This is a genomic window from Clostridioides sp. ZZV14-6154 (genome assembly GCF_020657785.1).
Lineage (GTDB): Bacteria > Bacillota > Clostridia > Peptostreptococcales > Peptostreptococcaceae > Clostridioides.
The window spans coordinates 519,044-574,584 of record NZ_JAGWCY010000002.1; the positions used below are offsets into that span (position 1 = coordinate 519,044).

At 28.4% G+C, this 55,541-nt stretch carries 75 protein-coding genes and 1 CRISPR repeat array (2 of these 76 running past the window's edge); of the genes, 62 read left to right on the forward strand and 13 right to left on the reverse strand.

The genetic code is table 11. The annotated features are described in order from the left end of the window. Positions 1 to 337 carry the final stretch of a YARHG domain-containing protein gene (locus KGF45_RS08785; RefSeq protein ID WP_227842247.1) on the forward strand. It extends 1,598 nt beyond the left edge of the window, so 337 of the gene's 1,935 nt are visible here — the last part of the coding sequence; the start codon falls outside the window, past its left edge; the stop codon is at positions 335 to 337. Positions 338 to 616: 279 nt separating this feature from the next. Here the strand turns inward: KGF45_RS08785 and KGF45_RS08790 are convergent, their stop codons facing one another. The 8 genes from KGF45_RS08790 to KGF45_RS08825 form a co-directional block, all read right to left on the reverse strand. Then, positions 617 to 1,006 (reverse strand): GGDEF domain-containing protein, encoded by a 390-nt coding sequence (locus KGF45_RS08790; protein WP_285891645.1) that lies wholly within the window; start codon positions 1,004 to 1,006, stop codon positions 617 to 619. A 15-nt stretch (positions 1,007 to 1,021) separates the two neighbouring features. Further along, positions 1,022 to 1,792 (reverse strand): hypothetical protein, encoded by a 771-nt coding sequence (locus KGF45_RS08795; RefSeq protein ID WP_227842249.1) that lies wholly within the window; start codon positions 1,790 to 1,792, stop codon positions 1,022 to 1,024. A 466-nt stretch (positions 1,793 to 2,258) separates the two neighbouring features. Then, complete coding sequence (locus KGF45_RS08800; RefSeq protein WP_227842251.1) at positions 2,259 to 3,389, reverse strand: site-specific integrase; 1,131 nt, start codon at positions 3,387 to 3,389, stop codon at positions 2,259 to 2,261. A 79-nt stretch (positions 3,390 to 3,468) separates the two neighbouring features. Beyond that, a complete protein-coding gene (locus KGF45_RS08805; protein ID WP_227842253.1) occupies positions 3,469 to 3,882 on the reverse strand; it encodes a type II toxin-antitoxin system HicB family antitoxin in 414 nt (137 codons plus the stop codon). A gap of 51 nt (positions 3,883 to 3,933) precedes the next feature. Then, a complete protein-coding gene (locus KGF45_RS08810; RefSeq protein WP_227437508.1) occupies positions 3,934 to 4,116 on the reverse strand; it encodes a type II toxin-antitoxin system HicA family toxin in 183 nt (60 codons plus the stop codon). Positions 4,117 to 4,219: 103 nt separating this feature from the next. Next, positions 4,220 to 4,726: an ImmA/IrrE family metallo-endopeptidase gene (locus KGF45_RS08815; protein ID WP_227842255.1), complete on the reverse strand. Its 507-nt coding sequence runs from the start codon at positions 4,724 to 4,726 to the stop codon at positions 4,220 to 4,222. Between the two features lie 75 nt (positions 4,727 to 4,801). Continuing rightward, positions 4,802 to 5,350, reverse strand: a complete 549-nt coding sequence (locus KGF45_RS08820) for a helix-turn-helix domain-containing protein (protein ID WP_227821015.1) — start codon at positions 5,348 to 5,350, stop codon at positions 4,802 to 4,804. Positions 5,351 to 5,361: 11 nt separating this feature from the next. Continuing rightward, positions 5,362 to 5,691 (reverse strand): XRE family transcriptional regulator, encoded by a 330-nt coding sequence (locus KGF45_RS08825; protein ID WP_227842257.1) that lies wholly within the window; start codon positions 5,689 to 5,691, stop codon positions 5,362 to 5,364. Positions 5,692 to 5,872: 181 nt separating this feature from the next. On the opposite strand from KGF45_RS08825, the gene KGF45_RS08830 reads away from it, so the two are divergent. Genes KGF45_RS08830 through KGF45_RS08840 form a run of 3 tightly spaced genes read left to right on the forward strand, consistent with a single transcriptional unit; the run spans position 5,873 to position 7,190 of the window. Next, a complete protein-coding gene (locus KGF45_RS08830; protein WP_227842259.1) occupies positions 5,873 to 6,070 on the forward strand; it encodes a helix-turn-helix domain-containing protein in 198 nt (65 codons plus the stop codon). A 50-nt stretch (positions 6,071 to 6,120) separates the two neighbouring features. Then, positions 6,121 to 6,957, forward strand: a complete 837-nt coding sequence (locus KGF45_RS08835) for a phage antirepressor KilAC domain-containing protein (protein WP_227842260.1) — start codon at positions 6,121 to 6,123, stop codon at positions 6,955 to 6,957. A 50-nt stretch (positions 6,958 to 7,007) separates the two neighbouring features. Then, positions 7,008 to 7,190, forward strand: a complete 183-nt coding sequence (locus KGF45_RS08840; protein WP_227482454.1) for a hypothetical protein — start codon at positions 7,008 to 7,010, stop codon at positions 7,188 to 7,190. Here the strand turns inward: KGF45_RS08840 and KGF45_RS08845 are convergent. Continuing rightward, positions 7,179 to 7,490, reverse strand: a complete 312-nt coding sequence (locus KGF45_RS08845) for a hypothetical protein (RefSeq protein ID WP_021372451.1) — start codon at positions 7,488 to 7,490, stop codon at positions 7,179 to 7,181. The genes KGF45_RS08840 and KGF45_RS08845 overlap by 12 nt on opposite strands. Positions 7,491 to 7,566: 76 nt before the next feature. On the opposite strand from KGF45_RS08845, the gene KGF45_RS08850 reads away from it, so the two are divergent. The 48 genes from KGF45_RS08850 (at position 7,567) to KGF45_RS09070 (ending at position 45,066) form a co-directional block, all read left to right on the forward strand. Next, positions 7,567 to 7,764: a helix-turn-helix domain-containing protein gene (locus KGF45_RS08850; RefSeq protein ID WP_227842262.1), complete on the forward strand. Its 198-nt coding sequence runs from the start codon at positions 7,567 to 7,569 to the stop codon at positions 7,762 to 7,764. Between the two features lie 30 nt (positions 7,765 to 7,794). Then, complete coding sequence (locus KGF45_RS08855) at positions 7,795 to 8,175, forward strand: helix-turn-helix domain-containing protein (protein WP_227842264.1); 381 nt, start codon at positions 7,795 to 7,797, stop codon at positions 8,173 to 8,175. A gap of 29 nt (positions 8,176 to 8,204) precedes the next feature. Further along, on the forward strand, positions 8,205 to 8,432 hold the full coding sequence (locus KGF45_RS08860; protein ID WP_227842266.1) for a hypothetical protein: 228 nt from the start codon (positions 8,205 to 8,207) through the stop codon (positions 8,430 to 8,432). A gap of 15 nt (positions 8,433 to 8,447) precedes the next feature. Beyond that, positions 8,448 to 8,696 (forward strand): hypothetical protein, encoded by a 249-nt coding sequence (locus tag KGF45_RS08865; RefSeq protein ID WP_227842268.1) that lies wholly within the window; start codon positions 8,448 to 8,450, stop codon positions 8,694 to 8,696. 80 nt (positions 8,697 to 8,776) lie between these two features. Next, the gene (locus KGF45_RS08870; protein WP_227842270.1) at positions 8,777 to 9,058 is read left to right on the forward strand and encodes a hypothetical protein; all 282 of its coding nucleotides are present in this window, start codon (positions 8,777 to 8,779) and stop codon (positions 9,056 to 9,058) included. Beyond that, on the forward strand, positions 9,045 to 9,683 hold the full coding sequence (locus KGF45_RS08875) for an ERF family protein (protein ID WP_227842272.1): 639 nt from the start codon (positions 9,045 to 9,047) through the stop codon (positions 9,681 to 9,683). The genes KGF45_RS08870 and KGF45_RS08875 overlap by 14 nt, the downstream gene beginning before the upstream one ends. Beyond that, positions 9,684 to 10,589, forward strand: a complete 906-nt coding sequence (locus tag KGF45_RS08880) for a DnaD domain protein (RefSeq protein ID WP_227842273.1) — start codon at positions 9,684 to 9,686, stop codon at positions 10,587 to 10,589. A 19-nt stretch (positions 10,590 to 10,608) separates the two neighbouring features. After that, on the forward strand, positions 10,609 to 11,028 hold the full coding sequence (locus KGF45_RS08885) for a single-stranded DNA-binding protein (protein WP_074089966.1): 420 nt from the start codon (positions 10,609 to 10,611) through the stop codon (positions 11,026 to 11,028). Between the two features lie 29 nt (positions 11,029 to 11,057). Then, positions 11,058 to 11,420, forward strand: a complete 363-nt coding sequence (locus KGF45_RS08890; protein ID WP_054276819.1) for a hypothetical protein — start codon at positions 11,058 to 11,060, stop codon at positions 11,418 to 11,420. Next, positions 11,420 to 11,554: a hypothetical protein gene (locus tag KGF45_RS20070; protein WP_022616324.1), complete on the forward strand. Its 135-nt coding sequence runs from the start codon at positions 11,420 to 11,422 to the stop codon at positions 11,552 to 11,554. Before KGF45_RS08890 ends, KGF45_RS20070 begins: the two co-directional genes overlap by 1 nt. Next, on the forward strand, positions 11,538 to 11,663 hold the full coding sequence (locus KGF45_RS20075; RefSeq protein ID WP_255611741.1) for a hypothetical protein: 126 nt from the start codon (positions 11,538 to 11,540) through the stop codon (positions 11,661 to 11,663). Before KGF45_RS20070 ends, KGF45_RS20075 begins: the two co-directional genes overlap by 17 nt. Further along, positions 11,656 to 11,832 carry a hypothetical protein gene (locus KGF45_RS08895; protein ID WP_194687214.1) on the forward strand — a complete coding sequence of 59 codons (177 nt, stop codon included), beginning with the start codon at positions 11,656 to 11,658 and terminating at the stop codon, positions 11,830 to 11,832. Before KGF45_RS20075 ends, KGF45_RS08895 begins: the two co-directional genes overlap by 8 nt. A gap of 109 nt (positions 11,833 to 11,941) precedes the next feature. Beyond that, on the forward strand, positions 11,942 to 12,181 hold the full coding sequence (locus KGF45_RS08900) for a hypothetical protein (protein WP_227842274.1): 240 nt from the start codon (positions 11,942 to 11,944) through the stop codon (positions 12,179 to 12,181). 122 nt (positions 12,182 to 12,303) lie between these two features. Then, on the forward strand, positions 12,304 to 12,501 hold the full coding sequence (locus tag KGF45_RS08905) for a hypothetical protein (RefSeq protein WP_227842275.1): 198 nt from the start codon (positions 12,304 to 12,306) through the stop codon (positions 12,499 to 12,501). A 26-nt stretch (positions 12,502 to 12,527) separates the two neighbouring features. Beyond that, positions 12,528 to 12,944, forward strand: a complete 417-nt coding sequence (locus tag KGF45_RS08910) for a DUF1064 domain-containing protein (protein WP_255611902.1) — start codon at positions 12,528 to 12,530, stop codon at positions 12,942 to 12,944. A gap of 18 nt (positions 12,945 to 12,962) precedes the next feature. Beyond that, positions 12,963 to 13,463, forward strand: a complete 501-nt coding sequence (locus tag KGF45_RS08915; protein WP_227842276.1) for a hypothetical protein — start codon at positions 12,963 to 12,965, stop codon at positions 13,461 to 13,463. A gap of 261 nt (positions 13,464 to 13,724) precedes the next feature. After that, on the forward strand, positions 13,725 to 13,856 hold the full coding sequence (locus tag KGF45_RS20080; protein ID WP_255611903.1) for a hypothetical protein: 132 nt from the start codon (positions 13,725 to 13,727) through the stop codon (positions 13,854 to 13,856). Positions 13,857 to 13,870: 14 nt separating this feature from the next. After that, entirely contained in the window at positions 13,871 to 14,047 is a 177-nt protein-coding gene (locus KGF45_RS08920) for a hypothetical protein (protein ID WP_021365388.1), read from the forward strand. Positions 14,048 to 14,474: 427 nt separating this feature from the next. After that, positions 14,475 to 14,915: a terminase small subunit gene (locus tag KGF45_RS08925; RefSeq protein WP_227842278.1), complete on the forward strand. Its 441-nt coding sequence runs from the start codon at positions 14,475 to 14,477 to the stop codon at positions 14,913 to 14,915. After that, positions 14,905 to 16,170 (forward strand): PBSX family phage terminase large subunit, encoded by a 1,266-nt coding sequence (locus KGF45_RS08930; RefSeq protein WP_227842280.1) that lies wholly within the window; start codon positions 14,905 to 14,907, stop codon positions 16,168 to 16,170. The genes KGF45_RS08925 and KGF45_RS08930 overlap by 11 nt, the downstream gene beginning before the upstream one ends. Before the next feature lie 10 nt (positions 16,171 to 16,180). Further along, positions 16,181 to 17,662 (forward strand): phage portal protein, encoded by a 1,482-nt coding sequence (locus KGF45_RS08935; protein ID WP_227842282.1) that lies wholly within the window; start codon positions 16,181 to 16,183, stop codon positions 17,660 to 17,662. After that, positions 17,662 to 19,077, forward strand: a complete 1,416-nt coding sequence (locus tag KGF45_RS08940; protein WP_227842284.1) for an ADP-ribosyltransferase — start codon at positions 17,662 to 17,664, stop codon at positions 19,075 to 19,077. The genes KGF45_RS08935 and KGF45_RS08940 overlap by 1 nt, the downstream gene beginning before the upstream one ends. Next, positions 19,078 to 19,293 carry a hypothetical protein gene (locus KGF45_RS08945; RefSeq protein WP_227842289.1) on the forward strand — a complete coding sequence of 72 codons (216 nt, stop codon included), beginning with the start codon at positions 19,078 to 19,080 and terminating at the stop codon, positions 19,291 to 19,293. Between the two features lie 85 nt (positions 19,294 to 19,378). Continuing rightward, on the forward strand, positions 19,379 to 19,618 hold the full coding sequence (locus KGF45_RS08950; RefSeq protein ID WP_227842291.1) for a hypothetical protein: 240 nt from the start codon (positions 19,379 to 19,381) through the stop codon (positions 19,616 to 19,618). 136 nt (positions 19,619 to 19,754) lie between these two features. Then, a complete protein-coding gene (locus KGF45_RS08955; protein WP_021365397.1) occupies positions 19,755 to 20,390 on the forward strand; it encodes a phage scaffolding protein in 636 nt (211 codons plus the stop codon). 17 nt (positions 20,391 to 20,407) lie between these two features. Then, on the forward strand, positions 20,408 to 21,376 hold the full coding sequence (locus tag KGF45_RS08960; protein WP_227842293.1) for a major capsid protein: 969 nt from the start codon (positions 20,408 to 20,410) through the stop codon (positions 21,374 to 21,376). A 25-nt stretch (positions 21,377 to 21,401) separates the two neighbouring features. Further along, positions 21,402 to 21,656, forward strand: a complete 255-nt coding sequence (locus tag KGF45_RS08965) for a hypothetical protein (RefSeq protein ID WP_021365399.1) — start codon at positions 21,402 to 21,404, stop codon at positions 21,654 to 21,656. After that, a complete protein-coding gene (locus tag KGF45_RS08970; RefSeq protein WP_227842295.1) occupies positions 21,653 to 22,015 on the forward strand; it encodes a hypothetical protein in 363 nt (120 codons plus the stop codon). The genes KGF45_RS08965 and KGF45_RS08970 overlap by 4 nt, the downstream gene beginning before the upstream one ends. 1 nt (position 22,016) lies before the next feature. Continuing rightward, positions 22,017 to 22,451 carry a hypothetical protein gene (locus tag KGF45_RS08975; protein ID WP_227842296.1) on the forward strand — a complete coding sequence of 145 codons (435 nt, stop codon included), beginning with the start codon at positions 22,017 to 22,019 and terminating at the stop codon, positions 22,449 to 22,451. A gap of 7 nt (positions 22,452 to 22,458) precedes the next feature. Then, a complete protein-coding gene (locus KGF45_RS08980; RefSeq protein ID WP_021365402.1) occupies positions 22,459 to 22,803 on the forward strand; it encodes a hypothetical protein in 345 nt (114 codons plus the stop codon). Positions 22,804 to 22,808: 5 nt separating this feature from the next. Further along, a complete protein-coding gene (locus KGF45_RS08985; protein ID WP_021365403.1) occupies positions 22,809 to 23,615 on the forward strand; it encodes a hypothetical protein in 807 nt (268 codons plus the stop codon). A gap of 59 nt (positions 23,616 to 23,674) precedes the next feature. Further along, on the forward strand, positions 23,675 to 24,151 hold the full coding sequence (locus KGF45_RS08990; RefSeq protein ID WP_021365404.1) for a hypothetical protein: 477 nt from the start codon (positions 23,675 to 23,677) through the stop codon (positions 24,149 to 24,151). Further along, on the forward strand, positions 24,144 to 24,341 hold the full coding sequence (locus tag KGF45_RS08995) for a hypothetical protein (RefSeq protein ID WP_227842299.1): 198 nt from the start codon (positions 24,144 to 24,146) through the stop codon (positions 24,339 to 24,341). Before KGF45_RS08990 ends, KGF45_RS08995 begins: the two co-directional genes overlap by 8 nt. A gap of 220 nt (positions 24,342 to 24,561) precedes the next feature. Beyond that, positions 24,562 to 24,852: direct repeats of the CRISPR family, unit length 29 nt; unit sequence GTATTATATTAACTATGTGGTATGTAAAG. A gap of 159 nt (positions 24,853 to 25,011) precedes the next feature. Then, positions 25,012 to 25,539: a hypothetical protein gene (locus tag KGF45_RS09000; RefSeq protein ID WP_227842301.1), complete on the forward strand. Its 528-nt coding sequence runs from the start codon at positions 25,012 to 25,014 to the stop codon at positions 25,537 to 25,539. Positions 25,540 to 25,613: 74 nt separating this feature from the next. Beyond that, positions 25,614 to 31,133: a phage tail tape measure protein gene (locus tag KGF45_RS09005; protein ID WP_227842303.1), complete on the forward strand. Its 5,520-nt coding sequence runs from the start codon at positions 25,614 to 25,616 to the stop codon at positions 31,131 to 31,133. A 127-nt stretch (positions 31,134 to 31,260) separates the two neighbouring features. Beyond that, the gene (locus KGF45_RS09010) at positions 31,261 to 31,410 is read left to right on the forward strand and encodes a type I toxin-antitoxin system toxin (RefSeq protein ID WP_021365409.1); all 150 of its coding nucleotides are present in this window, start codon (positions 31,261 to 31,263) and stop codon (positions 31,408 to 31,410) included. A 160-nt stretch (positions 31,411 to 31,570) separates the two neighbouring features. After that, positions 31,571 to 32,326 (forward strand): distal tail protein Dit, encoded by a 756-nt coding sequence (locus KGF45_RS09015; protein ID WP_227842306.1) that lies wholly within the window; start codon positions 31,571 to 31,573, stop codon positions 32,324 to 32,326. Position 32,327: 1 nt separating this feature from the next. Next, positions 32,328 to 35,087 (forward strand): phage tail spike protein, encoded by a 2,760-nt coding sequence (locus tag KGF45_RS09020; protein WP_227842308.1) that lies wholly within the window; start codon positions 32,328 to 32,330, stop codon positions 35,085 to 35,087. Further along, the gene (locus tag KGF45_RS09025; RefSeq protein ID WP_074145198.1) at positions 35,074 to 35,379 is read left to right on the forward strand and encodes a hypothetical protein; all 306 of its coding nucleotides are present in this window, start codon (positions 35,074 to 35,076) and stop codon (positions 35,377 to 35,379) included. The genes KGF45_RS09020 and KGF45_RS09025 overlap by 14 nt, the downstream gene beginning before the upstream one ends. Before the next feature lie 17 nt (positions 35,380 to 35,396). Further along, complete coding sequence (locus tag KGF45_RS09030) at positions 35,397 to 38,450, forward strand: InlB B-repeat-containing protein (protein WP_227842311.1); 3,054 nt, start codon at positions 35,397 to 35,399, stop codon at positions 38,448 to 38,450. 38 nt (positions 38,451 to 38,488) lie between these two features. Further along, positions 38,489 to 40,894 (forward strand): hypothetical protein, encoded by a 2,406-nt coding sequence (locus KGF45_RS09035; RefSeq protein ID WP_227842313.1) that lies wholly within the window; start codon positions 38,489 to 38,491, stop codon positions 40,892 to 40,894. Between the two features lie 18 nt (positions 40,895 to 40,912). Beyond that, on the forward strand, positions 40,913 to 41,245 hold the full coding sequence (locus KGF45_RS09040) for a hypothetical protein (protein ID WP_227842314.1): 333 nt from the start codon (positions 40,913 to 40,915) through the stop codon (positions 41,243 to 41,245). Further along, on the forward strand, positions 41,245 to 41,382 hold the full coding sequence (locus tag KGF45_RS09045; RefSeq protein ID WP_227842315.1) for an XkdX family protein: 138 nt from the start codon (positions 41,245 to 41,247) through the stop codon (positions 41,380 to 41,382). Before KGF45_RS09040 ends, KGF45_RS09045 begins: the two co-directional genes overlap by 1 nt. Positions 41,383 to 41,455: 73 nt before the next feature. Further along, positions 41,456 to 43,408, forward strand: coding sequence for a hypothetical protein (locus KGF45_RS09050; protein WP_227842316.1), 1,953 nt, complete (start codon positions 41,456 to 41,458; stop codon positions 43,406 to 43,408). 15 nt (positions 43,409 to 43,423) lie between these two features. Continuing rightward, positions 43,424 to 43,753, forward strand: a complete 330-nt coding sequence (locus KGF45_RS09055; RefSeq protein WP_227842317.1) for a hypothetical protein — start codon at positions 43,424 to 43,426, stop codon at positions 43,751 to 43,753. A gap of 24 nt (positions 43,754 to 43,777) precedes the next feature. Then, positions 43,778 to 43,948: a hypothetical protein gene (locus KGF45_RS09060; RefSeq protein WP_227842318.1), complete on the forward strand. Its 171-nt coding sequence runs from the start codon at positions 43,778 to 43,780 to the stop codon at positions 43,946 to 43,948. A 45-nt stretch (positions 43,949 to 43,993) separates the two neighbouring features. Further along, positions 43,994 to 44,260, forward strand: a complete 267-nt coding sequence (locus KGF45_RS09065) for a hypothetical protein (protein WP_021365420.1) — start codon at positions 43,994 to 43,996, stop codon at positions 44,258 to 44,260. Beyond that, positions 44,260 to 45,066, forward strand: coding sequence for an N-acetylmuramoyl-L-alanine amidase (locus KGF45_RS09070; protein WP_227842367.1), 807 nt, complete (start codon positions 44,260 to 44,262; stop codon positions 45,064 to 45,066). The genes KGF45_RS09065 and KGF45_RS09070 overlap by 1 nt, the downstream gene beginning before the upstream one ends. A gap of 44 nt (positions 45,067 to 45,110) precedes the next feature. On the opposite strand, the gene KGF45_RS09075 is transcribed toward KGF45_RS09070, so the two are convergent. From KGF45_RS09075 to KGF45_RS20090, 4 genes are all read right to left on the reverse strand, one after another. Further along, a complete protein-coding gene (locus KGF45_RS09075) occupies positions 45,111 to 45,287 on the reverse strand; it encodes an AbrB/MazE/SpoVT family DNA-binding domain-containing protein (RefSeq protein WP_131008412.1) in 177 nt (58 codons plus the stop codon). A gap of 244 nt (positions 45,288 to 45,531) precedes the next feature. Next, positions 45,532 to 45,660, reverse strand: a complete 129-nt coding sequence (locus KGF45_RS20085; RefSeq protein WP_255611776.1) for a hypothetical protein — start codon at positions 45,658 to 45,660, stop codon at positions 45,532 to 45,534. Between the two features lie 192 nt (positions 45,661 to 45,852). Continuing rightward, positions 45,853 to 46,029 carry a hypothetical protein gene (locus KGF45_RS09080; protein ID WP_227842319.1) on the reverse strand — a complete coding sequence of 59 codons (177 nt, stop codon included), beginning with the start codon at positions 46,027 to 46,029 and terminating at the stop codon, positions 45,853 to 45,855. 245 nt (positions 46,030 to 46,274) lie between these two features. Continuing rightward, positions 46,275 to 46,403 (reverse strand): hypothetical protein, encoded by a 129-nt coding sequence (locus KGF45_RS20090; RefSeq protein ID WP_255611777.1) that lies wholly within the window; start codon positions 46,401 to 46,403, stop codon positions 46,275 to 46,277. Positions 46,404 to 46,774: 371 nt separating this feature from the next. Here KGF45_RS20090 and KGF45_RS09085 point away from each other — a divergent pair, with 371 nt between their 5' ends. From KGF45_RS09085 to KGF45_RS09130, 10 genes are all read left to right on the forward strand, one after another. After that, a complete protein-coding gene (locus KGF45_RS09085; protein WP_227842320.1) occupies positions 46,775 to 48,139 on the forward strand; it encodes a hypothetical protein in 1,365 nt (454 codons plus the stop codon). 21 nt (positions 48,140 to 48,160) lie between these two features. Then, complete coding sequence (locus tag KGF45_RS09090; protein WP_227828858.1) at positions 48,161 to 48,652, forward strand: zinc ribbon domain-containing protein; 492 nt, start codon at positions 48,161 to 48,163, stop codon at positions 48,650 to 48,652. Between the two features lie 257 nt (positions 48,653 to 48,909). After that, positions 48,910 to 49,581 (forward strand): N-acetylmannosamine-6-phosphate 2-epimerase, encoded by a 672-nt coding sequence (locus tag KGF45_RS09095; protein WP_227828857.1) that lies wholly within the window; start codon positions 48,910 to 48,912, stop codon positions 49,579 to 49,581. Between the two features lie 69 nt (positions 49,582 to 49,650). After that, entirely contained in the window at positions 49,651 to 50,532 is an 882-nt protein-coding gene (locus tag KGF45_RS09100) for an N-acetylneuraminate lyase (protein WP_413840264.1), read from the forward strand. Positions 50,533 to 50,565: 33 nt separating this feature from the next. After that, the gene (locus tag KGF45_RS09105) at positions 50,566 to 52,068 is read left to right on the forward strand and encodes a sodium:solute symporter (protein ID WP_227828856.1); all 1,503 of its coding nucleotides are present in this window, start codon (positions 50,566 to 50,568) and stop codon (positions 52,066 to 52,068) included. A 157-nt stretch (positions 52,069 to 52,225) separates the two neighbouring features. Next, positions 52,226 to 52,678: a YhcH/YjgK/YiaL family protein gene (locus tag KGF45_RS09110; protein WP_227842321.1), complete on the forward strand. Its 453-nt coding sequence runs from the start codon at positions 52,226 to 52,228 to the stop codon at positions 52,676 to 52,678. A 162-nt stretch (positions 52,679 to 52,840) separates the two neighbouring features. After that, entirely contained in the window at positions 52,841 to 53,644 is an 804-nt protein-coding gene (locus KGF45_RS09115) for a sialate O-acetylesterase (RefSeq protein ID WP_227828854.1), read from the forward strand. 56 nt (positions 53,645 to 53,700) lie between these two features. Further along, the gene (locus KGF45_RS09120) at positions 53,701 to 54,588 is read left to right on the forward strand and encodes an ROK family protein (protein WP_227828853.1); all 888 of its coding nucleotides are present in this window, start codon (positions 53,701 to 53,703) and stop codon (positions 54,586 to 54,588) included. 18 nt (positions 54,589 to 54,606) lie between these two features. Further along, a complete protein-coding gene (locus tag KGF45_RS09125) occupies positions 54,607 to 55,455 on the forward strand; it encodes a MurR/RpiR family transcriptional regulator (RefSeq protein WP_227482491.1) in 849 nt (282 codons plus the stop codon). A 62-nt stretch (positions 55,456 to 55,517) separates the two neighbouring features. Continuing rightward, a protein-coding gene (locus KGF45_RS09130; protein WP_227842322.1) for a Crp/Fnr family transcriptional regulator crosses the window boundary here: on the forward strand, positions 55,518 to 55,541 show its 5' portion. The gene runs 666 nt beyond the window's last position; 24 of the gene's 690 nt are visible here — the first part of the coding sequence; it begins with the start codon at positions 55,518 to 55,520; the stop codon falls past the right edge of the window.

Here is a 55,541-nt window from a genome sequence, read left to right on the forward strand (position 1 = left end):
TGAAAATACTGATAAAAAGAGCAATAAAAGTGATTCAGGTTCAAGTTCTAATACGAAAAATAAGGAAGTAAGTTATGATGATGATTATATTATATATGATAGTGATTCTAGAGTATTAACTAAAGATGAACTTGGGCTTTATAGTAAAGAGGAGTTAGCCTATATAAGAAATGAAATATTTGCAAGATATGGATATGTATTTAAAGAAGAACCATATAAGAGTTATTTTAGTAATAAGTCATGGTATCAGCCAGATTATAGTATAGGAGCGGATACAGATATTTTAAATTCTGTAGAGAAACAAAATGTATCATTGATTAAGGAAATGGAAAACTAAGTAATAAGAAATTTTAAAATACATGTCTAAATGTAGTATAAGATAGTCTATAAACATTAAAATTGAAATGTGAATTAATTTTAAACATAAATTAATCATATATAAAATTATTAAATCTATAAGTTAGACTTAAGCATAACTTATAGATTTAATAATTCATGTATGAATCTAAAAATCTAACTTATAGATTTGCATAATATTATCTAAATGTTTTGAACAAAATAAATTTCTTATTAAGAAAATATAAATATAAGGATTGATACTTTCATTTCTATACTTTTAATAAAATGCAACACAATTACGACCTTGTTCCTTTGCAATATATAAAGCTTTATCACAATAACTTATAAATTCATTTAAAGTTATTAATTCTTCGACTTTCTTTGTATGAACTCCGATGCTAACAGTCACACATTTTGAAGGAACATCATCACGTTCAAAATTACAATACTCTATAATCTTACATAAACATTCGGATTTAAGTTTAGCATTCTCCTCATCACAATTGAAAATACATATAAAAAATTCTTCACCACCATAACGGATAGCATGTTCATTTTCAGAATTTGTAAAATCTAAAATTACTTTAGCAATATTTTGTAAACAGTAGTCACCTTTTTGATGTCCGTAAGTGTCATTAAATTGTTTAAAATAATCTATATCTATCATCATCCCTGTTATAGGCTATTGATTTGAATGGGTACTTAATTTTTTTTGAAGAACATCTTCTAGATATCTACGATTATTCATTTTAGTTAGGTCATCAGTCATAACCTTAAGATTTAATAAATTATTCATATGAGAGATTTCTTCGTATTGTTGATGGATTAGCATTTTATCATAATAAGTAAATACACGACTTCTATATAACATTGTAGAAACAAAAATAGCAAGTGATGTTATAAAAAATGTGTTTACAATATTACTGAACTCATTACCTGATACAGTTTGAATTCCTGGTAAGAGTAGATTAAGAAATAAAAAACATCCTCCAAAAACTACTATTGATTGACCTAATTTTAATACTGAAAAAGCAGCAGCTGTTAACATTATATAACTGAATACACTCAAATCATTTCCACCTAACTGGTCAAGCAAAGTAATTACACAACCCCATAAGCAGAAAAAAGTTACATAAATCACCCATAAGTTTATATAACAAGTGCAATGTTCCTTTTTTTTATTCCAAAGATAAGAAAAAACAAACATAAAAATTAAAGAGATACAAAGTAGTATTATATACATACAAAAATACCATTGACGTCTTGGGGTGGCAAAAGGGCCACCATCTCTAGCTGATATTGATATCATCATAATTAGTTGAGATATTATTATTATGATACAAATAATTTTGCCTGTATGATAAAGATAATTGCAAAGTTCTCGTTCAACATTTTCTTTGTGTTTTTTATCTAGAGGGAATCCAAAGAATTTTTTGAATTTTTCTAAGTTCATATAAGCCTCCATTAAAAATAAAACATAAAAATAAGTATTCCTTTTCTTTTCTTAGATACTCGGAATACTTTGTTTACAATTTAATTATAGCAAAATATGATATATGTAACAATCTAAATTTATAATAGGTGATATTTATTAGTTAATATTAAATAAAGTTTTGTATTAGTATCTTATTATAATTAAGATGAGTAAGTTATTTATTTTTGAATATTAGACAATTATAATGAAATACTAATATAAGACAAACAAAATAGATAAATATATCCAATTAAGGTATAATTAAGTTCTATTAGTTAGATTTATAATTAATATATTATATGCATTAGAGTTGCTATAAAACTGAAAGTATTGAAATAACAACAATATAAGTGATTATATAAAGTTGATGATTTTAGCTTTTAAAATAGATAACTGAGAGTTTGCCACCCATTTGCCACCGTAGTATATTTTTGGGTGGCAAACTCTAATTTGTAATTCTTTCAAATATATCTACAGTTTCATTTTTCATCTTATCAGTTACATGTGAATAGGTATCCATTGTAGTTGATAATTGACTATGACCTAGACGGTTTTGTATGTCTTTAATATTAGCACCATTTTCTAATAGTAGGGTAGCATGTGTATGTCTTAGACAATGGAAATGGAAGTCATTGTTTAAGGCTTCTCTAATTTGTCTTACTATAGTGTCCATAGTGTGAATAGTTACTTGTTGACCATTTTCTTTAGTACATACCCAATCACTATCAAAGTAAAATTCCCCATATTTTAATTTCATTTTCTTTTGGTATAGTTTATGTTCTTTTAATGCTCTTACTAAGGTATCACCTGTAAATATAGTTCTACAAGAGCTTTCTGTTTTTGGTTGGCTTAATTCAAACATTCCATTCTTCTTTTTAATCAGAGTATGTTTTACTGTGATGGTTTTATTATCAAGGTCTATATCATCCCATGTTAATGCAATAATTTCACCTCTTCGCATACCAGTATAAAATCCAATTAGTAAGACTATACGCTGAAAGGAATCTTGAGGAAATATATTTAGTGTTTGATTAAATTCTTCTAGTGTAATAGTTTTAACTTTTTTAGTTTCTGTTTTAGACTTAGTTTTTGGTATGCTTACATATTGCATAGGATTTTCTCGTATGTGTTTGTAAGGGTAGACTGCTGATTTTAATGACCTATGTAATATAGCTTTGAATACTTGTAATGTACTTTGAGAATAGTCTTCTTTGTACTTTTTGTTTATGAAGTTTTGTAGTATTGCTGGTGTTAGAGATTTTACTTTATAAACTCCTAATTTTGGCTTTATATGTTTTTCTATGTTTATTCGGTAGCTTTCTTGAGTGTTATATTTACAGTTAAGTAAAACATACTCTTTGAACCAAAAATCAAGGTAGTCTGATAAACTGATGTTGCTTTCTTCAAATACTATGCCAGAGTTTTCATATTCATTTAGTGCTTCTCTTAGTGCTTTTTCTGCTTCTTTTTTTGTATTGCCACCAACTCTTTCTACTTTTTTTCTTTTGCCTTCTACTATACCTAGGTCAAAGTAGTAATACCACTTGTTGCTTCTTTTTCTTACTCCACCTTTCATAATAGTACCCCCTTTTTAGAATGTATGTTTGTTTTATGTTTATATAAAAGAGCAGATTAACTGCTCTTTATACATCCATTTATACTCTTTTTTTCTCTGTTATACCTAAAACTTCTTTTAAACCTTCTTGTAATATTTGTGAAAAATTGATTTTATGTTTCATAGCTTCTTTATTTAACCAGTATGGTAAAGTTAGATTTTTATTAACAGTTTTATTGTTCATTTCTTCTCTGACAATAGGCATATAGACACTAATAGGGATTAAAAATTCTCCTTTTTCTAGTTCTATATCCTCTGGTTTCATTGAATTAGGAATGTCTTCTTCATCTTCTTCAAGTCCCCATAAAAATAACTCTAAAACTTCTTTGGCATTCTTCATTCCTTCCTCAATAGTATCACATTCAGAAAAGCAACCTTCAAGTTCTGGAAAAGATATGCAATATCCACCTTCTTCAGCTACAGTAAATTTTGCAAAGAACAAATATTTATCCATTTAATCACCTCGATTTGTTGTATAATAAGATTGTAAGGGGTACAAGCTGGGCTATTTAAGCCCTGCTTGTTTTAAGATATTGTTTAGTGTTCCGAGTTTGAAGTCTTTGTTATGTATTGGAACTGATATCTTACCTTTTTTGGTTGGGTGTTTTAGATAAAGATGTGAGCCTCTTTGTCCAACTTCTACCCAACCATTTTGTTTTAATATTTTTAATAATTCTCTAGGTTTCATATGTACCTCCTTACAATTATATTATAACACGCATTGATAATGCGTGTCAATAAGAAGGCGTATATTTGTAAAAATATTTAATCTATAAAAGTAGAATAAAATTCTAAAAGATATTTTCGTATATATAAAAGTTAGGTAAATTGGTTAATATTAAAAATCTGTTATTTCCTAAGTCCAACATGCTTTTCTTTCTTGATAGAAATTCTAATCTTTTTAATAAGAATTCGATACTAACTTGTAATTCTTCAGCTATTTCGTATACACTTGTAGCATGTGAATTAATAACCTGTATTATTTCTTCTTCTGTTATAAGAAATTCACATGCCCATCTTAGGGCTTTGTTTTCAGTTTTATCTATCAAAATTTTATTTTTGTAACTGTTTTTTGAAGATACATAGTTTCCAACACTGGTAAAATGATGTCCTAATTCTTCAGCTAAGATTTCTATTAGTTTAGCATTATTTTGTTTTAATGAATTAAGTAGTGATATAATTTTTAGCCCTTGTCTGTTTATATACAATCCTTTTATGTCATCTGCTATTTTGTCAGTGTAGTAAATTTCTATTTCCTCATTATTTGCTAAGTCTAAAAGTGCGTCTAGTTTGTTCATGGAAATCCCCCTATAAAAAGAATGTATGTGTTACTTTTTTATATATAAAGAGCAGGTGTTAACTGCTCTAAATATTCATTTTTTATATCTATCAACTAAAAACTCTATGTAGCTATTAATATGTTCTTGAGCTTCTTTAGGTAAACTTTCATAAGATTTAATTATTTTGGATATTTCATCAGTAGTTGTGTAATTTTCAATTAAGGTTTTGCCAAGTAGATAATCAACTGACACATTAAAAAATTCTGAAAGTCTTAACAAGTCTTCTTTAACAGGTTCTCTTTTGCTAGTTTCTAACATAGCAATTTTGCTTAGTGAACAATTAAGTAATTTTGATAATTCTGCTTGAGTTAATTCTTTTTTCTTTCTTAATTCTTTTAACCTTATTGGAAAAGTTGAACTCAAGTATTTTGTTAATTGATTTGAATCATCTATGTTAATTTTTCCAATTAAGTAATCTGTAGATACTCCAAAATAGTCTGAGCAATCTTTAATAAATGATTCTTTTGGTTCTCTTAATCCATTTTCAATCCTAGATAAAGTAGACTTATTTATACTTAAGTCTGTACTTAATTTATCTAAAGAAATTCCTTTTTCAGTTCTCAATTTTTTTAATATTAACATAGATTCAATCCTTACTTTTTATATTTATTCATTAAAAATTCAATATAATCATTGAGTTGTTCTTGAGCTTCCTCTGGTAAATCTTTGTGAGGATTAACTCTGTGTGCGGCTACAGTATCTATATGCTTTCTAACAAGAGTTCTGCCTAATAAATAATCTGTTGAAACATCAAAAATTTTAGCTAAATTAGAAAGCATATAAGCATCAGGAACAGTTTTACCTTGCTCATAATATCCATAAGCGCTTTTTGTTAAACCAATTTTCTTAGCTACTTCTTCTTGAGTTAAATTTAATTCTTTTCTTAGTTCTTTTAATCTATTTTGAAGTAACGAATTTTCCATTTATTAATCAGCTCCTTTTATCATTAATATACAAGTAATGATTGTAAAAGTAAATATAAAACAATTAAAAATTGTAAAAAATAGTTTTAATTGACAATTTTTAATTGACAAACAAGTATTAATTGTTTTATAATTAATTCAACAAGACAAGTATTAATTGTTTTGATAGGAGGGGAAATTGATGAATAAGTTAAAACAATTAAGAAAAAAAGAGAAATTAACACAGGGAAAAATAGCAAAATATATTGGAGTTACACAACAAGCATATAGCTATTTTGAAACAGAGCAATCTAAACCGAGTTTAGAAACTGCCAAGAAAATAGCTGATTTTTTTAAAGTTCCAATGGAAGAAATTTTTTTTGATAATAATAACAATTAATAATTGTTTATATATTTTGTTATGAAATTAAAACATAGGAGGTATGTTGTATGAATAAAAATTTAATGGTTTTTGAAGATAAAAAAGTAGAAATTTTTGAATTTAAAGGACAGGTTTTATTTAATCCAAAACATGTGGCAGAGTGTCTAGAGTTAAGTGAAAGTGGTCTAAGAAATCATTTGTCAGATATGAGTAATAAGCAAGCTTTGTTATTAAAAAATTCAGATGTCCAAGATAGGGACATCCGAAAACTGAATAATGCTGGAGAAAAATTTTTAACAGAAAGTGGAGTTTATAAATTAATTTTTAAATCAAGAAAAGAAGAGGCAGAAAGATTTCAAGATTGGGTTACAGATAAAATTTTACCAAGCATTCGTAAAACTGGCACATATAATATGGTAAATCAACAATCAAAAGATAGTTATATGATAGATAATCCTATAGAGCGTGCTAAACGTTGGATAGAGGAACAAAAGGAGAAAGAGCAGTTACAACTAGAAGGAAAAATGAAAGACCAAGTAATAAAAGAATTAAAGCCAAAGGCAGATTACACAGATATGATACTTAAAAACAAAGGTCTAGTCACTATAACTCAAATAGCAAAAGACTATGGAATGAGTGGAAAAGAAATGAATAAAATACTTCATGAAAGAGGAATTCAATACAAACAAAGTGGACAGTGGCTTTTATATAAACAGTATCAAGGCAAGGGATACACTCATTCAGAAACAATAGACATAACTAGAAGTGATGGAATGACTGATGTAAAAATGACAACTAAATGGACTCAAAAGGGAAGATTATTTTTATATGATTTATTGAAAACAAATAACATATTACCTGATATAGAAAAAGAGTATAGTTATCAAACTTCAATGTTAGGTTAGTACTTTGAAAAATAAATACAGAATATTCAAAAAGAGGTGATTAGGTAGAAATGAAAAATAAAAAAACTCCAAAGGTAGTACCTAAGGAGCTATCAAATTTAACTGTGATGATTGTCCCTAAAAATGAAGATAGTTTAAGTATTAAAATAAATAAAATTAAATCCTTAGTAGATGAATTAAACAAAGAGATTAGTACAATACCATCTGAGTTTAAATCATATTTAAAACTTTAGATTAGATTTTAAATATTCTTCTGTAGCAGTACTAAGCATTTTATCCCATGTAGAAAACTTAGTGTTTTTGGAAATGTAAATATCAAACTCATCTTTTGGAATAGCTTCAAAATCTTTTGAAGAATTAACATTGTAATTTCCAAATTTCAATAATTCATCAAAAGAAGTAAAGTTTGTATATTTGGTCATGAATTTAGAGTTACATATTTTATCAATAGGAACTTGTCCAGTTGATTCTTTAATATTTTTTTCTAAGTTTTTTAGAGATTTTTCTAAATCTTTAAATCCATTTTTACTCATTATTTTGTATCCTTTCCATGATATTTGGAATATATTCCATATTTATATTATACCATGTAGAACTGAGGTGAATCCAATGTTGATAGGCGACAATATAAGCCAAATTTTAAGGAAAAGAAATATAAAAACTTATAAATTAGCAAAGGAATTAAATATAGATGTAAGTGGTCTATATAAATTACTGAGAAATAAAAGTTCTAATCCAACTATAGATACTCTAATAAAATTAGCTGATTATTTAGATATTACATTAGACGAATTAGTTGGAAGATAAATAATTGAAAAGAGGGGAGAGAATTTTCAGATGGATGTTTTTGAGAACATAACAAAGCAATTTAGTGATAGTTTAAAAAGTTTAATAGAAATAGAGATAAATAAACAGGAAACAGATAGAGTTAAGAGTCAAACTGTCGAACAAAAGGTAAAAGTACTGGAGCCTAAAGATATAGTTGTCTTAATAAAAAGAGGTTATCCAAATTACTTGATAACAGTAGAAGAAGCAAGAGGAATTTTAAAATTAGATACAGTTTTTATGCGTAGGTTAGTGAGCACAGGTTTGATAAAATCACTAGCTAGAGGTGATGGTAGAAAAATTTCAAGATATGAGGTTGATGATTTTATTGAGAGAAATCAAGGTAGAAATTTGGATGAACTTTTAAAAGAAGCAGAAAAAGAAATAATCTAAAGAAAAATTACTTTAAGGGGGTAAGTTACATGGAAGGATTAATAATAAGATTTGATTTAGATAAATTTAAGGTGGGAAATGTAGTAAAAATAAGCTCTAAAAGACTTGATTTTGAAGGAAATTGTCTAATTGTACAAGCATCTACACATGAACTAAATTTAGCATACTATGACAAAGAAAGAGGCAGTATGGAGTATCAAGCTCTAACAATAGAAGATATAGAATGCAGTGATTATGAAATTAAATTTCTAAATTAAAAGGGGGCAAATTATATGGAAACAGCTAGATTAATTGCAATAGGTCAAATTAGACAAGCAGAAAAAGAAATAAATAAATTAAATGAGCTAGGAGAATTTGAAAATAGTAGTTTGAACTGGTGGGAAGCTGTAAAGTTTGCTAGTCAAAACATCTTAGAAGGATTAGAATATGACATTAAATTAGAATCTTCCATTGAGTTTAGGGAAGCTATGATGTATCAAGAAGAACTTGAAAGAGATAGACCTATAGATGTTCAGATATAAAGAAAAGAGCCTTCGTACAGGCTCTAGGTAAAAAGAAATTAAAAAAAATTATAGCTATATTATAGCACAAGGGGGAATAAATGAAAACAAGAAATGAAATAATTAAGGATTTAGAAGATAGATTATTTTTATTAAAATTTACGACAGTAGATGAAGTAGACTGGGATGTAAAATTTGGACAAGTATCAGCATTAGAATCTTGTATAGATAAACATAGAAAAGGCTGGACTTTGAAACAATTTAAAGAGCATTTAGACGAATACAAATTACAAGGGGGTTGTGGTGATTACATAGATGGTTTTATGTCAGTTTTAGAAAGAAATATAAGAGAAATGGAGGGGAAAGTTGATGGAAGTGAATAATATTTACATAAAATTGATGGATGTTAGAATTAAGTTTAATAAATTAGATATAAAAAAGAGTGGTCAAAACAAGTTTGCTAACTTTAAATATTTTGAGTTAGCAGACTTCTTACCTCAAGCAACAGAGTTATTACAAGAAGCTAAATTATGCCCTATAGTGACCTTTACAAATGACTATGCAACCCTAACATTGATTAATGGAGAAAAACCAACAGAAGAGATAATATTTACTTCTCCAATGAGAGAATTACAATTAAAAGGCTCTAATGAGTTACAAGCATTGGGAGGAATTGAAACATACCAGACAAGGTATTTGTACATCCAGTTATTAAATATTACAGAAAATGATACTTTTGATGCTACTAGTGGAAAAGAAGATTATAAAAGAAATGACTTAATAAACTCCTCTAGTAAATCAAATGAAAATGGTCAAATTAAGATAAGTCAAAATCAAATAAAAAGGTTGTTTTCAATAGGAAATACAATAGGTAAGGATTCAGATAGAGTAAAAAGTGAAGTGTATTATAAGTTTAATAAAGAAGTTAAGGATTTAAGTAAACAGGAATATGACCAGATATGTGTTGGATATGAGAAGTTACAAAGGGAAAAAGGAATAATTAAGTAGGTGAATTTCTTGAGGGACAGAGACAAAGCAACTATAGAGAAAGGAAATATACTTAGTGATGGGTATGGTCTTTCACCACAATTGGTAGCTAGAGATTCATGGCTAACAACAGGAGCAAGAGCTTTATATTTTTATCTATCTAGTTTTGCAGGAGCAAGTGGGACATGTTATCCATCAAGGGATATTATGACTCATGAACTTGGTATAAATAAAGATACTTTTAGTAAATATCTAAATGAACTAAAGACGAGTGGATATATAAAAGTATATAAAAATAAAACTAGGGAAGGAAGGATGCAAAATAATATATATGAGGTAGTATTTGATAGAAACTATATAGAAAGTCATATATCCATTAGATGTAAGAAAGAAAATAAAAAAAAACCATGTCCGAAAAAAGCAGACATGGAACCATGTCCGAATTTACCGGACATGGTTCAACCGGACATGGAAAAGTCGGACACTATAAGTAACAGTATTATAAATAACAGTCTTAAAAGTAGTATGTATATAGAGCAACCTGTGGATAACTCTTTAAAAGAATTTAAGAAGCTCTATGAAGAAAATATAGGAGTAGTATATCCAGTTACAGCTGAATGGTTATTAGAAGTATCTAATGAAGTAGATATAAGAGTATTTAAAAGAGCCATAGAGATATGTGCTGAAAGAATGAATATGAATTTATCATACTTAAAAGGAATCCTTAAAAAGTGGAAGGATGCAAATATAACTACATATGAACAATTAGAATCATATAAATTACAACATGAAAATAAAAAGTCAAAAAAACCTAATAGTGCAGTAAGCAAAAATAAGTTTGCTAATTTTGAACAAACATTTACTCAATACAGTAACAAAGAATTAGATGAAATTATAAAGAAAAGCCAAAAGGCTAAATTTAGATAATAATGGTGGAGGTATTAAAATGAATCAAGTTGTATTAGTTGGGAGATTAACTAGAGACCCAGAACTAAAATACATACCAGGAACAGGTACAGCAGTAGCATCATTTACAATAGCTGTAGACAGAAATTATATAAATAAAGAGGGAAAAAGGGATACTGATTTTATACCAATAGAAGTAATAGGTAAATCAGCTGAATACTGTGCAAATTACATAACAAAAGGGAAGCTAGTAGCATTAGAAGGGAATATAAGAGTTGACAATTATCAAACTCAATCAGGTGAAAAAAGAACATTTACAAAAGTCAGTACAAAATCAGTACAATCATTAGAAAGTAAGAGTAAATCGAGTAATTCATATAAAGAGAGTGTACAAGATGAAACAATAGGACTAGACCCTCAAGGATTTGAAATTATAGATGATGATGAGTTACCATTTTAATCTGAAAAATTAAATATGAGGTGAAATAAATGTTTAAAGTAGAAAGGTATTTTAGTGGCTCAGTAGTGGACAACCTTATTGAAGATGACCTTACATGTAGAAACTACTTAGCATTATATTGTTGTTTGTTGGGAATCACAAAAAATGGAAAAAGGGTATATCCTAAGCCAGAAAAAATGTTAGCTGAGTTTGGAGTAAAGAAGGACAGAAAAATAAAAAAAGAGTTACCAGTAAGAATTAGAAATGTTAATACAGGAGAAGTAAAGGAATTTGAGTCTATAGATGGTGCAGCCTGTTTTTTAAGGTTAAAATATCAAGCAGTTTATCAAGCTATTAAAAAGAAAAGTAAAACAAGAAGTGGCTGGAAAGTTGAATATATTGAGGAGGAATAATGGAAGTTTCAAGGACAGAATACACAATTAAGAGAGCAAAAGAGTTATATGACAATGGAGAAGATATATTTACTGCAATAGACAAAGCTAGAGATGAATATGAGGAGATGTTGAGAAATGAGTATTTTAACTAGTATTGTGCTCATAATAAGTAGCTTTATAGTTGGTAGAGTTTATGAGTATAGATTAAATCTAAAAGAGTGTGAAAATTGTGATAACATGAGAGGGTTTAAGAATGAATGATAGATTAGAAATGATAAATGCTTCTGTAAATTATATACAAATGATATGTGAAAGTTCAAATATAGCTATTATAGCAGAGCAAGGAAGAGTTAGAATATTAGATTTAGAAACTAAAGAAAAATATGATTTATTAAAAAATAAACTCGAGGAAATGCTAGAAGAAATATAAGTGAAAATATCTAATTAAAACAGTTTAGAGAGTTTCAAAATGTCTTTTAGTATAAATTGTTGTTGAAGTGTTTTGTAACTCTCAAAAACGAAATAAAGGAGTATTTAAAATGAAAAAATATAAAATCAAATTTGAAGAAAAAGTAATTTTAGAACATGAAGTTATAGTTGAAATTCCAAACGAAATAAATATAAAAGATATTTGCTATTGTATAGAACATAAATGCCAAAGAGTATATGATATAGCAGATTATATAAAAGAGTTTAATGGGAGACAAATAGATTTTACAGAAGATACTTGTGGAAATACTGAAATGTTAGTTGAATCCTATAGGAATTATAAGGAGTGATTTTATGAAACGAAGAAGATGCAGTTGGTGTGGTAAGCTATTTTATCTTGAGGAAAAATCTAATGATATTTATTGTTGTAAGGAATGTAAGAAGAAGGCTAATAGGGCTAGGAGTAAATAGGATGAATAAATTTCAAAAAGCAGTTTCTCAAATGGTAAAGCAAGAGGAAAAAGAGGACTTATGGCAAGGATATGAAAATTGTAGAGTAGGTAGAAGTATATCAAGTTCAATAAGAAGGTATGTAAAAGGATTTGAAAAGTTTGGATATAGTGTACATGAGGTTTATGAATTTATAAACGATATTAATAAGTATGAGTAATTTTAAGTGATAAAGGAAGTATTTGGTTGAGTAAATACAATAATAAGAAAATTATAATAGATGGAATTAAATTTGATAGTAAAGATGAGTCAGAGTATTATTTATATTTAAAAGAAAAAAAGGAAAATGGAGAAATAAAAGACTTTGCACTTCAACAAAAGTTTGAATTACAACCTAAATTTAAAAAAGATGGAAAAAGCTATAGAGCTATTACATATACAGTTGATTTTGCCATATACAAATGGAATGGTGAAGTCGTTTATATAGATGTGAAAGGGTACAGCACACAACAAGGTGAACTTAGAAAAAAGCTTTTTGACTATAAATATCAAGACAAAAAATTGATATGGATTGCCAAAAGTAAAAAATATGGAGTAGATGGTTGGATAGAATATAGTGAACTTAAGAAAAAGAGAAAAGAAAATAAGAAAAAGGTAGCTTAAATAAATAGGGGTGATGTTATGGCAAGTAAAGTTAAAAAGGAGTTTTTTATGGCAACTAAAAAACACCTTGAGAACTATAAACAATTACATATTAATATTGAAAGTCTAAAACTTCAAATAAAAAATCTTAAAGAGTTCCATTTAGGTGATTTTATGCAAGGCTTAAGCTATGACAGCATTCCTATAAGTAAGACTAATTCAATAAGTAATCAAGTTGAAAATGAGTTAATTATTCTTGAAGAAAAGATAATAGAAAAACAGATAGAACTATATGAAATGGAAGCACTAAAATATACAATAGATGTATCCATAAGCAATTTAAAACCTATACATAAACAAATTATAAGGTACAGGTATATTGAAGGCTTAGAATGGAGTTTAATAGTTGATAAAGTATATTTAGAAGAAAGACAATTAAGAGAAAGAGCTAATCAAGCTATTAGTTCAATATCAATAGCCTTATTTGGTAAGAAAGCACTAATAGAACAAGAACCATTATTTAAAATGTTAGACTTATAGGCAGTTAACAGCTGTCTATTTTTTTACTAAAAAAAGGGAAAAGGTATTGACTTCGTCGGTACGACATAGTATACTATAAATATAGAAAGGAGGTGAAAGAAGTGGTCAAAAAAATAAAAGAGTTCGGCAAAGTTATCAAAGCCCTTACCGAACTTGTCCTTGAAATAGGTACACTAATAGCCGTTATAAAAATGGTATTAGATAGCCTATAAGACTTTAGAAGGGAAGTCAGCACCTTCCCTTCTAATTAAATAATAATACATGACCACTCAAAATACAATGGGAAAATATAAGGAATTAATTACAGAATTAGGAAAATTAAGTTTTGGTATAGTTAAATTAATTGGTGCAATAGTATTATTAATATTTGCTATAAAATATTTATTTTCCTAGAGGGAGAGAAAGAAATGGAGAAAAGAATATTGAAAGTACTCTTATCAAAAAGTGGCTCGGGTTCACTAAGTCCTAAAATAAGTCTACCAGCCACATGGATTAAAGAAATGAATATCACACAAGAAGAAAGAGAAGTTGAAGTTTATTTTGAAAACAATGAAATTAGGATTAAAAAGAAGGACCTAGATTAAATTCTAGGTCTTTTTATTGCCGTTTTTCTGCCGATTTTACAATTTAAAATGTGAGATAATAGTATTGTGGAAATGAATATTTCTCTCTCAAAACTAAATATATATGTGGGCTAGGTAAAGGGATTCGCCTAGCTTATATGAACAAACTAGGCAGGGCATGAGGATGCTGTAAGTTCAATTCTTACTATGTTCAAACTTATTAATACACTATATGTAGATATGTTGGATTAAAACGGAATTTAATTCAAGTGTCTAAAAGAGTGGGGCTTGGTAACCTCACTCAATTTGCAAGGACTGGTGTGTAATCTTAGGTTCGATTCCTAAAACTTGCTCCCTTAAATATAATATGTATCCCCTAAGAATAAGGCTTTAGATTAAATTTAAAGTCTTATTTTTTTATTTATAAAGCAAATAAAGAGGTGGTGGTATGGCAGATTTGACTGAAAAACAAAAAAGGTTCTGTGATTATTATATTGAAACTGGTAATGCAACAGAAGCATACAAGAAAGCATATAAAAATAACAATCAAAGAGCATCAGAAAGTAATGGAAGTAGACTGCTGAGTAATGATAAGGTTAAAAATTACATTGATGAAAGATTAAAGCAAATTGAATCAAAGAGGATAGCAGATGCAAAAGAAGTTATGGAGTATTTAACAAAGATACTAAGAAATCAAGAACAAGAAGAAGTTGTAATAGTATCTGAAAATGGTCCTGAAATAATAAAAAAAGATGTAAGTATAAAAGATAGAAATAAGGCAGCTGAATTATTGGGTAAAAGGTATGCTTTATGGACTGAAAAGATTGATTTAGATGGAAATGTTGGTGTAACTATAATTGATGATGTAGGTAATTTAAATGATGGATAGAAAAATATCTGAAATAATAAATAAGAATTTTTATGAATTTTGGAAAGTAAGTAATAGTAACAAATACCTATATCATGTATTAAAAGGTGGAAGAGCTTCAGCTAAGTCAACTCATATAGCCTTTTGGTTAACTATGGCTATGGTTAAATATCCAGTAAATACTGTTTGTTTTAGGAAAGTTGGGAATACAATAATGGATAGTGTTTATGAGCAATTAAAAGAAACTATAGAAATATTTGGTTTAACACATTTATTTCAGTTTAAAAAATCTCCAATAGAAATTATTTTTATTCCAAGAGGAAATAAGTTTATATTTAGAGGACTTGATGACCCACAAAAGATAAAATCTATAAAATCAGCTAAGTATCCAATAGCTTTTGCATGGTTTGAAGAGGTTGCAGAAATAAAAACAGAGGATGAGTTATCTATGGTAATTAATTCAGTGTTACGTGGAGAATTACCAGACAAATTGAATTATAAAATATTTTTATCATACAATCCTCCAAAAAGAAAGCAATCGTGGGTTAATAAGAAATTTGAAACACATACATTACCTAAAAATACATATGTTCATCACAGTATTTATTTAGATAATCCTCATATATCAAAGGCTTTCATTGAAGAAGCTAATGAAATTAAAATAAGAAATGAGTTTAAATATAGATGGGAGTACTTAGGAGAGCCAATTGGTTCTGGAGTAGTCCCTTTTTCTAATTTAGAGTTTAAAACAATCACAAATGAAGAAATATTCCAGTTTGACAACATAAGGCAAGGTAATGACTTTGGATATGCTACAGACCCTATGGCATTTGTAAGACTGCATTATGACAAAAACAAAAGAATTATATATTTTATAGATGAAATATTTGGAGTGAAAATGTCTATAAGAGAATTAGCTTCTAAGATTAAATCAAAAGGATATGATGACTTTAATGTTATTTGTGATAGTGCCGAACCAAGAAGTATTGCAGAGCTTAGAGAATATGGAATAAAGGCACTAAAAGCTAAAAAAGGACCTGGTTCAATCGAGTTTGGAGAGAACTGGCTGGATGATTTACAAGCAATAGTAATAGACCCAAATAGGACTCCAAATATAGCTAGAGAATTTGAAAATATAGATTATCAAACAGATAAAGATGGAAATGTAAGAGCTAAGTTAGAAGATAAAGACAATCATTCAATTGATGCAACAAGATATGCACTAGAGTTAGATATGAAAACACATGGAAGAGAAAGAAAATATAACAGTAGATAGGGGGTGTGACATGTTAGATTTGATAGATATAATTCAGATGGAACTTACAGGATTGTATGGTCAAGAAGTAATAAGAGAAATGGGTGAAATTATAAGGCTGTATGATAAGTATGAAGGTACAGGACAACATTGGATAGAAGAGGAACAAGATTATAAACAAACAAGGAAGAAAACAAATTATATTAAAAAGCTGGTTAAAGAAGAAGCTAGATTTTTATTTGGTAAGACACCAATATTTACAATAAAACCAGAAAATGATTTAGATAAAGATAAGGCAGAAGAAATAAACCAATGTATCAATAAGATTCTAAAGAAAAATTTGTTTTCAGATAAACTAATTAAAGCAGCTAGAGATTGTTTTATTGGTAAAAGAATAGCTATAAAGCTACATGCAGATAAAGAAAGTAAAAGCTTAAAGATAATGTTTGTACCAAGTTTAGAATTTATATATGAACCATTTGATAACCAATTTGATGAGCTTAAGAAAATTGTATTTTTCCATCAAACAAATCAAGAAGTAGAAAAAGATAAACAGAGAATTTGGAAACAAAAATATGAAATAGTTAATGGTAAATGTATATTAAGTGAAGGTATTTATAATGGTTATGGATTATGTATAGAAGAAATAGTAAGTGATACAGATTTAAAGCTTAGTGGTATACCTTGTTATGTAATTCTTAATGATGGATTACTTGGAGATTTAAAAGGTGAAAGTGATATAGAAGAAATATTTGATAATCAAATGGCTTATAATAAGCTAGCTTCTGAAGATATAGACACTCTTAAAAAAGGCATGAATCGCATCATATATGGTGTTGATGTTGAGGAAGAATCAAGTAAACATTTTAAAATAAAGCCAGGTGCTTATTGGGATGTAGAAACATCTCAAACTGCTGACCAAAAACAAGCACAGATTAATACAATTCCTACTGACTTTGGATATGATACTAGAATAGAAAACTCACTTAATAGAATTAAATCAGATATGCATGAAGTACTAAATATACCACTTATAAATAATCAGGACCTTAAAGGTATGATGACATCAGGTAAATCAATGAAAGCTTTGTATTGGCAATTAATAACTAGATGTGAGGAAAAAATGAAATCATGGGGTCCAGCTCTTGAATGGTTAATACAAGCAATGATAGAGATGATAGAAGTATATAACATAGTAAAAATACCTATATTGGATAAGGATTCTTATGAAGTAATTGTTGAAAATCAATATCCATTACAAGAAGATGAGGATTCAGAAAAATTACTTGATATTCAACAAGTAAATGCTCAAGCAATGTCTAGGAAGACTTTCATTAAGAAGTGGAATAATAGTAATGATGATATAGCAGATGAAGAATTGCAACAAATATCAATTGAAAGACAAATATTAGAAGAAAGTTTTAATTTGGAAGAGGAAACAGAAGCTATAGATACAGAAGAATCAGACGAAGTAACTAATGAAAAAGAATCAAAAGAAGTAGTTGATGAATAATGGTTAATAAGTTTAATAAGGCTATGAAGAATGCTGAAAGAGCTAGAGACATATCATCAAATAGAACTACTAAAAAGATAAGACAGTTATATAAAGATATAGCTAATAAATATGCAAAAAAATTAAATAAAGTTAACTCTAACACATTAACTGAACAATATTTAAGAGAAAGTATAATTTATTTAAATAAAGAGTATGATAGGTTAGGAAAGAAGCTAAAAAAAGATATTGAAAGTGAAATATCAAAAGTAATAAAAACTACTACAGATGAACAATTAAGCTTTTTTAATAATATATGTGATAACTGTTCAGTTAATTTAAAGCCACAATTTACTGATATGTTTAGTAAAGTTCATGAAGATGTACTAAGACAAGTTATATCTGGTAGTATGTATAAAGATAAACTTAAATTAAGTGATAGAATTTGGAGTAATATAGATAAAACTAAGAAGGATTTAGATTACATTGTAAGCAGAGGATTAGCAGAAAAAAGAGGTAGTTATGATATAGCAAAAGATTTAGAAAAGTATGTTAATCCAAAGGTTAAGAAAGATTATGATTGGTCAAAGGTTTATCCTAAAAGTAATAAAAAAATAGATTTTAATGCCTATAGACTAGCATCTACATATATAACTCATGCATATCAAAAGACAGCTAAAGAAAGTTGTAAGAAGAATCCATTTGTTAAAGGGATTAAGTGGATGTCATCACATCATCCTAGAATGTGTAAGGTTTGTGCAGATAGAAATGGAAAAACATATATTCCAGAAGAGTTACCATTAGAGCATCCTTTAGGAAAGTGTACTTTTGAATATGATATTCCAATGAGTATGGAGGACATAGGTAAAGAGTTAAGAGACTGGATAGATGGAGAAGAAAATTCTAAACTTGATGAATGGTTTGATGAATATGGATTAGAGTTTGCAGGAATAGAAGGAAAAGTTAATAAGAGTAAAGAACCAACTGAAGATGAAATGTTAGCTTTATATAAATATATGGGTGGAGATGCCTATAAAATTAATGAGAAATTAAGAAGAAATATTAAATTGACAGAAGAAGATGAATGGTTTATAAATAACTTAGATAGAGTTTTAGATAAAATACCAAATTACGAAGGCGATGTTACAAGGTCATTATATTTTTATAATAAAGAAATGTTAGATGAATTCATAAGTATGTACAAATTAGGGGGAATAGTTACTAATTATGACTATACTTCAACAACAAAAGGAAATACTTATAATCCTGATGGTCAAGTGCAGATGTATATATTAAATTCACAAAAAGGAAAAGATGTAAGTAAATATAATCCTAAAGAACAAGAAGTATTGTATAAACGAGGTTCAAGGTTTAAAGTTATTGAAATTGAAAGAATTAGGGGAACAATTCATATTTTATTAGAGGAAGTGAATTAAATGCTAACAATAGAAGAATTTATAAAGCTACCTGACGAAGAAAAAGGAGATGCTTATAAAGAATTATCTCCTCATGATATGTTTTTATGGAGAACACAATATTCACCAATTGGATTTGAAGTGATAGGTCATGAAGAAATCTCAGAAGAAGATAGGATTAAGAACAAAAAGAAGTTTAGGGAGCATCTCAAGAAAATAGGTGTAATAGAGGATTAAATACTTATAGGTTGAAATGTTTATGATTATAATATAAAATGTATTTATTATGATTATAATGAAGAGTATATAGAAGGGGATTATTATGGTAGAATTATTTAGAATATTTAATGATGAAAATTTTGTTAGATATGAATATGTAAATGATGGCATAAAGGAAGAATCTGGTATAATAGCATTAAATAAGAAAACAAAGGAAGTTATATTTGAAAGAAAAGCTAAAAATGGAAAGTCTTTAACATTTAGAGGGAGAACAAAATATAGATTACTAAAATATGCTGAAGAAAATAGTTATCCAGAAGAGGATTATATATCAATATATTAATAGCACTTACTTAAATTAAAAATTAGTAAGTGTTTTTTTATTGCCTTTTTTAGCTATATGTAGGCGTAAAAGAAATAAATAGCAAACTATACTAGAGAAGCAAAACTCGTATAAAAGCGTAGTGTAGGAGGGAATAATGGAAGAATTATTAAAAAAATTAGGATACCAAGACACAGACATAAAAAATATAATTGAGGGTATGAAAAAAGAGAAAATCTACACTTCTAAGGAAGAAAATATAGATGAAAGATACAATAAGTTGAAAGAACAAAAATTAGCCTTAGAAGAGCAAATAAAAGGTGCAAATGACACTATATCAGATTTGAAGAAAAATAGTAAAAACAGTGAAGATATAGAAGCAAAAGTGAAAGAATGGGAAAATAAATATAATGAACTTGATAGTACGAGTAGAGCTAAAATAAAGAATATGACTATAGACTATGCTATAAATTCTAAACTATCTGGAGTAAATGAAAAATATAGGAAGCTCCTATGTAAAGAATTTGATACCAGTAAAATGGAAGTAAAAGATACTGGAGAAATTATAGGCTTAGATGAACAATTTAAAGACATATCAGAAACATATAAAGAGTGGTTTGAAAGTTCTACTCCAAGTAATACAGGTTCACCTGGTAATTTCCCAAGAAAATCAAATGTAGTCAATAATCCTTTTATAAAAGAAACATTCAATTTAACAGAACAAGGAAGATTATTAAAAGAAAACCCTGATAAAGCTAAAGAATTTGCAGCTCAAGCAGGAATAAATTTATAAGGAAGAGAGTGATTTAAATGGCAGTAACAAAATTAAGTGATGTAATAGTACCAGAATTGTTTAACCCATATGTAATAAATAAGAGCATGGAGTTATCAGCTCTATATCAAAGTGGAATAATTACGAATGATGCAAGCTTAAATGCTTTAGCTTCTCAAGCTGCACCAGTTGTAAATATGCCTTTCTTTGAAGATTTAAGTGGAGAATCAGAGCAAATAGTAGAGGATGCTGATTTAACACCAAATAAAATTACTTCAAGTCAAGATGCAGCAGCTATATTAAGAAGAGCAAAAATGTGGGCAGCTACTGATTTATCAGCAGCTATGGCAGGAAAAGACCCAATGGCAGCAATAGCAAGCTTAGTTGGAAGCTTCTGGGCTAGAGATATGCAAAAAGAACTTATAGCAGTTTTAAATGGTGTGTTTTTAGCTGCAAATATGACAACAAATAAGTTAGATATATCAGCAGGAACAGGAAATGCAGCAAAATGGTCACCATCAGCTTTTATAGATGCACAACAATTATTAGGAGATGCACAAGAACAATTAAAGGCTATAGCAATGCACTCAGCTACAAAATCAGCACTTAAAAAACAAAATTTAATAGAAACTATTAGACCAGATGCAGGTCCAGATTTTGAAGTTTATCAAGATAAATTAGTTATAGTTGATGATGGTTGTCCTGTATCTAAAGAAGGTGTTTATACTTCTTATCTATTTGGTAGTGGAGCAATAGCTTTAGGAAATGGTAATCCAGTAGGATTTGTTGCTACAGAAATAGATAGAGATAAGAAAAAAGGTTCTGGAGTAGATTATTTAATCAATAGAAAAACATATATACTACATCCAAGAGGTATAAAATTTACTAATGCAAGTGTAGCTAAAACAGAAGGTCCTTCAAGATTAGAGTTAGCAAAAGGTGAAAACTGGACAAGAGTTTATGAGCCTAAGCAAATAAGAATAGTTGAATTTAAGCATAAACTATAAAATATAGTTTTTAGTAGGTGATAGTATGGATTTAGAAATCTTAAAAAATATAAAAACAGAACTTAGAGAAGAACAATCACCTTTTTTTTCTGATGATGAAATTACTTATTACTATAATAAAAACAATCAAGATTTTAATAAAACCATGTATGAGCTATGTATATTAAAGGCTGAAAACGATAGTATCACTTTACCTGGAGGCTTAAGCATGCCAGAAAATAAACTATATTGGTTAACTCTGGCAAAAAAGTTTAAAACAAATGGAAGTAGATGTCTATGATAGCTCAAAAGGTAAAACCAAAGATAATCAAAGCTATCAATAAGATGCCAACAGAAGCTATAGTAAAAAGAGTTGGAGTTAATGAGTTTGGAGAGCCTTCAGATGAAGAAAATATAGTTTGTAATGTGATAGGTTTATATCATGAAGGAAGTAGCTCTATAAGTCAAATAACAAAGGATAAAGGTGTTGTTATAAAAGATAAAGAGCAGTATTTAATGGTTGTTTGTGATGAAGATACAATTAAGATAAAGCAAGGTGATTTTATGTATTTAGATGATAATAAGTTTGTTATACAGGACCTTGGAAATCAAAACAGAATGAATATTTATTTTGATTTAAAGTTAGGAAAGGTGAGATAGTATGAGTAAAGGATTTAAATTTGATACTAGCAAGCTGCTTAATGCTTTAGTAAGTAGAGAAATGAAAACTAAGGCTGCACTAGGAGCTTATGCAGATACTTCATCTCAACTATTAGAAAGTAATGCTAAAAATGATAGACCATGGAAAGACCATACTCATGACGCTAAAAATAGGTTGTATGGTAGTTGGGAATGGCAAGGAGATACTGTAAGAATAGCACTTAGTCATGGAGTTGACTATGGATTATACTTAGAAAAAGGTACAGGTCCACATGTGATAGAAGCAAGACCTGGAAGTTATTTATTTTGGGATGGAGCATCACATCCTGTTAAAAAAGTTAATCATCCAGGAAGTAGACCATATCCAATTATAATGCCAACTATAGAAAAAAGTGGACCAAGTATTATAAGAGGTCTTGATGTGATTTTAAAGTAGGTGAAGTATGTTTAAAAAAATATATAAACATTTAAAAAATAAGGGTTTTAATGTGTATTCTATTGGACAACATCAAGGATTATGCATAGAACCTTTTTTAGTTATATTTGAAAAAGGTCCTCTACAAACAACAGAAAAAAATATAATAAAAGATTTATTTGAAATATATGTATTTTATCCAATTGGACAGTATTCTAAAGTAAGTGAATACAAGATAAGTGTTGAAAGTGTCATGGATGAAATAGTAGGAATAAAACAAGCTTATGAAGCTTTACCTATTCTTATAGATGATGAAAAACAAGCCTATTTCACAAGGTTAAGTTATTATGAAAACAAACAAATTAGGAGGTAATAAATATGGCAGTACAAATATTAAATCAATACCCACTTACAGATGTTGTATTAGTTCAAATTGAAACAGTTGAACAAAATCCAGTTACATATACATTTGATACATCTGATGAGATAGGTACAGAGGAAATCATTTCTGAAGGTGAAGAATTAACTTTAAAAATAAAGAAAAAAATAATAGCAAATAGAGCAGCAGAAGATACAAGTTTAGGATATGATTTAACATTAAAAGATAATGTGTTTTGTCCAGAGATACTTCAAATAATGCAAGGTGGAACAATAGAAAAAGAGGAAGATGGTAGCTTTAAGAGATACTTAGCTCCTGAAGTAGGAAAGACTTTTTCTAAGAAATCTTTTAAAACAATAATATATAGTTCAGTTGTTGGACCAGGAGGAGATACTGGACAATTTGCTAAGACTACTTTCCCAAATTGTAAAGGAAAATCTGTTCCACTAAATTTTAAAGATGGAGAATATTATTCAAATGAATATGTTATAAATAGTAGACCTAACACAGGGCAATCTCCTTATGAGGTTGAAATAGTAGAGGAATTACCTAATGGTTATGAAGCTACAAAAGTATTTTTAGACAGTGCATCTGTATCAGGAGCAACAGCAGGAGATAAAAAGATAACAGGATTAACAGCAGGCAAAATATATAAGGTTACAGTTAATAGCAATATAAAATATACTTTAGCAGATGGAACATTAACAGATACTGAGTCTGATAAAGCAGCATTAACAGGAACAGAGATAATAGGATTAACAAATGGAGAAACATATAAGGTTGAAGAAGTTAGTGTAAGTATATAAATAGATAGATTAAAGCTCTAGTAATTAGCTAGAGCTTTTTTTAGAAAGGGGACATAAATATGAATGAACTTAAAGTAACAAGTTTAGAAGAATTAAAGAAAATAAAATTGACTGAGGTAATTGAGGTTGGAAGATTTTTAGATGGAACTATGTTAGTTGCAGAAGTAAAACAACCTGACTTAATGGCTCTTGCAATGGCTGGTAAGATACCAAACAGCCTAATGACAGCATCAATGAGTTTAGTTGAAGAGAAGGAAAGTAAAGATAGTACAGGTGAAAAAGTACTAAAGAAGATGAATGATGAGTCTAATTTCTCAAAAGAAATGTTTGAAATGATGGATATAGTGGCTAAAGAAGTGCTAGTTAACCCTACATATGCTCAGATTAAAAAAATAGGATTGGAACTTTCTATTGAACAAAGATTAACATTATTTAATCGTATTCAAGGAGGTACAAAGTCACTAGAAAACTTTCATCAAGAGTCCACAGATATTGAGGATTCTAAATCAAGTGATAATGTACAACAAGATGCCTAGTGAGATATTAAGAATTAAAGATGAATATACTTCTTTTTGTTTCGATGAAGCTTGTATGTTTTTAGTAGATGCTATAAAAAATGATAAAAAGCTTAAATTTGAAAAGAATGAAAAGAAAACTATAGCTAAAAATGAGAGAAAAACTTTTGTCCAAATAGCATTAGAGAAAAAGAAAAAAGTTAATAGGTAAAATATTCTAAATGAATAGAGTGAATTAATGTTAATTTATGATATAATGATAATATAGATATTTTGCAGTGTACGATTTTTTATATAAATTGGATGTAATCATTGAAAGTACTATGATATAAGCATATTTTGTGATATATCAAAAACACTACTGGTGACTCACTGCAATTTTAATATTGTTTTATATGTGTAAGGATTGAAAATGCTCAATTTATTTTGGGGTATTATATTAACTATGTGGTATGTAAAGTATACAAATGAGGCTATTACAAGTGTTACAAATGCAAGTATTATATTAACTATGTGGTATGTAAAGAAAGAAGTTGTTACAACTTTAAAAAATAATGGTACTGTATTATATTAACTATGTGGTATGTAAAGAACGCTTTGTATTACACTTTTTATACCTTCCCATATCGTATTATATTAACTATGTGGTATGTAAAGTAGAGGTACATCAGATAGTATGGCAGTGTTATTCGAGTATTATATTAACTATGTGGTCTAAAAATTGAATAAACGCACAAAACACCTATTTAAACATATAGGTGTTTTTAGTGTGTTTAAAATATTTTTAAATAATTGGATAAATTTGCTAAATCAATAGACTAAATTATTAATTTTAGATAGAATTATATTTGAATAAATAATTTAATGAGGGAGATTATATTATGAAATTAACTAGAAAAATATTAGCTTTGACTATGATAGTATGTTTTTCTGTAATGATGTTTGTGACAGGATGTACTAGTGCACCAGCATCTAAAATGGAGGAAGTTGGTCAAGAAATACCAAAAGAAGAGGAAGAAGTACCAGAAGAAAGCATAGATAAAGATAAATTAAATCCAGATGAGTTTTTGGATTGTCAAATTAAAGAGTTTAAAGATGGTTGGCATGCATTAGCATATGTAGAAAAAAGTGTAAATAATGGTGAAATGCCCGAAAAAGGATTAAAAACAGTTGCTGATTTGTATGAAAAGCAGTTTAGTACTTTTAATGAAGAAATTGAAAAGTATGAAAGTGGCCATGAATTGAATGATAAACAAAAAAAAGCATGTAATGAACTAAAAGGAATGACAATAATGGGAGCAACTTATTGCAGTATGATACTAGGTGATTATACAGAGGATTCAGAATCTAACAAGGATTATATTGAGCAAGCACTTGAAAGATACAATAATTTATATAATTCAAAGTAATAGTATAAATGAAGCACTTACTTTAACACGAGTAAGTGTTTTTTTATACAAAATTAGATGAAAGGAGGAAAAAGATGTCTCTAGAATTAGGAACAGCAGTAGGTTATCTAGATTTAGATGGAGGAAAGTTTTTTAAAGCTCTTGCTGATGCAGCTAAACAACTTAGTCAATTTAATTCAAGTACCAAAACCACAGGTAGTGCAATGTCAGCTATGGGAAAGCAAATTGCTGATACAGCAAATTCTTTGACACAAATAGGTAGACAATCAGCATTAGCAGCATCAGAGTTAAATAAAATAGCATCAACTTCAAGTGGTCCATTTTCATCACTAAAAAACTCTATAAAACAGACTGAGAATGAACTAAAAACAGCAAGAAGTACAATTGATGCATATGCACAAGGTATATCTAAACTTACAAGTGAAATAGATAAGTCGAAACAAAAGTATACAGAAATAGGAAGTAAAATAGAGAGATATGAGCAACAATTAGAACGTTGCAATAGTATGTATGGAGAAAGTTCAGAACAGTCACAAAGATATAGAGAAGCTATTGAAAGGCTTAAAAATTCTCAGACTCAGTTAGGTAATGAAATCGAAAATGGAGAAGATTCTTTAACTGATATGAGAACAGCTATGAATAATGCAGAGGCAGAAGCTAATAGACTTAGTGATTCATTAAGAAGCATGCCATTTGATGCTATTGGTGGCAAAATGAGAGATATTGGTCAAACACTAACTTCTACAGTTACAACTGGACTAGTTGCAATGGGAACAGCAGCAGTAACAGCAGCTACAAACACAGAACAAGCAATGTCAGTTGTTAACTCTATATTACAACTAAATACAGACAAAGTTAAAGATGGAAAAAGTGAGTGGGATGCTTATGCAAGCACATTAAAAGAAGGTGCTAATGAAATTGGAATGGCTTATGATGAATATGCTAACTCTGCATATAATGCGATATCTGCAAGTGTAAAACAAGCAGATGTAACCGAATTCTTAGCACAAGCAGATAAACTAGCAACAGCAGGATTAACTGATTTAGCAAAAGCTACAGATGTGTTAACAACTATTCAAAATGCGTATGGGATGTCCCAAAAGGATATGGCTCATGTAAGTGATGTTCTTATACAGACCCAAAATAAAGGCAAAATTACGGTGGATGAGTTAGCAAGTTCTATGGGTAAAATAATTCCAACAGCAAAAAGTTTGAATGTATCAGTTGAGCAACTAGGAGCTGGATATGCTATATTAACTGCAAAAGGAATTGCTGGCGCAGAAGCAACAACTTACATGAATGCGATGTTCAATGAACTTGGGAAAAGTGGGAGTAAAGCAGATAAAATACTTAAAAAATTAACAGATAAAGGATTTGCTGATTTGCAAAAAGAAGGAAAATCAACAGCAGATGTATTATTAATATTAAATGATTATGCAAAGAAAAATAGTTTATCTTTATCAGACTTATTTGGTTCAGCAGAAGGTGCAAAGGCAGCTAATGTTTTACTAGGTGATGCAGTTAATGAAACTACAGGAGAAATAATCGAAGGAACAAAGAGTGCTGATTCATTTAATCAAATGCTTAATGATATGAAAAATTCTACTGGTCTTTGTGATAAGGCTTTTGAACAATTGGATAATACTACAAAAACAAAACTTGAAGATGCATTGAATTCAGCAAAGAATATGTTATCTGATTTGGGTGAAGTTATGATGCCTGTAGTTGCAAAAGTGACTGAAATGGCAACTGCCTTTATGAAAAGTGTTAGCGAAATGACAAAAAGTAATCCTAATTTTGCTAGAATTGTTGTAAGCATTGGAGCTGTAGTTGCAGCAATAGGACCACTTCTTGTAATATTAGGAACTATGGCAATTACAATACCAAGGGGAATAGATGCAATCAAAAGTTTAGGTGGAACATTTACATTTTTATCAAGAACACTTGCGGTGGTAAGAGGAGCAACTATACCTACAAGTGCAGGTATGGCAACACTAGCTAAAGGGATAGCATTTTTGAGCACACCTGTAGGAGCCTTGACACTAGCACTTGGAGCATTAGCTGTAGTAATTGGAACTAACCTAGTAAAAGAAATGAGCAAACCAGCTATAGAAATAGACAATTTTGGAAAAGATGTTGATAAAAGCACTAAGAAAATAGTGGGTTCATATCTTGAAATGAGTGAAGAAATAACTAAGTCAGCTATGAAAATGCAGTTAGGTACTGTCACAAAAGAAATGGTTGATGATATGAGTAAAAGCTTGGATGGATTAAAAGATAAAGTGCTTCCAAAGTTTGAAGAATTCAAATCGAGTGCTCAGGAAACTCTTAATGGATTGTGGAACCAATCAAGCGAGCTTAGTGCTAAAAGAGAAATAGAGATAACTGGAATAGTTTTGAAGTCTTTAGATGAACGAGAGAAACAATATGAAGAAAATTGTGACAGAATAATTGAAATAGGGGAAAAAGCAAGGAAAGAAAGAAGAGAAGCTACAGAAGCAGAAGGCAAGGAACTTGCAAGACTACATCAAGAAAACAATGAGATAGGTATTACTCTATTATCCAAAAGTGCATCTGATGCACTTATAATAAAAGAAAGAGTTCATGCCAATGATAAAAAAATGACTGTCAAACAAGGTGCAGAATTAAGAGCAGAAGAAAATAAAAACTATAAAGCTCGAAAGGAAGATATAGAAAAAGCTTATGAAGAACAGCTATTTTACGCAGCAATAGCAAGAGAAGCAGGAACAGAAGAAGCAAATAAGGGTGCTGATGAGATTATAACAGCAGCAAAAAATCAAAGAGAAGGTTCATTAAAAGAGCTAGAAGGTCAACATAAAGAAACTGTAACTGAAATAGAAAAAATGGTTGGAGATGGCATAAAAGCCTACAATGGTGATGGAACAGTCAAGAGTAACTGGACATTATTTCAAGAAGGTACAAAAGAAGATATTAACAATGCTCAAAAAAACCTAGACAAATGGTGCAAGGATATAGATTCTAAATTTTCAACTTGGTGGAACGATTTAGTAGAGGAACTTTCTACTTTTTTACCTAAGTTTGTTGAGGATTGGAATAGAGATATGGAAGTCATATCTAATAACTTAAGTACATGGTGGGAAAGCATAAAAACAGGCTTTTTAGATTGGTGGAATGGTATATGTGAAGATTGGAATAGTGGTTGGCAAAAACTAAAAGATGATGCATCTACTTGGTGGGAAGATATCAAACAAGGTATATCCGATTGGTGGGATAGTATATGTGAGGGTTGGACAACTGGATGGCAGAACTTAGGTGATAACTTTAATTCGTGGTGGCAAGATTTAAAAGATAACTGGCTATCAAGTATGGAAGAACTAGGAATAGATACTTCGTCTGTTTGGGGGTTTATTACTTCTTCAATTGAAGAATCATGGAATTTCATTAAAGATAAGGCAAGAGAAATATGGGATAATATAAAAAATTACATATCAGACAAATGGGATGAATTGAGAGACAAATCTCCTATATTTAAAACAATATCTGATATTATATCAAAAGCATGGGATTTTATAAGTGGGAAAAAATCTATTTGGAGTTCTATAACTTCTTTTGTGGCTGGTAAGTGGAATGAACTTAAATCAAAATCGCCTATTTTTAACACAATAAGTAGTCTTATATCAAAAGCATGGGATGTTATTAGAGGAAAAACAAGCATTTGGGATGTTATTAAAGGTGTTATACAAACGGCTTGGGTCAATATAAAGACTGAGATAGATAGAAAGATAACACTAATAAAATCTGCAATACAAACTGGATTTAATAAAATGAAAGATTTCATGACTAAGCCATTTTCAGATGCAAAGTCAGCGATAGATAGAATTCTTGGAGGTATTTCTTCTGCTGCTAGTAAAGTAAAGAGTGTAGTCAGTGGTTTCTTTAAAAACGGTTCTATGATTCCTCAAAATAGCAATAATTTTATTCAGCAAGATATGTTACCAACACCAAGGATGTTTAAAGCATCAATAGAAGGTTTTGCATCAAGTAGAGGAAGTATACTAAACTCTATCAGCAAACTTTCTAATACTATGATAAAAGGTATGGGTAGTTCATCAGGAATAGTTTCACAATTTGGCAAAGCAGGAGAAAATTCAGCAAAAGCATATTTAGATGGATTATCAAACATAGAACAAGGATTAACAAATACACTCAGAACAGTCCAAGCAATAATAGGTAATGGAAACATAAAAGAAGCACAAGAAATTAAAAAGTTTAATAAGGAAGTTCAAAAGCTACAAGAAGAAAAAGCTGAAGAAATAGCAGAATTAGATAAAGAACATAAGAAGAAACAAAAAGAAAGAAATGAAAAAGAAAATGAAGAAATAAAGGAAGCAGAAGCAAAGAAATATAAGAACAAAAAAGAAAAACTAGCAGCATTAAAGAAGATTAAAGATAAATATAATAAGGAATCTGTAAAAGACCAAGAAGAATACAGAGAAAAGTTGGAAAAAATTAATAAAAAGTATAATAAAAAAGAAAAAGAGGATACTGAAAAGCATCAAGAAGAACTACAAAAACTTAGAGAAGAAAAAATAAAAGCTGAAAGAGATTTCAATAAAAAATATAATAATATTAAAGAAGATTATGCTGAAAAAGTAGCAAACTTAGATAAGAAATATATTGAAGACCAAAAGAAACTCAATGAAGAATATCAAAAGATATATGACTCAAGAGTAAAGTCTTTAATGGATTATACAGATTTATTTTCTTCTGTAACATTTGAGGAAATCGACAATGATGAGTTAATGGAAAACCTAGAAGAACAAGTTGATGTACTTAGAAAATGGGACACTGATATGGCAGATTTATCTACAAAAGTAGGTAAAGATTTGTATGAAGAATTATTAGCTAAAGGACCACAAGCTCATAACGAGATAGAAGCTATTAACAAGATGTCAAAAGAGCAACTAGAAGAATACGAAAGATTATATCAAGAAAAGAAGAAAATAGCTGAAAGAAGAGCCAAAGAAGATACAGAAGATGAAAAATATAGAATAGAAAAAGAAATTGAAGAATTGAAAAAAACTTATGATGCAGAGTATAGAAAACTAGGTCAAGAAATGCAAAGAAGCATAGAGGAACAAATTGAAAGTTTTAAGGATAAATTTGGAGTAGTACCAGCTATGTTTATGGAAACAGGCAAAGATTCTATGCAAGGTATGATAGATGGTATTAAATCTATGCAAGGAGCATTGGGCAAGGTTTTAAGTGACATAGTTAATTCTATAAATAAACAACTTTCTAATATAGGATTTAAAGATGTAAATATACCTACAGGAGGAAGAAAAGAAGCAGCAAGGTTTAGAAATGAAATAGAAAATTTACAAAGTATAGCATATTCAGATACTCTGGCAAGAGGGATAGCCTCAAATAATTTACTGAAGGATGCAACTGTTAATATAAATAATAATAGTAAAGTTGATAGTGAAAAAAGTAGTGATAAGAAAGTTGAGTTGACTTTACATATAGAAAAATTTATAAATAATACTAAACAAGATATAGAGCAAATAGGTTCTGAAATAGCATTTATTACAAATAGAAAACTAAAGTTTTAATGTGATAATATCTTTTCAATATCCAAATTGTGGTATAATACTTTTAGCAAGAAGATGTAACCTATAATCTAAGAGTGGAGTTCATACTGAGATAAAACCTACTTTCTAATGAAAGGAGGTGGTAAGTATGAACAACTTTTTACTTAATGTAATAGCTGGTGTTATTGCTAGCTTAATATTTTGCTTAATAAGTAAGATATTTGCAAAAGTAAAAAGCCACTCTGTGCGAAAGAGTGGCTGGGAGTTTGATTTAAAAATCAAATTCCATAAAAAATAATTAGCTTTTAATTATGAACTCCGCTCTACTGACAATAGATTGTAGTTCTTCTTGCTTTTATTATATCACATCTTAGCAAAAATATGCAAAGTAAATAGAAGGGGATGTATCAAAAGAAAAATTTGAGTCATCTCTTTTTTTATGTGTAGGAGGTGATAATTTGGCTTTACAATACTGTGTCAGTGAAAATGAATTAGTTTCTTTTCAATATGGCGAAATAAATAGCAGAGATTTTGGTATTGTAATTACAGATATTAATGAACTTGCATCGCCAGAACGTAGATTTGAAAGAATAGAGATACCAGGAAGGAATGGTAGCCTTATTTTAGATGAAGGTTGTTATAGTAATTTTAATCTTGAAATAGAATGCTATATAGATGTAGATGGTAAAGATATTAATATACTAGCATCTGAAATAAAGATGTGGTTACAAACTGACTTTTCATATAAAAATCTTATTATAAGTAGAGACCCAAACTATTATAGAGAAGCGATTTGTATTAATAAACTAGATTTAGAGGAAGTTATAAAAGATTTAGGATATTTTAAGATTACATTTGAATGTAAACCACTTAAGAAACAATTAGTTAATAATTTAATTACAATAAATGAATCAAATTCTAAGCTAATAAACACTGGAATGGCTTCGTATCCTCTTATAAAAGTATTTGGAAATGGAGATATAACATTAGAAATAAATAATGAGGTGATAGAACTTACAGAAGTTCAAGGGCATATATATATTGATTGTGAACTTATGAATGCATATAAAATAGATATTCATACAAATGATGTAGTCAATGAAAATAGTAGGATGTTTGGAGATTTTCCAACATTTAAACATGGTGAAAATATAATAACATACTCTGGAGATGTAGAAAAAATAGAGATAGAACCTAGATGGGTGGTGTTATAGATTGCTTAGATTATATACAGCAAATGAAACAAATTTTAAAAATAATGGTTTGGGGATTCTAAAAGATGCAGTTGAAACAAAAGTTACAGAAGAATTAAATGGACTATTTGAGTTAGAGTTTACATATTATGTGGGCTCTTTTTTATTTGATGAAATTGATTATAATAAAATAGTTATGGCTGATGCTTCTCCAAGACTTAAAAATCAATTATTTAGGATTTACTATATTTCTAAGGAACTTGATGGAAAAATATTAGTTAAAGCAGAACACATTAGTTACGATTTATTAAATAATTTTATAGAAAACTTAGAACTTAAAAATGTTACTTGTGAAGAAGCTCTTAATCAAATATTTAGGTCATGTACTGAAGAAAATAGATTTGTAGGATATTCAGATATAACAGGAAATAAAGACTTTTCAATATCTTGTGTAAGCCCGCATAATGCTATATCTGACATACAAGAATTGTTTAATAATAAGTCTAAACTAAAAAGAGATAATTTTAATATAAGTTTATTAAATCATATTGGAGAAAGTAACAATGTATTACTAGCATATAGGAAGAATATAATAGGTCTAACAGCTACTTATGATACACAAGAAGTTATAACTAAGATATATCCATATGCAACTAAAAAAAGTGGTAAAAATAAAAAAATTACACTATCAGAAAAATATATAGAAAGCAAGTATATAAATAATTATCCAACTCAAAGAATTGTTGCAATTGATTTTTCAGATGATGATGTGAAGAATGAAGAAAGTTTAAGGAATAAATGTAAAGATTATTTTACTGAAAATAATGTTGATTTACCTAAAGTTACTTATAAAGTTGAATTTGTAGACTTATCAACTACAGAAGATTATAAAAACTATAAGATACTTGAGACTGTCAGTATGGATGATGAAATAATAGTTAGAGATTATAACTTAGGTATAAATGCTACTGCAAGGGTAGTAAAAACTGAATATAATCCAGTATTAAAGAAATACAATTCGGTTGAAATTGGTGACTTAGTAAATCATTTTAAAGACGAAAGAATAGATGATTTAGAAGAAAAAATAGATAAGGTTCAAAACAATGTAGATAATATTGTAATTGAAAGTGATAATTTTCCAGATACACTTCCAGAGCCTTCAAATGTCACAGCATTAGGGTTATGGAGTATGATTCAGTTAGATTGGACTTTTGATAATAAACTATATTATAACTATGAAGTATATGCATCTCAAATAAAAGGATTTGAACCAGATACTATAGGATATACAAATAGGATATATGTGGGTCAAGCAAGTTCATTACTCCATGAAGTTAAGCCTATGCAGACTTGGTATTATAGAGTAAGGGCAGGAAATACACATGATAACTATAATGAATTTTCAAATGAAGTTAGTGCAACAACTAGAAAATTAAGTGATGCAGCTGAATATTTTGAAGAAGCAGCTATAGGTCATGCAGTTATAAGAGATTTAGATGCAGATAAGATAAATGTAGGAAAAGTAAAAGGGCAGTATATTGAGGCAAAGAATTTAGTTGTAGTTGATGGAAATAGCCAAACAACTCTAAATATAGATAGTTTTGGAAATGTTCATGTAGGAGCAACTACATTTACATTAAAAGGTAAGTCATTGGAATCCATTATTGGTGGAGAAATAGATAATATAACTCAACTTGAGATATTTAATAAGTTAACTAATAATGGTCTTGCAAAGGGATTATATATGGTTGGGAATGAGTTATATCTAAATGCTAGTTATATAAAAACTGGTACTTTAGAAGGTCAATTTATAAATGGTAGAAATTTAACTGTAAGAGATAATGATGGATATACAACTTTACAAGTGGATAGTAATGGAAAAGTTAATATAAGAGCTAATGAGTTATCTATAGGTGATAAAAATAACTATGAAAGTGTTTTAACTAGTGACCAACAAGCAGTGTTTGATGCATTAACAGGGAATCGAAATTGTGGAATATATTTGAGTGGAAGTAGATTATATATAAATGCTGATTATATAGATACAGGTACTATTTTATGTGACAGAATAGGGGCTAGTTCATCAAATCCAAGAATATTACTTTTTTCAGGTAATGGAGCTGAATGTGCAATAGATGCTACTGCATTAAATGGAGTTGGTATAGGTAAATCAATTAGATTCCAGTATGATAGAAGTCATTATGTAGCTGTAGATGGTTCTTCGATAAATTTTTATATAGGTAGTACAACTATTTATAATAGATTTGCTAGCTCAAGTGTTTATTTTTATCAGGATGAAATTAGGTGGGATGATGCAGTTTTTGATATGTCTGGAGCTTTAAGGTTGTATACTAAAAGTGAAGAAACTGGTTTTGTAGCATGGAATGATGGAACTGCTGCCATTTATTGTGATGGAAGAGAAAGACATGCTTTTTATGATGATGGAACTAAAAAAGGAGGTTCTATTGAAATTGATGGAACTATTTTTGGTATGTCACCAGTTGACAGTCCTCAAACATTAATAGAAGATATTTTATTTGATGTAGAAGTGGAAGAAACAGGAACTATAGTTAAATTAGACAGTACTTATGCTAAAGCTATTTCAAGATATGCTGTATTCCCTTCTAATGGAAAAGTTGAAGTTGTAGAAAAGCAGGATGGATATTTTAAAGTATCTGGATATACTGGGAAAGTAGATTTTAGTGTAAAGGGAAATAGAATTGATAAAGAACATGAATATTTTTCAATAATGGGAGGAGAAGAACAACATGGCAATTTCTAAGGATATAACAAATGCAATGGGGCAAACTGCTAACTATTGGAGGATAACAACAATAAATAGTAGTTATGGTGCAAAAAAATGTAATGTATTTATTGCTGGATATAAAGATGAGCAAAGAAGATTAGATAATAAGCAACCAATAATTGTTAAGAATTATATGATGAAGGAAGATGATTTTGCCTTATATTTAGATACAAATACACTGGATATAAGTGGAGTAAATCAAGTTCAAGCTTGCTATAATTGGTTAAAAGAAAGTGTTGAAGAGTTTAAGGGAGGAATAGATGCATAGAGAGGATGTGATAAATCTTGAGAGATAGAATTTATATTGTAGACATCAATACAAAGATGTATCAAATAGCTAGATATAAGCAAAATGATAATAATGTATCTTATAACATGAGGATAGTACAAGATTCTATAGATGTTGATTTAACTGGATATACAGCATTAGCATTTTTCAGTTTACCAAGTGGAAGAGTTACTCAAAAAAATTGTACTATAGAGGGTTCAACTGTTTACACTGAATTAAGTCATATAGAACTTTCAGAGAAAGGAGATGTTATCTCTGAGATAACTTTATACAAAGATGATAAGGTAGTTACTACATTTTCTACAATAATAAAAGTTGAAAAAAGTATAAATAGAAATGCAATAGAAGATGAGCCTAGTTGGGATATAATAAAAGACATATTAAATGTATTAAGTTATGAAGAAGAAAGACAAGAAAATGAAAATGTAAGAAAATCTAATGAAGAAATTAGAATAAGTTCTGAAAATGTTAGAATTGACAATGAGAATGTAAGAATTGAAAGCGAAAATCAGAGAAAAGATAGTGAAGTTGAAAGATGTGAAAATGAGGAAGTAAGAAAAACACAAGAAGTTACAAGAGAAACTAATGAAGAAACAAGAAAAACAAGTGAAACAACAAGAGAAGCTAATGAAGAAATAAGAAAGACAAGTGAAACAACAAGAGAAGCTAATGAAGAAATAAGAAAGACAAGTGAAACAACAAGAGAAGCTAATGAAGAAATAAGAAAAGCAAATGAAATAGTAAGAGGGTCAAGTGAAGAAACTAGAAATACTAATGAGGAAACTAGAGAAGGCAATGAGACTGTTAGAAAAGCAAATGAGGAAATAAGAAAAGCTAGTGAAGAAACTAGAGAATCAAATGAAAATATTAGAAAAGCAAGTGAAGAGATAAGAAATGGTAGCGAAGAAACAAGAGTTACTAATGAAGTAGCTAGACAAGAATCAGAAACTAAAAGAGAAGAAAGTGAAGACCTTAGAAAAACTAATGAAGAAACAAGGGAAGAAAATGAAGAATTAAGAAAAAGTAATGAAAATACTAGAAAAGCAAGTGAAGAAGTAAGAAAGACTAGTGAAGAAACTAGAAATACTAATGAGGAAGCTAGAAAAGCAAGTGAAGAAATAAGAAAAACCAGTGAAATAACTAGAAATACCAATGAAGAAACAAGAAAAGCTAGTGAAATAACGAGGGAAACTAATGAAGAAACAAGAAAAGCAACTGAAATAATAAGACAAAATTCAGAGATTAAAAGAGAAGAGAATGAAGAGCTTAGAGAAAGCAATGAGGAAACTAGAGAACTAAATGAGTCAACTAGACAGACATCTATAACTAATATGCAGAAGAAAGTAGATGATAAGGTAGTTGAGGTTGATAATAAAATAGTTGAAGTAAATACTGCTAAGACAGATATGACAACTACTGTAAGTAATAAGATTACTGAATTTGAAAATAGATTTGAAGAACTTGAAAGCCTTGATGCTAGAGGCGAGTTAATGCAAGCTAGAGAAACTATTGATGGAACTGTAAAGGACACTTTAAAGGATAGATTAACTTATGATTTTGAAAAGGTTAATGAAAAAATAGCCGAGATGACTTCTGCCGCAACTAATATAGCTTTCAGTAAATCTTATGTTGAATCTGATTGGATTGCTGATGGAGAATATTTTAAACTTACAGTTAATCATAATCTTGTTACAGAAAATATATTCGTTGCGATACTCGATGAAGCAACTAAAAAGAGTATGACTAATTCTTATACTGTAGTAGATTCTAATACAATAGATATTTTTAATGAATCAGCTATAGATGTAAGAGTGACTGTTGTAAATGGTAATACAAATAAAGAAGTTATACAGGCTACAATAAATGATAATATAACAACACTAGATAGTACTTATTCTAGTGTTAAAATAGATGCAAAATTTGATGATAGTAAAAACAATATTTATTTAGAACTTAACAAAAAAGCAAGTAAAGAAAGTTTGGATATGATATTACAACTATTAGAAAATAGTAAAAAATATACAGTAACTTATAATATTAATTTACCAGAAGGATATTTAAACGAAAATGTTGTATTACCAAATCCCATAACAGTATTAGGTAATACAGAAGTCAAACTATGTTCTCCAAATATTACAGATTTAATTGAATATCGATTTAAAGGTTGGTCATTAACTGAAAGTGGAGATGTAATTGAAGGATGCATAGCTACAGATGACATCACTTTGTATGCTATCTGGTATAAATGTATTAATGTTACATATGAGTTGAATCTTCCTAATGATTTTCAAGGTACTCCTATTCCAGATTTACCTGCTGATGAAAATAAATATATTTTAGGAGATATAGTTACTCTTTTGCAATTAAGTAATTATGATGAAAATAATAAAGAATATAATTATAAGTTTTGTGGCTGGTCATTAACTGAAAGTGGAGATGTAATTGAAAACGCTACTATAGAAAACGAGCATGTACAATCAGATGGCTTACATTTATATGCAGTTTGGAAAAAATATAGATATGTTACTTATAATGCCAATTTCCCACCAGAAGAATATCCTTTAAATAGAACAGGTGAAGTGCCTGTTGATGCAAATAGATATGTTGAAGGTGATACAGTTATTGTATTAAAAAATAGTGAAAATAATCCATTAGGCGGAGAGGAAGATAAAGACAAATTTTTAGGTTGGACTTCTAATATAGAAAAAGCTCAAATTCCTGTAATAAAATCTGATGCAGAAGAAAATATTGTAATAGGTAAAGAAGATTTAATATTATATGGTATGTGGGGAAAATATAGGATTGCATATGGTTCAAATGGAAAACCTGGTTCTAGTATAACTGGTCATGCACCATATGACCCGCATTCATATTTAACAGGTGCAAGTGTAATTGTACCATCCAATCCAGGTAATTTAGATATAGGTTCTTATGAACTTCTGGGATGGTCAACTGTAAAAGATGATGAGTCAACTATGCTAAATTTTGGAGATAGAATAATGATTGATAAGAGTAATATTATCTTACAGGCATTTTGGAGAAAACTTTAATAATAACTTTTGAATCTAAATAAAAAGAAGGTGATTAATTGTTAAATGAAGATGTAGTAAAAAATATTAATAAATTAAATAATGAGCAGGATAACATTAACTTAGAACTTAGTAATAAAGTGAATAAGGAAGATTTAGATAAACTCATTCAAGGTGGTACTAATGTAGCAACATCTAAGCTTATAGTTCAAGATGATTGGACTTTAGAAGAAGATAATTATAAAACTTTAGTCGAGCACAATCTTGTAACAAGAAAGATACTTGTAAATGTAATAGATACTACTACAAATGAATCTATATTAGTATCGTATAAAATAATCGATGATAATAAAATAGAACTTTTTAATGAATCTAATGTTAACTGTGAATGTATAGTTGTAAATGGAAATTCTGCTATAAACGTTGTAACAGCTAATAAAATAACTATAGATGATACAGCTAATAATTTTGAAAGTAGTACTGTGGAAGGTGCTTTGGGGGAGCTTTTTCAATCTGTCAGTAATGGAAAAGAATTAATCGCTACTGCTATTACTGACAAAAAAGTACCAACTAATAGTAGTGATACATTTCAAACTATGGCAAGTAATATTAGTAGTATAAAACAAATGCCAGATATGCCTGAAGATGTTGAAGAAGTTTGGAGTTTTACAGGACATGAAAGCGAAATCTTTTCTGTATGTATAGATTCTAATGACAATATAATTAGTGGAAGCTATGATAAAACTGTAAGAAAAATATCTTCAGGCGGAGAGGAAATATGGAAATTCTCAGATCATACTGACTGGGTTAAAAGTGTATGCACTGATTCTGGTAGTAATATAATTAGTGGAAGTTATGATAAAACTATAAGAAAAATATCTTCTGATGGCATTGAAATATGGAAATTCATGGGTCATTCTAGTAGTGTTATGTCTATCTCTATAGATTCTAACAATAATATTTATAGTGGAAGTCAAGATAAAACTGTAAGAAAAATATCAAATAATGGAGTGGAAATATGGAAGTTTACAGGTCATACAGACGTTGTACAGTCCGTATTTGCAGGATCTGAAGACAATATTATTAGTGGAAGTAGTGATAGAACTGTAAGAAAAATTTCAGGCAATGGAGTAGAAATATGGAAATTTACAGGACATATTAATACAGTATATTCTGTATGCACTGATTCTAATAATAATACTTATACTGCTAGTGAAGATAAGACTGTAAGAAAAATATCTTCTAATGGAATTGAAATATGGAAATTTACTGGACATACTAATGTAATACAATTTGTATATGTAGATTACCAAAATAATATTTATAGCTGTAGTAATGATAAAACCTTAAGAAAAATATCTATTGATGGTACTGAAATATGGAAATTTGAAGGACATACAGACTTTGTTAAAAGTACATGTGTGGATTCTAATAACAATGTTTATAGTGGAAGTAATGATAAAACTATAAGAAGATTACAACAAAATTATGGTGTTTTAATCACAAAAGATAAGCAAAATGAAATACATAAGGTAACTAAATTAGCAACTCTTGTAGAAGAAGTATATCCTTATCCCGATAATATATGGACAACTAATCTTGATGTTGACATGATTATGTCAACATGTATGGATTCCAATGATAATATAATAAATTGTGATGGATTTGATAACACAGTAATTAAAACATCACCTTCAGGTGATCTTATTTGGAAATATAATTTTCCATTTAGTTTAGGTATATATTCAGTATGTACTAATAATGAAGGTTTAGTGTACTGTGGAGGCATCAGCGAGCTAATGTTTTTAGCTGATCCTAATAATGTTTCTAATGAACTCTCTTTACATTCAGATGTTATTATTAGCCTAGTAATTGATAATAGTAATAATTTAGTAAGTGGTAGTTATGATAATACTATTATCAAGACATCTCTAGAAAGAGATGATACATTTATGAATTCACTCTGGACATTTACAGGACATACTGATTATATTACTGTAGTTACAGTTGATTTACATGATAATGTCTATAGTGGTAGCAATGACAAAACAGTAAGAAAAATATCTTCTGATGGTATTGAAATATGGAAATTTATAGGTCATACTGATTCTATAAACTCTGTATGTGTAGATTCTAAATATAATGTCTATAGTGCTAGTAATGATAAAACAGTAAGAAAAATATCTTCTAATGGTGTTGAGATATGGAAGTTTTCAGGTCACACTGATTCTGTAAACTCTGTATGTGTAGATTCAGAGTTTAATATTTATAGTGGTGGATCTGATAGGACAATAAGAAAAATAGCCTCTAATGGCACTGAAATATGGAAATCAACATCTTTTACTAACTCAATTAAATCAATATTATTAGATTCATCTAATAATATTGTTATAACTTATAATCTTAATACTATAAGTAAATTGAAAAATACACATGTATTACAAAAAGTAGCTTATTATAATTAAAAATTAGGAGGAAATAAAATGCAAAAATATTTAACAGGACTAGAACACAAAGAGGAAAATATATATAAGGTAAATTTAATTCATAACATGCCTTTTGACAAAGTACATGGTCTAAATAAATCAGCTCAAGAGTTGGAATTAAATGGAATATTAGTTGATGAAGTAGTAGAAGCAGAACAAAGGGAAGGGTTTACATCTATTATGTATGTAGACAAGGCAACAAAAGAGATTACATATGAGTATGTGGAAATACCTTTAACACCAGAGCAGGAAGCATTAAAGAAGATTAAAGAATTAGAACAGGAAAATGCTAATATAAACTATGCACTAATGATGGGAGGATTAATATAATGTTAGGATTTGAAAAAATAAAATACTACTATGATAATAAAATGTGGACTAAAGAGATGGTCAAAAATTCAGTAGGTAAAAATAAAATAACAGAAACAGAGTATAAGCAAATAATAGGTGAGAACTATATAGCGTAGTTCTTTTTTTATTGGAAGAAATAGAGAACTACATTAATATGCAGTTCTCTAAACACTTTAAAGAGGTGATAATTTGAAAAATAAAGATATTATAAAAAAACTAAAATATACACCAAATAATACAGATAAAAGACTTGAAGAGATAGAAAACCTGAAAGAGATAGAAAATATAAATCATAACATATCAACAGGAGAATATATAATAGAAAATAGTAAAAAGGGTTATTGTACTAAATTTAATATACAAGGGAAGACATTAAGTGATTTATGGGGAAAAACTAGTTCAGATTTTTCTTTATGGAAATCGACTTTTGTAGATGGAAAAATAAATATAATAACAGAAAATGATATAAGATATTCTAATTTTTTTACAACCAATTATACTTTGTATAAACCAGATACTATATATACAATAATAGTTGATGTTGATAAAAACACTTTACCTAGTACAAGTGGAATATATATTCATAGTTTAGGTGAAGAAAATTCAGTATTTATTCCTAATCTGACAAATATAGCCATATTAGGAGGCGTAATTGGTAAATTCAGATATACATTTACAACAATATCAGACTTAAGTGATTGTAATATTGTTTTAAGGAGTGTTTTAGATAATGATACACTTGCATCTGGTTATGAAGTAAGTTTGAAAATTACCATATTAGAAGGAGATTATACAGATATTAACATAGATTATTCTAACGAACTATTAAGTGTTGGGCAAAGAGATAAAATAGAACTTTTAAGTTATCAATATAGTGAAATTAATATCTTTAATAAGAATGCTGACTTTAAAGATAATTATATTTTACAATATCTTAATGGAGAGGAACTTATTTCTGAAGCTAGTAATCATAAATATACCCTAGACTATATAGAAATAGAACCAGATACAGAGTATACTTTTTATAATTGTAGTAGAAATATTTGTTGGTATGATATAAATAAAAGTTTCATACCAGCATCATTAAACGAAAGAATAATAGGAGATAAAGATATTTTTTATATTGCTAGAAGCCCTAAAAATGCAAAGTATCTAAGAGTTACTATAATAAAAGATTTACATGATAATGGGAATAAAACAATTATAACTAAAGGAAATAAATATGATAAAAAGACAATTCCATATACATTAAGAAGTTTACCAAATGGAGTAAAAGATGAAATAGTTTATAAAAATAATAAATATTACTTAATAAAAAGATGTGAGGAACATACCTATACTGATATTGGAAATCTTAATTTATCACATGTATATGATAATACTCTGCAATTTATGGGAACATTAACTCCTCAAGCTGTTGTAGATAGTTTAGACACAGCATATGTTTTATGTAATAATTTAAATGGAAAAAGTAGAAATGATTTTAACAATAATGACATAGAGGGATGCTCAACTACTGGTAGTGGTGATATAGCATTTAAAATATTAAAAAGTAAACTTACTACACAAGATGGAAATGGGTTTAGTGAATGGATAAAAAATAATCCAATAACTATCATCTATCAACTTGCAAAACCACAAGAAATTGAATTAACATCACTAAATTTAGAACAATATAATAATCAAACTAAATTTATTTGCAACACAGGTATTGTGATACCAGACATTAGTTTTGAAAGTACACAAAATTTAGGTAGCCATATAGAAGTCATTAGAGATACTATAAAAAATATAAATAATATGCAGTCTAAAAATATAATCATAGATTTATCTAACAAATTATTGAATGGATGGAAGAGAACTGTTTCAGACAACGATGGGTTTATAATAAGTAAAAATGGAAATCAAGTTAGTTTTCATATGCGTATAACTGGTGGAATAATTACAGATAGTACTGCATTATTGAAACTTCCTGATGGATTTACACCTAAGACTTTCTATGTTTTTCCAATATTTACAACCCAAAATAATCAATTAGTTCAAGGCTTTATGTATTTTAATTTTGCAAATGGATACCTTCAAATTACGCAATTAGGAAGTAATGCAGATATATATAGTTATGGAACTTATTTTATTGAATAAGAAAGGAAAAAATTTATGTTAAATTTAAAAGAAAAAAAAGATATTTTAATAGAGTATGGCTTTGAAAATGATTTAAATAATATAGATAATTATTTTATTACAGATGATAAAAAATTATTTACTCCAGTGATAAAAGATGGAGAACTAATTAAAACAGGAGAACAGGTTTATAATGAGTGGCTAGAACTACAAAATAATCCACCTAAATCAGAGCCAAGTATAGAAGAAATAGATGTGGATAAAATTACAATTTTAATAGAAAATCAAAAACAGCAAGATAGTTTATTAGTAGATAATGCTTATAGAATTGCTATTTTAGAACTTAACACAAATAATGTGTTATAAAATTATAAAAATGGAGGGAACAACATGTATAATATTTTAAAAAGAATGATTGAACAAAAAAATTATGAAACTAAAGAAGAATTGCAGACTAAATTGGATGTATTCTATGCATTAAGCAGAATTAAAGAGAATGAATACACAGAATTAACAAACATGATAAATAAAGAAGAAGTACCAAAAGAACCTATTATCTAAAACACAAAGGTTCTTTTTTTATATCAATTTTAGTAGGAGGTCATCATGGAACAATTATTAACAGAATTAAGTAGTTTAGGAGCAATAGGAATCTTATGTGCTTTACTATTCAAAAATACTATGCAGGAGAAAAAAGAAGATAGGGACATGTATAAAAAGACAGTAGAAAACTTTATTGAACTATCGACACAACAACAAGAAATCAATAAAAATATACTTGTTGAAATGGGAGCAATGAAAACTGATGTAGAGGAAATAAAGGAAGATGTAACAGATATAAAGGTGATGCTACAGAAAGAAGGTGATAAATGATGAAAGTAGCAATAATGCCAGGACATACACTAACAGGAAAAGGAACAGGGGCAGTTGGTTATATAGATGAAGGAAAAGAAAACAGAATACTAACTGATTTAATTGTTAAATGGTTGAAACAAGGTGGAGCTATTGTGTATACTGGAAAAGTAGATAAATCTAATAACTATTTAACAGAACAATGTGAAATTGCCAATAGGCAAAATGTAGACTTAGCAGTACAAATCCATTTCAACGCAAATAAAACAACTCTAAATCCTATGGGTACAGAGACAATATACAAAACTAACAATGGTAAGGTATACGCTGAAAGAGTCAACAAAAAACTAGCAACAATATTTAAAAATAGAGGTGCAAAATCGGATGTAAGAGGTCTTTACTGGCTTAGTCATACAAAAGCTCCTGCAATATTAATAGAAGTGTGCTTCGTAGATAGTAAAGCAGATACAGATTATTATATTAGACATAAAGATATAGTTGCTAAATTAATAGCAGAAGGTATTTTAAATAAGATAATAGATAACAAAGAGAATGGTGAGGGAAAAATCATGTACAAACATACAATCGTTTATGATGGAGCAGTTGATAAAATCCCTGCAACTGTGGTTGGTTGGGGATATAATGATGGGAAAATACTAGTATGTGATATAAAAGATTACATGCCAGGTCAGACAGAAAATTTATATGTTGTAGGTGGTGGAGCATGTGAGAAGATAGGTTCCATGACTAAAGAAAATTATACCCTGATAAAAGGTAATGATAGATTTGACACTCTTTATAAGGCATTAGATTTTATAAACAAGTAAACTGATTAGGAGGTAGTAACTGGAAATAGTTACTACCTCTTTTTTTATTCATTTTCAGCTTTTTCAATAATTATTTTTCCACCTTCAAGTGTAACTATAACTTTTCTTTCATCTTGAGAGATACCCAGTTCTTTAACCCAATTGATAGGTAAAGATAATCTAGTAGTAGTATAGCCATTTCCACTCTTATGAAAACTTATATTTAATTCTCTTTGCTCCATTTAATTCCCATCCTTTTTTAATTCTTTTGTAAAGTAAACTAATAGTGAGATACTTATTAATAATCCAATTATATTCCATATATCAAAACTTTTTATTAAGAGTATTACGTCGAACACTATAGTTATTAAAACAACAGCAATACATATTTTGTAAAATTTTCTACCCATGTTATTTTAGAAAGTATGTTATAATATTAGAAAGAAGTCACCTAGAAGGAAGGGTTTTTCCTTCTAGGCTTAAAACTTATAATTCTTTAATCAATCTAAGTATTGCGAGTACTAGATTAATTAAAACTAATGTGAAAGAGAAAACATTTTTAATTTTATTAAATTTGTTTTCTCTTTTATTTTTGACTCTTTCTAATCTCCCCACTCTCTTTGTCCTCCTTTCTTAGTTATTTACTTTCTCACCTCCTTGTCTATAAATATATTATAATATTACGGGGCGTAATGTGCAACACTTTTATCCGTATTTTTCAATAAATTTATAAAACCTATTAACATAAAATACAAAATATAATAAAAATAAGTGGATGTTTACATTATACACCCACTTATTTCAAATTTATTTCTCATAAGCTTTTTTTATTATAATCTCATCTTCCTTAAAAATAACTACTGCATTACGTTTTTCCCTTGTAAATCCCATTTTTTCAAGTTGGCTTAAAGGTAAAGAAATTTTAGCTGAATAAGTACCTGAACCGCCTTTACTGTAAACTATTTTAGATTCTTTTTGTTCCAAACTATTTTCCTCCTTTTTTATATTGTAATTTAACAAATATTAACAATAAAATGCTTACTATTAGTCCTATTATGTTGCTAATATTAAAATGTAAGAATAAAAGTATTATGTCTATTACTATAGTTATAGCAACTATGATAATACAGATTTTATAAACTTTATCACTCATATTTTATAGAAAATGTGTTATAATATTTAGAAAGAAGTCACTAGGAAGAAGATTAAATTCTTCCTAGCTTACAAAACTATAAGTCTTTTAATAATTTAATTAGTTTATCAATTAAATTTATTAAAATAGGTAAGATAGAGAGAGCAGTTTTAACTTTGGCGAGTTTGTTTTCTCTATCTTTTTTTCTTCTTTCTATTCTACTCATTTTCTTTTTCACCTCCTTTCTATATTTATATTATAACATGCCGAACCGGCAAAAACAAGACTGATTTCCATATTTTTCAATAAATTTATGTTAATGAATTATATTTTTTACAAATAAAAATAAATGGTGGCAAAACTTAACTTGCCACCATCTTGCCACCGAAAATAAAGAATAGAATAAATTTAAATTAAGCATAATAAAACATAAACAACAAAACTAAACTTAATAAATTATTGAGATACCAACACTTGTGAAAAAATAACAACAATAAACAAACAAAATAGATAAATATATCCAATTAAGGTATAATTAAGTTTTATATGATATAGTTATAATTGATAATTGATAATGGTAAAATTTGGAGGGAAAAAATGGATGAAAAAAAAATAGATAACATGAATTATTCATATAGCAACTATTCTAAAAAAACAGGTAAGCCAACTAGAAAAATAAAAAATAATAACCTTACACTCGAAACTAAAGAAGATAAAATTTGCTCTAGTTGCAACAAAGAAAATAATCCTAAAGATAATTACTGTAAATTTTGTGGAAATGAACTTTATGAAATAGTATCATTAAAGTCAAGCGAAACAAAACTTGACTTAAAATCTAAAATAAAAGAACACTCATATCACGCAAATACAAGAGGGATATTTTTAACGACCTTTTCAACTATATTCATATTGCTTGTTATTTCATTAATATTTAAGGCTATAATTACTATTCAATTTAATGATATCAGTTACATGATAAATCCAGCACATATAATTTTAGCTCTTAATCTAGGACAAATTAGCGTATCTATGTCTACTATGATGGGCTCTGGATTTATAAGTGCAAATATAGGCTTGTTAATATTACTTATAATTCCTGTTTTAGGATTAATTATATCAAATTTAATTTTTATGAGAAAAAGATGTAAGGATTCAAAAACTACACTAGCCAATTCTCTTGGAGTTGGAATTTTATATGGATTAATTTTAGCTATTTTATGTACTTTTACTAATGTTAAAACTAGCTCACATAGTATGCTAGAATATGGATATGCTTTAGAGTATAGTTACGAATTTTTTAGTGCACTACTAAATGGATTTGTATTAGGATTTATATGTACATATATAACTAATTATAGAAAAAGCTATGAAAAAGAAAATATATATATGTCCCTTTTTTCAAATGCTATTAAAATATTCATATTAGGATATGTTTTAGTGTTAGCAATACTTTTTGTATTAACTATATCTGATAGTAGTTATTTAAATGAATTGAATATGAGTGGATATTCAAGTGGCATTGATTTATTTGCTATATTGCCACAAATTGCGAGCTATATGTGGGCTTTTGCAAATGGAATTTCAGTAACAATAATAAATTCAACATTGTCAATGTTTAGCTTAGGTTCATCATCTTTATTTGGAGATACTAAATTAATGTTTTATGCAATGGGGGCTTTGTCTGCATTAATAATTTTATTAAATGGATATAAGTTAAGATTTAAATATGAAACACATAGTATTAAACCTGTAATAATATTTAGTATATATTATGCATTTTTAATGGGTATGTTAGCTTTGTTTAGCACATTTATACTTGATAGTAATATTAATTTCTTTAATACAACTAGTTATGGAACAACTCTAGTTATGCAATTTAAAGTGTTCTCGACTATTATAATTTCATTTATATACAGTTTTGTGATATCTTTAATAGGATATAAACTAAACTCAGCTGATTAAATATGATTGGAGGAAACTTCTGTGGAAGAAAATAATAAAAAGACAGTGGATGATAAATTTTCTAAGGTTAAAAAAAGATTTGGCAATGGAAAATTTAAGATTGAATTATATAAAGAAAAATCAAAGATAAATAGAGAAATTGATGATATTCAAGAAAAGAAGAGTAAGCTCTTTTTAGAAATGGGAATGTTGACTTATCAAAAAATTAGAGAAAATTCTATTGATGATGAGTGTTTTGATAAATTCTGTGATGAGTTATTAGAACTTGATAAGATAATTTATGAAAAAAATATGGAAATCAATGATATGGAAATTGCAGAAAGCAATGTAACTTGTGAATGTGGCTATGTTGGAAATATAAATGACAAATATTGCGCTGAATGTGGTAGAAAATTTGAATTAGATAATGATTGTGATGATTTTATAGTTTGTGGCTATTGTGAAAGTGAGATAGATTCAGAATCTGAGTTTTGTCCATGTTGTGGTAGAAAAATTATTATGGATTTAGAATAATATTGGGAAACCTATGTATTGTATACATGGGTTTTTTTATTGAAATCATTTGTATCTATATAGGAATGAAAATAAAAACCAAAAAAATGAAATAAATTTTCTTAAAACTATGAAATACAAGGAAATACTTGGAATAAATCTATAAAAAAATAGAATTGATAAAAAAATATGAAAAAATATTGCAAAGAAAAAGTTTTCATGTTATTATTAATACATAAATTAAGAAAATAAATTTCAGAAACGAGGTAATCAAAAAAATGCTAGATAAGGTAAAGGGAAGACTAATAGTATCATGCCAAGCTTTAGAAAATGAACCTCTTCATAGTTCTTTTATAATGGGTAGAATGGCTAGAGCTGCTCAGGAAGGTGGAGCAGTTGGAATTAGAGCTCAAGGAGTTGATGATATTATTGAAATAAAAAAAGTTACTGGACTTCCTGTCATAGGTATTATAAAGAGAAATTACGAAGATTCAGATATATATATAACACCAACTAAAAAAGAAGTAGATGAGCTTTTAACAACAGGATGTGAAATGATAGCACTGGATGCTACTAATAGAGTTAGACCAAACAACGAAGATTTGAAAGAAATTATAAATTATATAAAAGAAAATAATGTTTTAGTAATGGCTGACATTTCAAATTATGATGAAGCTGTTAAGGCACAAGAATACGGTGTAGATTGCGTTTCAACTACATTATCTGGGTATACTCCATATACAGAAACTTTAGATGGTCCAGATTTTGTACTGATGGAAAGACTGGTTAAAGATTTAAAAATACCTGTAATAGCAGAAGGAAAAGTAAATACTCCACAAGATTTAAAAAAAGTATTTGAACTTGGAGTTCATTCATCAGTTGTAGGTTCGGCAATAACAAGACCACAATTGATAACAGAAAAATTTGTTAAAGCAATCGAAATTAATTAAAAATTAATTTATAAATTAAAAATTTATTATATTTAACTATATTTGAAAATTAAAATTGGAGGTAAAAATATGAGAACAACAGATATGAAAGGAATTTATTCAGCATTATTAGTTTCATTTGATAAGGAAGGAAATATAAACGAAAAAGGGTTAAGACAAATAATTAGACATAATATAGATGTTTGTAAAATAGATGGTCTTTATGTAGGTGGAAGTACAGGAGAAAACTTCATGCTTTCAACTGATGAAAAGAAAAAAATATTTGAAATAGCTAAAGATGAAGTGAAAGAAGAAATAAAGTTAATAGCTCAAGTTGGTTCAGTTAATTTAAAAGAAGCTGTAGAACTTGCTAAATTTACAACTGATTTAGGATATGATGCTATAAGTGCTGTTACACCTTTTTACTATAAATTCGATTTTGAAGAAATAAAACATTATTACAATACAATAATAAATTCTGTAGATAATAGATTAATAATATACTCTATACCATTTTTAACTGGTGTTGATATGAGTTTAGATCAATTTGGAGAATTATTTGAAAATGAAAAAATAATAGGTGTTAAGTTTACAGCAGCAGATTTCTACTTATTAGAAAGAATGAGAAAAACATTCCCAAATAAATTAATATTTGCAGGTTTCGATGAAATGATGTTACCAGCTACAGTTTTAGGTGTAGATGGAGCAATTGGTTCTACATTCAATGTAAACGGTGTCAGAGCTAGACAAATATTTGAACTAACTAAGAATGAAAAAATATCAGAAGCACTTGAAGTACAACATGTGACAAATGATTTAATAACAGATATATTAGGAAATGGTCTATATCAAACAATTAAATTACTACTTGAAGAACAAGGTGTTGAAGCTGGATATTGCAGACAACCTATGAAAGAAGCAACTGATGAAATGAAATCAAGAGCGAAAGAAATATACAGAAAGTATTTTTAATAAAAATACTTTTAGTATGGGAGGATTAGTCAAATGGTAGGATTTACTTGGATAGATTTTGCAATACTAGTAGTTTACTTATTGGCAGTTTTATTTGCAGGATTGTTATTTTCAAAGAAGGAAATGAAAGGAAAAGAGTTCTTCAAGGGTGATGGAACTATTCCATGGTGGGTTACATCAGTGTCAATATTTGCCACATTATTAAGCCCAATATCATTTTTATCACTAGCAGGTAATTCTTATGGTGGAACATGGATTTTATGGTTTGCACAATTAGGTATGTTTATAGCTATACCTTTAACAATAAAATTCTTCTTGCCACTATATAGTAGGTTAGAAATAGACACTGCATATGAGTACTTAGAAATGAGATATGAAAGTAAAGGTCTTAGAGTGCTTGGAGCTTTAATGTTTATAATATACCAAATAGGACGTATGTCTATAATAATGTATCTACCATCAGTAGTTTTAGCAGGTCTTACAGGAATACCTGTAAATGTGTTAATAATAGTTATGGGTGTAATAGCAATAATTTATTCATATACAGGTGGATTAAAAGCTGTTTTATGGACTGACTTTATACAAGGTATGGTACTAATAGTAGGTGTTACAGGTACGCTATTCTATCTAATATCAAGTATAAATGGTGGATTTGGAACAGTGATGGATACTCTTACAAGTGGTCATAAATTCTTAGCAACAAATGAAGTTATGTTTGATAAAAATATACTATCTACAAGTGCATTTATAATATTTGTTGGAGCTGGTCTTAATACTTTTTCATCATATGTATCAAGTCAAGATATAGTTCAAAGATTTACTACAACAACTGATATAAAACAACTTAACAAAATGACATATGGAAATGGTGTTTTATCAATGGGACTTGCAACAGTATTTTATCTAATTGGAACTTGTTTATTTATATACTATACTCAAAACCCAGATTTAGCTCAAACAGTTCAACAAGACCAAGTATTTGCATCATATATAGCTTATGAATTACCAGTAGGTATAACAGGAATACTACTTGCAGCAATATATGCAGCATCTCAATCAACTTTATCAACAGGACTTAATTCAGTTGCTACAAGTTGGACTTTAGATATACAAACTATTATAACAAAAGATATGAGTATGGAAAGACAAACTAAGGTAGCACAATATATATCATTGGGAGTAGGTATACTTTCTATAGTTGTTGCAATAATCTTAGCAAATGGAGAGATAAAGTCAGCATATGAATGGTTCAATAGTTTTATGGGTCTAGTTTTAGGAGTTTTAGCAGGAATATTTGTACTTGGTGCGTTTTGTAAAAGAGCAACTAAAATGGGAGCATATGTTGGATTTGCAGTATCAGCAATTTTAGTTGTTTATCTAAAATACAGAGTACCAGAAGTAACTTCTTGGGCTTATTCTCTAATAACAATAACTACTTCTGTAGTAGTAGGAACAGTATTTAGTGCAATAGAATCTAAAGTTAAAGCAAAAGTATATTTACCAAAAGCTGAAACTACAGTTTATTATGAAAAATAATATAGAATTTAAATAAGAAATTATCTTATAGAGTGACTAGATTAGAGTGATTAGATATATAAATAATCTAGTTACTCTATAAGAATGTATAAAGAACTTTATATGTAAAAAATTTGAAAGTAGAATGTATTTAAAATTATATAGGGAGATAGTGCTTATGATATTTGGAAGTATAAATCATAGTAAGACATATTCAACATTACATGAAGATTTGCTTAAGTGTTTTGAATATGCTAAAGAAAATTCATTGATAGATTACGAAAAAGGGACTCATACAATAGATGGTGATGACATCTTTGTAAATATCGTTGAGTATAAAACTTGTGAAAAAGAAGAAAGATTCTGGGAAGCTCATAAGAAATATATAGATGTACACTTGATGCTAGATGGATGTGAAAGAATATATTTGAATTTTATAGAAAATCTAGAGCAAAAGACATATGAGGAAGATGGTGACTTTCTACCTCTTGATGGACAAAATAATGGATATGTTGAACTTAGAAAAGGTGATTTCCTAGTATGTTATCCAGAAGATGCACATATGACAGCAATAAAAGTTTCAGAAAAAGAAAATATCAAAAAAGCTATTTTTAAGGTTTTGGTTAGATAATGAAAATTTATATAACCGCTAAGGCTGAAAATAGTGATTTAACTTTCAGCGATTAGTGAGATTTCGTAAATTTTAGTTAGATTACTATTTTCAGCCTTAGTTTTTTATAGGAAAGTTTAAATAGACATTAAAAAGTTTAGAATTGTATAGAGGAGTTAATTTATGGATAATATAGATGTATTTTTATTAATAGGACAAAGTAATGCTAGAGGTTTGGGAAATCCAAAAGACAGTGTTATTCCAAATGAGAATTGTTTTGAATACTTAAGTACTGACGAGATTATAAACATGAGATGTGAGTTAGAGACTTCTGAAGGGGATGGGACTATAGCACCTGCATTTTCAAATGAGTGGAATAGACTTACTGGTAATAAAGTTTGTTTTATACACAATGCAAAGGATGGGTCAAGAATAAAAAATTGGAATCATGATAATAACTGGTTTTTAGATGATACTATAGAAAAGTTTAATGCAGGGTGTAATACTTTAAGCAAGGATTATAAAATATCAAATAAATATGCTATTTGGATTCAAGGTGAAAGTGATGCAAAATATGGTAGTGATGTTTTATACTATAAAGAGAGTCTAAAAAAAATTGCATATAGACTTAAGGAAGAATGTATGATTGATAAAATGTTTGTTAGTTTAACTGGTTATTGGCTTGGAGAAGATGAATATTTTGTTAGAACAAGACGAATTGCAGCAGCGCAAGAATTTGCTTGTAATGAGTGTGACATATTAAGTATAGGAAGTAAAATTGCTATGAAATTTCATGATCAAGGTCTAACTATTGATGATGTACATTATAGTCAAGAAGGTCTTAATATGTTAGGAGAAGATTTATGTAAGAATATTTATAAATATCATATAACTGAGGAAAAAATTATATTAAAGGATACCATAGATTTATCAGAAGCGAGAAAATATATCTATGAGTTAGAAAAAATAAATAAAAAATTCATGTAATATAAAGTTTTAATTAGTAATATTGGTTATAAAAATAATTTGTATGGAGATATGTTATGAAAAATTACGTTTGTATAGATATTGGAGGTACTTCAATAAAATATGGATTTATTAGAGAAGATGGGTTAATAATCGATAAATCAAGTTTAGATACTGAAGCAAAAGAAAAAGGTGGACCAGGAATATTATCTAAAATAAAGAAAATAGTTAAAAAATATATGAAAGAAAATAATATTGATGGGATATGTATATCAACTGCAGGTATGGTTGACCCAATTGAAGGTAAGATAGTATTTGCGTTAGAAGAATTAATTCCAAACTATAAAGGTATGGAATTAAAGAAAGAGATAGAAAAAGAATTTAATATAAAATGTGAAGTTGAAAATGATGTTAATTGTGCTGGTCTTGGTGAAATGTGGCTTGGAGCAGGTAAGGAAGCAACTTCTTCTATCTGTATGACAATAGGTACTGGTATTGGTGGTTGTGTTATAATAAATAATAAGCTTATAAATGGATTTAGTAATAGTGCTGGTGAAGTAGGATATATGAATATGAATGGAAGTACTTTTCAAGAGTTGGCATCAACTAGTAGCTTGGTAAAAAAATTAGCAAAAATAAAAAATATGGATGAAAATGACCTAAATGGGAAAATAATTTTTGATTTAGCAAAGAATAATGACGAAGATTGTTTAAAAGAATTGGATAATATGATAAAATCATTAGCAATTGGTATTGCAAATATATGTTATGTAATAAATCCAGAAGTTGTAATTTTAGGTGGCGGAATAATGGCACAAGAAGAATTTCTAAAACCTAAAATAGATAGAGCGTTAAAGGAGATTCTTATAGAAAGAGTTTATAAAAATACTAATGTAGAATTTGCAAAGAGACAAAATGATGCAGGTATGCTTGGGGCATTATATAATTTTTTAAACAAAATATAGAGAATAGAAGGTTTTTTAATGAGTATTTTAGAACAATTAGAATCACCAACTTTTAAAGTCACAAAGTCAGATAAATTACTGATAGCTTATATAAAAGAAAATATAGAGGATGTATTTTATAAACCAATATCACAAATTGCTAAAGAGAGTAATATTGGTGAAGCAACTATAACTAGATTTGTTAAAAAAATGAAGTTTAATGGGTTGCAAGACTTTAAAGTTACTTTAGCACAAGAAATATCAAGTAGTAATAAAAAAAATATTATAAATAAGAATATACAAAATGATGAGCCAGCTTTAGATACAGCCAAGAAACTTTTAAACTCAAATATAACTACTTTAGAGAATACTGTTGAGATAATCAATAGTGTAGATGTTCATGATTGTGCAAGACTTATAATAAATGCTAAAAAAGTTTACTTTATAGGTATTGGATATTCAGGAATAATAGCACAAGATTCAAACTATAAGTTTATGAGAATTGGACTTAATTGTGTAAGTTTTGATAGTAGTCATACTATGATAATGATGTCTTCTATAATGGAAGAAGGAGATTTAATAGTTGCAATTTCTCATTCTGGCGAAACTGAAGAAATTATAAAAACTGTAAAACTTGCGAGAGCTAATAATGCTAAAATTATATCTATTACTGAAAATAAAAATTCTGAATTGAAGGATATTTCAGATGTGCACTTATCTTATGTATCAGGGGAAACTGTATTGGAAACAGGTTCAATATCTTCTAAATTAGCACAATTTTTTATTATTGATTTAGTATATACACAGGTAGTAAAAGAGCTTTCAAATGAAGCTATTGAAAGAAAAATCAAGACTACAAATGCTATAAAACTGTTTAAAAATGAATAAAATCAGATATTTGTAATACTTTATGTGGTTTTCTTAAAAATTTAGTAATGGGGAGATTTTACATGTCTAAATTAAAAGACTATGAT

What these genes read in the sequence shown, in the direction of transcription:
- KGF45_RS08790 (WP_285891645.1), bottom strand. Translation starts at nt 1,006, where the DNA reads ATGATAGATATAGATTATTTTAAACAATTTAATGACACTTACGGACAT.
- KGF45_RS08795 (WP_227842249.1), bottom strand. Translation starts at nt 1,792, where the DNA reads ATGAACTTAGAAAAATTCAAAAAATTCTTTGGATTCCCTCTAGATAAA.
- KGF45_RS08800 (WP_227842251.1), bottom strand. Translation starts at nt 3,389, where the DNA reads ATGAAAGGTGGAGTAAGAAAAAGAAGCAACAAGTGGTATTACTACTTT.
- KGF45_RS08805 (WP_227842253.1), bottom strand. Translation starts at nt 3,882, where the DNA reads ATGGATAAATATTTGTTCTTTGCAAAATTTACTGTAGCTGAAGAAGGT.
- KGF45_RS08810 (WP_227437508.1), bottom strand. Translation starts at nt 4,116, where the DNA reads ATGAAACCTAGAGAATTATTAAAAATATTAAAACAAAATGGTTGGGTA.
- KGF45_RS08815 (WP_227842255.1), bottom strand. Translation starts at nt 4,726, where the DNA reads ATGAACAAACTAGACGCACTTTTAGACTTAGCAAATAATGAGGAAATA.
- KGF45_RS08820 (WP_227821015.1), bottom strand. Translation starts at nt 5,350, where the DNA reads ATGTTAATATTAAAAAAATTGAGAACTGAAAAAGGAATTTCTTTAGAT.
- KGF45_RS08825 (WP_227842257.1), bottom strand. Translation starts at nt 5,691, where the DNA reads ATGGAAAATTCGTTACTTCAAAATAGATTAAAAGAACTAAGAAAAGAA.
- KGF45_RS08830 (WP_227842259.1), top strand. Translation starts at nt 5,873, where the DNA reads ATGAATAAGTTAAAACAATTAAGAAAAAAAGAGAAATTAACACAGGGA.
- KGF45_RS08835 (WP_227842260.1), top strand. Translation starts at nt 6,121, where the DNA reads ATGAATAAAAATTTAATGGTTTTTGAAGATAAAAAAGTAGAAATTTTT.
- KGF45_RS08840 (WP_227482454.1), top strand. Translation starts at nt 7,008, where the DNA reads ATGAAAAATAAAAAAACTCCAAAGGTAGTACCTAAGGAGCTATCAAAT.
- KGF45_RS08845 (WP_021372451.1), bottom strand. Translation starts at nt 7,490, where the DNA reads ATGAGTAAAAATGGATTTAAAGATTTAGAAAAATCTCTAAAAAACTTA.
- KGF45_RS08850 (WP_227842262.1), top strand. Translation starts at nt 7,567, where the DNA reads ATGTTGATAGGCGACAATATAAGCCAAATTTTAAGGAAAAGAAATATA.
- KGF45_RS08855 (WP_227842264.1), top strand. Translation starts at nt 7,795, where the DNA reads ATGGATGTTTTTGAGAACATAACAAAGCAATTTAGTGATAGTTTAAAA.
- KGF45_RS08860 (WP_227842266.1), top strand. Translation starts at nt 8,205, where the DNA reads ATGGAAGGATTAATAATAAGATTTGATTTAGATAAATTTAAGGTGGGA.
- KGF45_RS08865 (WP_227842268.1), top strand. Translation starts at nt 8,448, where the DNA reads ATGGAAACAGCTAGATTAATTGCAATAGGTCAAATTAGACAAGCAGAA.
- KGF45_RS08870 (WP_227842270.1), top strand. Translation starts at nt 8,777, where the DNA reads ATGAAAACAAGAAATGAAATAATTAAGGATTTAGAAGATAGATTATTT.
- KGF45_RS08875 (WP_227842272.1), top strand. Translation starts at nt 9,045, where the DNA reads ATGGAAGTGAATAATATTTACATAAAATTGATGGATGTTAGAATTAAG.
- KGF45_RS08885 (WP_074089966.1), top strand. Translation starts at nt 10,609, where the DNA reads ATGAATCAAGTTGTATTAGTTGGGAGATTAACTAGAGACCCAGAACTA.
- KGF45_RS08890 (WP_054276819.1), top strand. Translation starts at nt 11,058, where the DNA reads ATGTTTAAAGTAGAAAGGTATTTTAGTGGCTCAGTAGTGGACAACCTT.
- KGF45_RS20070 (WP_022616324.1), top strand. Translation starts at nt 11,420, where the DNA reads ATGGAAGTTTCAAGGACAGAATACACAATTAAGAGAGCAAAAGAGTTA.
- KGF45_RS20075 (WP_255611741.1), top strand. Translation starts at nt 11,538, where the DNA reads ATGAGTATTTTAACTAGTATTGTGCTCATAATAAGTAGCTTTATAGTT.
- KGF45_RS08895 (WP_194687214.1), top strand. Translation starts at nt 11,656, where the DNA reads ATGAATGATAGATTAGAAATGATAAATGCTTCTGTAAATTATATACAA.
- KGF45_RS08900 (WP_227842274.1), top strand. Translation starts at nt 11,942, where the DNA reads ATGAAAAAATATAAAATCAAATTTGAAGAAAAAGTAATTTTAGAACAT.
- KGF45_RS08905 (WP_227842275.1), top strand. Translation starts at nt 12,304, where the DNA reads ATGAATAAATTTCAAAAAGCAGTTTCTCAAATGGTAAAGCAAGAGGAA.
- KGF45_RS08915 (WP_227842276.1), top strand. Translation starts at nt 12,963, where the DNA reads ATGGCAAGTAAAGTTAAAAAGGAGTTTTTTATGGCAACTAAAAAACAC.
- KGF45_RS20080 (WP_255611903.1), top strand. Translation starts at nt 13,725, where the DNA reads ATGACCACTCAAAATACAATGGGAAAATATAAGGAATTAATTACAGAA.
- KGF45_RS08920 (WP_021365388.1), top strand. Translation starts at nt 13,871, where the DNA reads ATGGAGAAAAGAATATTGAAAGTACTCTTATCAAAAAGTGGCTCGGGT.
- KGF45_RS08925 (WP_227842278.1), top strand. Translation starts at nt 14,475, where the DNA reads ATGGCAGATTTGACTGAAAAACAAAAAAGGTTCTGTGATTATTATATT.
- KGF45_RS08930 (WP_227842280.1), top strand. Translation starts at nt 14,905, where the DNA reads ATGATGGATAGAAAAATATCTGAAATAATAAATAAGAATTTTTATGAA.
- KGF45_RS08935 (WP_227842282.1), top strand. Translation starts at nt 16,181, where the DNA reads ATGTTAGATTTGATAGATATAATTCAGATGGAACTTACAGGATTGTAT.
- KGF45_RS08940 (WP_227842284.1), top strand. Translation starts at nt 17,662, where the DNA reads ATGGTTAATAAGTTTAATAAGGCTATGAAGAATGCTGAAAGAGCTAGA.
- KGF45_RS08945 (WP_227842289.1), top strand. Translation starts at nt 19,078, where the DNA reads ATGCTAACAATAGAAGAATTTATAAAGCTACCTGACGAAGAAAAAGGA.
- KGF45_RS08950 (WP_227842291.1), top strand. Translation starts at nt 19,379, where the DNA reads ATGGTAGAATTATTTAGAATATTTAATGATGAAAATTTTGTTAGATAT.
- KGF45_RS08955 (WP_021365397.1), top strand. Translation starts at nt 19,755, where the DNA reads ATGGAAGAATTATTAAAAAAATTAGGATACCAAGACACAGACATAAAA.
- KGF45_RS08960 (WP_227842293.1), top strand. Translation starts at nt 20,408, where the DNA reads ATGGCAGTAACAAAATTAAGTGATGTAATAGTACCAGAATTGTTTAAC.
- KGF45_RS08965 (WP_021365399.1), top strand. Translation starts at nt 21,402, where the DNA reads ATGGATTTAGAAATCTTAAAAAATATAAAAACAGAACTTAGAGAAGAA.
- KGF45_RS08970 (WP_227842295.1), top strand. Translation starts at nt 21,653, where the DNA reads ATGATAGCTCAAAAGGTAAAACCAAAGATAATCAAAGCTATCAATAAG.
- KGF45_RS08975 (WP_227842296.1), top strand. Translation starts at nt 22,017, where the DNA reads ATGAGTAAAGGATTTAAATTTGATACTAGCAAGCTGCTTAATGCTTTA.
- KGF45_RS08980 (WP_021365402.1), top strand. Translation starts at nt 22,459, where the DNA reads ATGTTTAAAAAAATATATAAACATTTAAAAAATAAGGGTTTTAATGTG.
- KGF45_RS08985 (WP_021365403.1), top strand. Translation starts at nt 22,809, where the DNA reads ATGGCAGTACAAATATTAAATCAATACCCACTTACAGATGTTGTATTA.
- KGF45_RS08990 (WP_021365404.1), top strand. Translation starts at nt 23,675, where the DNA reads ATGAATGAACTTAAAGTAACAAGTTTAGAAGAATTAAAGAAAATAAAA.
- KGF45_RS08995 (WP_227842299.1), top strand. Translation starts at nt 24,144, where the DNA reads ATGCCTAGTGAGATATTAAGAATTAAAGATGAATATACTTCTTTTTGT.
- KGF45_RS09000 (WP_227842301.1), top strand. Translation starts at nt 25,012, where the DNA reads ATGAAATTAACTAGAAAAATATTAGCTTTGACTATGATAGTATGTTTT.
- KGF45_RS09005 (WP_227842303.1), top strand. Translation starts at nt 25,614, where the DNA reads ATGTCTCTAGAATTAGGAACAGCAGTAGGTTATCTAGATTTAGATGGA.
- KGF45_RS09010 (WP_021365409.1), top strand. Translation starts at nt 31,261, where the DNA reads ATGAACAACTTTTTACTTAATGTAATAGCTGGTGTTATTGCTAGCTTA.
- KGF45_RS09025 (WP_074145198.1), top strand. Translation starts at nt 35,074, where the DNA reads ATGGCAATTTCTAAGGATATAACAAATGCAATGGGGCAAACTGCTAAC.
- KGF45_RS09040 (WP_227842314.1), top strand. Translation starts at nt 40,913, where the DNA reads ATGCAAAAATATTTAACAGGACTAGAACACAAAGAGGAAAATATATAT.
- KGF45_RS09045 (WP_227842315.1), top strand. Translation starts at nt 41,245, where the DNA reads ATGTTAGGATTTGAAAAAATAAAATACTACTATGATAATAAAATGTGG.
- KGF45_RS09055 (WP_227842317.1), top strand. Translation starts at nt 43,424, where the DNA reads ATGTTAAATTTAAAAGAAAAAAAAGATATTTTAATAGAGTATGGCTTT.
- KGF45_RS09060 (WP_227842318.1), top strand. Translation starts at nt 43,778, where the DNA reads ATGTATAATATTTTAAAAAGAATGATTGAACAAAAAAATTATGAAACT.
- KGF45_RS09065 (WP_021365420.1), top strand. Translation starts at nt 43,994, where the DNA reads ATGGAACAATTATTAACAGAATTAAGTAGTTTAGGAGCAATAGGAATC.
- KGF45_RS09070 (WP_227842367.1), top strand. Translation starts at nt 44,260, where the DNA reads ATGAAAGTAGCAATAATGCCAGGACATACACTAACAGGAAAAGGAACA.
- KGF45_RS09075 (WP_131008412.1), bottom strand. Translation starts at nt 45,287, where the DNA reads ATGGAGCAAAGAGAATTAAATATAAGTTTTCATAAGAGTGGAAATGGC.
- KGF45_RS20090 (WP_255611777.1), bottom strand. Translation starts at nt 46,403, where the DNA reads ATGAGTAGAATAGAAAGAAGAAAAAAAGATAGAGAAAACAAACTCGCC.
- KGF45_RS09085 (WP_227842320.1), top strand. Translation starts at nt 46,775, where the DNA reads ATGGATGAAAAAAAAATAGATAACATGAATTATTCATATAGCAACTAT.
- KGF45_RS09095 (WP_227828857.1), top strand. Translation starts at nt 48,910, where the DNA reads ATGCTAGATAAGGTAAAGGGAAGACTAATAGTATCATGCCAAGCTTTA.
- KGF45_RS09100 (WP_413840264.1), top strand. Translation starts at nt 49,651, where the DNA reads ATGAGAACAACAGATATGAAAGGAATTTATTCAGCATTATTAGTTTCA.
- KGF45_RS09105 (WP_227828856.1), top strand. Translation starts at nt 50,566, where the DNA reads ATGGTAGGATTTACTTGGATAGATTTTGCAATACTAGTAGTTTACTTA.
- KGF45_RS09110 (WP_227842321.1), top strand. Translation starts at nt 52,226, where the DNA reads ATGATATTTGGAAGTATAAATCATAGTAAGACATATTCAACATTACAT.
- KGF45_RS09115 (WP_227828854.1), top strand. Translation starts at nt 52,841, where the DNA reads ATGGATAATATAGATGTATTTTTATTAATAGGACAAAGTAATGCTAGA.
- KGF45_RS09120 (WP_227828853.1), top strand. Translation starts at nt 53,701, where the DNA reads ATGAAAAATTACGTTTGTATAGATATTGGAGGTACTTCAATAAAATAT.
- KGF45_RS09125 (WP_227482491.1), top strand. Translation starts at nt 54,607, where the DNA reads ATGAGTATTTTAGAACAATTAGAATCACCAACTTTTAAAGTCACAAAG.